This window comes from Streptomyces sp. NPDC027672 (assembly GCF_055566335.1).
Genome location: NZ_JBVHSO010000002.1, coordinates 739,781 through 796,359 on the forward strand (window position 1 = coordinate 739,781; position 56,579 = coordinate 796,359).

Here is a 56,579-nt window from a genome sequence, read left to right on the forward strand (position 1 = left end):
CCACGCCTCTGAGCGTCAGGGTGCCCTCGAAGGCGTGCGTCGGGGCGGCGGCCGCCGCGGGCAGCGCGAAGGCGTCGTTGGTGACGGTGCCGGTGGCCGCGCCGCCGGCCAGGGTGGCGGCGGTCAGCACCGACCTGGACACGGCGCCGCTGCCGGTGAGCGGATCACCGGGTACGGCGGTCGCGGCGTACGCGGGTCTTGCCGCCAGCGGTGAGAACGGCACGAGGGCCAGGGCCAGGACGAGCACGGTCAACACAGCCCAGCGGCGCCGGGCATGCAAGAAGAGCACGGTGAACTCCTCGGGAACACGAAGGGGTGATGCCCGCATTCTGGGGACGCACGGTGCTGCCGTCGAAGACCCATCGGGGTTCGACGGCATGCCTCGAAGGCATCGGCAGGGGTCGGAGGCCGGCCGGTCCGGCGTCCGCACTGCGGCCCAACTACCAGAGATGGCAGGTACGTTGGGGGAGACGACACAGCCGAGACGTTGCGCGACCGCCGGGCCGGCGGGGCGGGCGGGCCGCGCGGTGGGAGCCCGAGTGAGCGGAATCGCGCTGCCCGGCCGGGAAGCCGGCCCGACCTGTGTACGCCCGGCAGAACCCACCGGCCCATGACGCACCGCTCGTCCCCCACCTCAGAGGAACTGGAAGCCGCACGCCGACTGATCGCACGGCACCTGTCCCCCACTCCGGTCGACATGGGGGCGGGCACGGCCCGGGAACCGGTGCTGAAGCTGGAGAGTCTCCAGCCGACCGGATCGTTCAAGGTGCGCGGTGCCCTCGTCGCCCTGGCCGCCGCGCCACCGGAAGCACGGGTGGTCACCGCCTCCTCGGGCAACCACGCTCTCGGCGTCGCCTACGCCGCCCGGGTCCTCGGACGCAGGGCCACCGTCGTGGTCGCCGCGAACGCTTCCCCGGCCAAGGTGGAAGCGCTGCGTCGTTCGGGCGTCGATCTCGTCCAGGCCGGCAGCTCCTACGACGAGGCCGAGGCCTGCGCGCGTGAACTGGCGCGGGAGGGCGCCTCCTACCTCTCCGGCTACAACGATCCGCAGGTGATCGCCGGCCAGGCCACCATCGGTGGCGAACTCGACGTACAGGTCGGCGGGCCGATGACCGTGGCGTGCGGGGTGGGGGGTGGCGGCCTGGCCGCGGGCCTCGGACTGTGGGCGGCGACCCGGCCCCACGTGCGGGTCGTCGGGGTGGAGGTCGCCGTGTCCACGGCGGTGTCGACAGCGGTCACCGCGGGCCGGCGGATACCGGTCGAGGTGGGCACCACGCTCGCTGACGGTCTGGCGGGCAATATCGAGCACGGCTCGCTCACCATCGATCTGATCACCCGGCACATCGATGCCCTGGTCACCGTCACCGAGGCGGAGATCCGCACCGCGCTCCGCTACCTCGCCGCCCACCGAGGTTATGTCGCTGAGGGCTCCGGTGCCGTCCCCGTCGCCGCACTGCTGGCGGGCAAGGTGCCGGCGCACGGACGCATGGTGGCGGTGGTCTCCGGCCGCAACATCGGCTTGCCGACCCTGGCCGCTGTGCTGGCCCCGCCACCGGAGGCGGCCGTCGGCGTGCGGGAGGCGCCCCGGCCGCCGTCGACGGGGCCGGGCCCTGCGTGACAGCAGCCCTGGACGCGCCCTCCGGTGCGTCTGAGCGCGGCACGTACCCGGCGGGCCCTGGGGCTCACGCCCTGATCTGCCACTGACGGCGGTGCTCCGCGATGCCGGCCTCGGGTCCCTGGCGCAGGAGGCACAGCCAGACGCGGGCTGCCAAGGTCAGAGCCAGGACGGCTGTCCAGGGCCAGGTGACGACTCCTGCGGTCACGAGCGCGGCTCCGGCGCTCGGGGCCACCGCGGTCAGCGTCATCAACCCCAGGTCGAGCCTGGTGCGTTCGAAACGGCGGGCGATGGAGAACTCCGACCGTTCATAGCCGACGATCGCCACGCCGAGCGCGACGGCCAGCACCATGGTCGTCCAGGGATTGCCGCTGACCTGGGCATAGGTGACGGGAAGGGCGATCACAAGCGGCAGCACGCCCCCGTATTCGGACAGCACGTTGCCCCACTTCATCGTCCTCCCGAAGGAGTTCGCGCGGATGCGGGCCAGTTCCCCGGAGGCACTCGCGTAGACGATCAGGGAGAGCATGGTGCTGAACGTCGCACCGATGAGCAGCAGGCGGACATCGTCGGGGAAGCGGCTCGAGGTGAGCGCGAAGCCGAGGATGAAGGTGATGGCCGCCAGCAGCGACCCCGAGAAGGCGATGCCCGCGGCGGCCTCGCCGGACTGAAGGGAGGCGGGGTCGTCCCGTTCGAACCGGGCGATCTCGACGGCGGGCTCGCCGGCGAGCGTGACCAGCGCGGTCACGGCCTGGTCGGAGGCCGCGAGGGATTCCGCCAACTGTTCCAGCTCCGCGAGCGGAACCAGATGCCGGGCATCGGGGTCGACGTACTCGACCCGTATCTTGTGCTGGTACTGGATCCGCGGCTCGCTGTCCGCTCCGTTTCTGAGCATCCGGGTGCCGATGAACCCCGTGGCCAGCAGGAAGCGGGCCGCCTCCAGCTCCGTGACTCCCACGACCGCGGAGATCACCGGTCGTTCTGCGGGGTGGCGATGCGGAATCCTCTCCAGCATCTCTTCCAGCAGCAGGGACGCGATGCCCTGGCGCCGCATCCCGGCACGCACCACCACCGCGAACAACCGCACATGCCCGGGCGAGGGTGTCTCGGCAGCCGCGCAGCCCACCAGGGTTGCCTCGGTCTCGGCCACCTGCACCAGTCCGTGTGCCACGGCCTGGGCCAGCAGCCCGGTCGGCACGGCGGCCGTCTGCCGGCCGTCGGCCAGCAGAGCGCACAGCCGGGGCAGATCGGCCGAGGACGCCGGCCTGGTGGAGACAACCGCCATGGCACTCCGTTCAGGGGTTCCGCTCTGCGGCCGGCCCGCATCGGCCCGGCCCAGGCCGGCCTGGCCCGTCCCGGACACATCGGTCGCCAGCACATGATGCGGGACCCGGAGCCGCTCCACCAGAGGCACGTCGCTGTCGGAGCACCGGCCCCCGACCGGTCCCCGGAAATGATCAAGGGCCTGCGACTCTCACTGGCAGCCAGCGGGGAAGGCATCACCCATGACCTGGTCCTTGCCCGAGCCGATGCTGATTACGGCCGGTGTGTTCCGCTTCACCTCGCCCTCGGGCATGCTGCGGCCGGGCTCCCTCTCTGCACACGCCCCCCGCGGTTCGGCGCCGACGGCGCGTGGTCAGCCGCGACCTTCTCCGAGCACCTGGCCACCGGCACACCGGAGACGGCCAGAGCATGGCTCGCTGAGCGCGCCGGGACTGTCGCGGCCGCGGGCCGACCACCCGTCCGGGGCGCGAGCGGGCTCGTCGGCACGCGCCGGCAGACCGGTCGGAGAGGGCCGGTGATCGCATCCAGCGGCCCAACGGCCGCCAGTTCTTCCCCGCCGGCCAGCGCTGTCGGGTCGTTTACCGCTGCCACATAGCATCCCGCGGATGCGGGGCAGTCGAGGCAGCAGGACGTCGTCAGCGGGCACGGGGCCATCCCCGCAGGTGCGGGGAGCAGCTTCCAGCGACACGAGGGGTTCCCGGCGCCCGGGGGCCATCCCCGCGGGTGCGGGGAGCAGCAGTCCTCGCGGCGCGAGGTGGCGGTGGGCGGGGCCATCCCCGCGGGTGCGGGGAGCAGGGCATCGGGGGCGGTGTCCAGGTCGGTGAGGCGGGGCCATCCCCGCGGGTGCAGGGAGCAGATCATCTGGGGCCTGCGGTGGGCCTTCCGCTGGGGGCCATCCCCGCGGGTGCGGGGAGCAGATGCCCTGTGCGCCCCGAGAGCGGGCGATCGTGGGGCCATCCCCGCGGGTGCGGGGAGCAGCCCGGAGAGGAAGGGCCCGGCCGCAAGGGGGGGGCCATCCCCGCGGGTGCGGGGAGCAGCCCGCGCCGAGCGTGACCGCCTGCTGCACCAGGGGGCCATCCCCGCGGGTGCGGGGAGCAGACCCACATCCGGGGCCATCGTATCGCCTAGTCGGGGCCATCCCCGCGGGTGCGGGGAGCAGCGGGTCACCTGCGCGCCCGTGGCGGGCGCGGAGGGGCCATCCCCGCGGGTGCGGGGAGCAGACGACCGGCACCCAGTCGCTCACCCCGTACGAGGGGCCATCCCCGCGGGTGCGGGGAGCAGATCCCGCGATCGACAAGGAAAACCACTACAGGGGGGCCATCCCCGCGGGTGCGGGGAGCAGCGCGTGTTGCGCGCGCGGCCTGCCCGGGCGGGAGGGCCATCCCCGCGGGTGCGGGGAGCAGCGCGTGTTGCGCGCGCGGCCTGCCCGGGCGGGGGGGGCCATCCCCGCGGGTGCGGGGAGCAGCGCGTGTTGCGCGCGCGGCCTGCCCGGGCGGGGGGGGCCATCCCCGCGGGTGCGGGGAGCAGGGGACGGCTCCGGTTCGCTTGAGGCGTTCTACGGGGCCATCCCCGCGGGTGCGGGGAGCAGCGGATCACGGTCGTGATCTTGGTCCGCACCCGGGGGCCATCCCCGCGGGTGCGGGGAGCAGCTCGGCGCGCTCATCCGTGTGGCCAAGGAGAAGGGGCCATCCCCGCGGGTGCGGGGAGCAGGTCACGACCGCCTTCCAGGGCCACTATGCCCAGGGGCCATCCCCGCGGGTGCGGGGAGCAGGCACTGCACGGCAACTGTGAAGGGCGTCGATGAGGGCCATCCCCGCGGGTGCGGGGAGCAGTCCATCGCGCGCTTCCCCGCCCACTGCGCGACGGGGCCATCCCCGCGGGTGCGGGGAGCAGCGGGGCGATCAAGGACAAGCGGTCGCAGGATCGGGGCCATCCCCGCGGGTGCGGGGAGCAGGAGGCCGCGCGGTTCTGGAACTCCTGCGCCTGGGGGCCATCCCCGCGGGTGCGGGGAGCAGACTGAATGACCTGCGGTTTTACTGGTGCTGGGGGCGATTTCCGAGCACTTTCTCTGAGCCCGACAAATAGGGCATAGGTTTCCCGGTGTGCATCAGCCCCTCCCGAAGCGTCGGCGTTTGGCGGCCCTGCTCCAGCCGGGTGGTGGCCCGTTTTGTGGGGCCGGACCCGGGGCGGGTGCGTTCGGGTCGGGACGGCGGATCAGGGTGATGCCCTCGTGGTCGGCCGGATGCCAGGCGTGATCGTGGGTGCGGAAGGTGAAGCCCTGCTCGTTGTTGGTGGTGTGGGCCAGCAGGGCGCGGCCTTGCCCCGCGTACTGCTGGACCTCTGCCCAGAGGGCGTCGCGGATCCGGGCTGAGGGGTTGCCCACGAACACGCCGGCGGAGATCTCCAGCAACCAGCGCGTGAGGAAGCCGCGTAGTCCGGCCGGGCAGTTGGTGAGGACGATGACGGTCACCAGAGTTCGTCCCCGTAGTCGGGTCCGTCGTAATTGACGCCGGAGGCGACGTGGTGGTTGTGGTCGCTCTGGAGCGTGACGATGTCCCGGTCGTCCCCGGGGTCCAAGGGTGTGACCGTGTCGGGCAGCAGAAGGTGTTTGATGTCGTCGACGCACCGGTTCAGCAAGGATGTTTCGGTGATGCGGTCCCGCAGTGCACGGCGGGTGCGGGAGCCGACGTCCTCCTCGCCTTGTGCGGCCACGTCGAAGGCGAGCGGGATGCCGATTTCCGTCTTGTAGAGGTCGGCGATGTCCAGGACGAAGGACAGTTCATGGCCGGAGTGGATGAAACCGAGGGCCGGGCTGCATCCCAGGGAGGTGACGACGGCATGGGCGATGCCGTACATGCACTGGGCGGCGGCGGTGATGGCCTGGTTGACGGCGTCACCGCTGGTGAAGTCGCCGGGGGTGTAGCGGCGGCCCCGCCAGGGGACGCCGGTGCGGGTGGCCTGGGCCCGGTAGCAGTCCTTGAGTCGTCGTCCCTCGCGGCCGAGCAGTTCGTGCCTGGTCAGGCCGGCCGGGTCCTCGTCCGGGAAACGCAGCCGGTACATCTTGCGTGCCACGGCGAGGCGGCTGCGCGGGTTGGCCCACTGCCGGGCCTGGGCCTCCATGAGGGCGGAGGAGCGGCTGAGGGCGCGGCCGGAGGCGTAGTAGCGCACGCCGTGTTCGCCGACCCAGCAGACTGCCGCGCCGGTCTCGCCGAGCACGCTCATGGCCTGGTGGGTGACGCGTGTTCCGGGGCCGAGGAGGAGGGTGCCGATGGTCGCCGAGGGGATGTGGGTGGTGCCTTCGGCGTCCTGGGCGGTGATGGCGTTGGCGTCGCGGTGGACCGTGCAGCGTTCCAGGTAGACGAAGGAGAGTCGTTCGCCGGTGCGGGTGAGCTGGCGGGGAGTGAGTGCCGGACGCTGAGAGGGTGTGCTCATGGCGTTTTCGGGATGAGCTGGGTGAGGGGGGCGAGGGTGAGGAGGCCGCAGCCGTAGGCGCGGGCCCGGCCGATGCCCTGGGTGAGGGTGCGGCGCAGGGCGTCGGGGTCGGTGATCTCCATCCGTCCTTCGAAGGTGACGGTGACGACGGTGACCGGCTTGTCCCGTCGGCCGCCGGCGCTGCGGGTCTTGTCGAAGACGAGGGACCGTGTGTCCCGTATGGCCAGTTCGTAGCGGTCACCGGGGTGGGGTCGCTTCTGGTGGGTGGTGCCCTCGGGCAGGAGCCGCCGGTCGGCCGGTTTCTCGCAGACGCGGAAGCCGAGGCGTTTTTGGCGTTCTTCGTCGAGCAGCCAGCCCATCTGGTGGACGGGTGTGAGATGGGCGGTGATCTTGCGAGGTTCGCCTTCTTTGCGGCGGATGGTGTGTACGGGGTTCGCGGTCAGGCGGAATGCCCAGCGGTCACCGGTGGTCAGCCGGTCGAGGAGCGGGGCGTAGGGCCGGGTCTGCCAGCCGGGGTCGTCGGGGCCGGCTGCGGCGGGCCATCCGGCCTGCTCGACCAGGTGGGTCAGGTCGGGGCGCTCAGGGCTGACGATGAACAGCAGTACCTCAGCACGGGCCTGCTGGTCCAGACGCCACAGCACGCGCGGTGCGCCGGGCTGCGGGGTGTCGGAGGGCAGGATGTGCGGGAAGGACGACATGACGGCCGCGTGCATGGCCTGAGGCGAGGCAAGGAGGCGGCGGGCGCCGGGCCGCGCGGTGTTGACGCGGAAGCGGGTGATGAACATCAGGCGCTGTCCTCCTCCAGGACATCGAGGGCGGCGAACGGATCGTGCGCATCCAGCGGGACGGGGGCGGGCACGGCGGTGGTGGCGACGGTGCGCAGCGTGTGCCGCCGGTGGGCGGCGTCGAAGCTGACCGGCTGGTCGCGCAGGACGTCTGCCGCTGTGACGGGCTCGCCGGGGGCTGTCTCGCGCAGCACGGTCAGGCTCTGCGGGGCCGGGTGGCGCCTGCGGTACCAGGCGGATGCCTGCCAGGGCACACGCGTCAGTACGTCCTCCAGGCGGGCGTCCTCGTACAGTCCGAGGCCGACCGGTTCGGTGGGCGGGCAGGAACGTCGTCCGAGGTAGGGCGGGTACGCCGGGGTGCGCAGGGCGTCGCACAGGCTGGTGAGCAGGGCGTGGTCGCCTTCGACGGCGGCGACGAAGACGGCGTCGGCGAGGTAGAACCGTTCGGACAGCGGCATGGACGCGCCGGTGACCCCGTGGTGTGCGGTGTGGAAGTCCCGGACGCGGGTGCCGGGCTGGTCGACGCGGACGCCGAAGCGGAGCGCCCCCAAGGGGGCGAGGCGTGCGTCGTCGCCGCGTTCGATGCCGGCAGCCGCAGCGAGGAGGCCGACGACGCCGCTCTTGGTCGGGGCTGATTCGGTGGTGCGGCGGGTGAAGCGGGAGGAGGCGCCCCAGGACTGCAGGGGGCCGGCCAGGCGGAGGGCGAGGACGCCCGTACTGCTCATGCGGGCTTCTCCAGGCGCTCGGCGACGGCCTGGCCGACGGCGGCGGCGAGTTCGCGCTGTGTGCCGCTCTCGGTGCCGAGTTCGGCCAGCTTGAGCGTGGCGGGGCCGACGCGCAGGACCCAGGTGAGGGTGGTGTCGGGGTCGCCGTAGACGCGCTCGACATCGGTGGCGTAGGCGGCGAGCCGGTCGGCTGCCTCGCGCAGGTGGCCGCCGCCGTCGCTGCGGACCGGGTCCTCGAAGGCGGCGACGTAGCTGATCGGCCGGGTGGTGCGGAGCCTGACGACGACGGCGTCGGGCTGGGTGTGGTGCCCGAAGGTGCTGATCTTCCCGGTGGGCAGGGAGGAGACGAAGGCGTGCACGAACGCCTCGACGGCGCGGCGTACCGGCTCGGTGCGCGGTTCGTCCTCACGCAGGCCCTGGCCGAGGTTGGCGGCGAGCTGGTGCACACCGAGGGCGGCGTAGCGGTAGAGGGTCGCGGAGTTGAAGTCGACGGTGCCGATCATTCCGGCGCCGGTCTCCTCGTCTGTGTTCTCGTCGTCTACGGCGGTGTAGTAGTCGGACTCGTTGTCCACCCGGTGGACGCTGAGGGCGTGCGCGACCTGCACGGCGGCGTCGACGTTGATGTCGGCGACGTCGGCGACCATGCGGCCGAACAAGGCGATGTCCACGGAGTGACGGGTGTCCGCGAGTTCCTTGGCGCGGGCCTTGTTCTCCTTGGTCTTCAAAAACGCCGTGATGTCGGCGGCGCCCTCCAGAGCGTGGCGGGCCAGGCCGTCGAGCTGCCGGGAGCTGAGGAAGACCAGGTACTTGCTCTCAGGAGCGGGGGCGGGGCCTGCGTCCTTCTTCGCCTGATCGGCTTTCCGCCTGGGGACCTCCGTCTTGATGCCCGCGGCCTTGATGGTCTCGTCGGCGAGCGTGAGAGCCGTCTCCTGTCCGACGGACGGGTCGAGGGCGGTGATCCGGTCGGCCAGGAGCTCCACGACCTTCTTGGTCCGCACGCCCAGCTCGGCGGGGTCCAGGAGGTGCTCGTCCTTGAAGTAGGTGCGGATGGCCCGCTTCCACGCCTGGCTGGAGACACGAGCACGGGGAACGCCGCCGTAGACGGCCGTCTTGGGCGCGCCCGTGTCGTCCCGGTTGAGGTTGCTGGGCGGGACGGTCTGCAGGGCGTGTACGTCCAGGAAGATGCGGTTCACGAGGCGTCCTTATTCGCTGTCCGGGGTGGTGTTCTCGTCCGAGGCCGGCTGGGTCTGTCGCTGCTCGTGGAAGGAGCGGCCCCACGCGCGGCGGACTGTGGCGGGCCCGTCGGGCCACTGCCAGCGGTAGAGCTGGCCGGCCAGGAGGGCGTAGTCGAGCGGGATGTCGTTGCGGCGCAGCAGGGCGACGATGTCGCGCAGCCGCTGGGCGAGCGTGACGAGGTCGGGGGCGGTGCCCGCGCGGACCAGACGCTTGCGCACGGGCTCGTCGATGCCGTCGGCCGGCATCAGGCGCCGGACCGCCGCGCCCAGGCCGCCGGGCCGTTCCCGGGTGTGCCGGCGGTGCATGGGCGTGCCGCGGGACTGCTGGTGGAACGCCCACAGGGTGCAGGCGGCGTGCAGCGCGTTCTCGGCGCACACCAGCTCCAGCTCGCTCAGCGGCCGGGTGTTGTCGGCCTGGGTGTGCAGCGGATCGGTGTAGATCAGGCTCCACAGGTCGGGCGTCTGGCCCGCCTCACAGCCCGCGCCGCGGCGCAGGCGGGCCAGAGCGGCCACGGCTTGGGGCCTGTCCTGGAGGTATCCCTGCTGCCAGGGGCCGATGTGCGTGGCGGCGAGGTCTGCGACCCGCCGGTGAACCGGGACCGCGACGGGCGCCGCTGTTGAGGATACGGGCGTTGCGGGCGTCATACGGGCACCTCCGGGTCGGTCGCGGCGTGATCGGTTCCCGGCAGACGGGCGGGCCCCGGCCGGGGCGGACCGTCGTCGTCCGGAACGGCGGTGCTTTCGCCGGGGCTCGCAGAGCCGGGAGAGCCGGGGTCCCCGAGCGCTCTGGCCAGTCGCCCCCGGAACCACACGTCGGCCAGGCCCGCGTTCAGCCAGTGGGTGCCGCCCTTGTCACCGGTGTGGATCCGCCCCTGCCAGGCCGCGTCGCCCGCGGTAGCGATGAGACGGTCCCCGAGACGGCCCACCGTCTGCCGTACCAGGCGCTGCCAGGTCTCGCGGTGCTCGAACGGATTCTCCACTTCCGCGAGTTCGGACAGCCAGCCGCGGTAGGGATGGTCCAGCGCGTCGAACCCCTCGGCACGGGCCGCGGCCTTCGGCCCTTCCTGCTCGGCTCCGATGGCCCGGGCCAGGTCGGCCGCGAGGTCCCCCAGGGCCCGCACCGCCCGGTCGGCGTCCTCAGCCGCGGCGATGGCCTGCCGGGCGTAGGTGGGGTCCTGCCCGTGGAGCAGGACGACCGGCATGACCAAGCGGTCGTCGACGACCTCGTCGATCACGGACTGCTGGGTCCCGTACCTGACCCCGGCCACCCGGGCACGGATCAGGAAACGGCGAGGGAGGTGGCCTTCGGTCACCAGACGGGCGACCCAGTCCAGGATCCGCGGCCGCAGACGCGACGGCCCGCCGGCGCCGCCGCCACCCTCGAGCCGGTCGGCCAGGAGCGCGCTGATCCCCCGCCAGGCCGAGCGGGCCGGATCGTGCTCCAGGGGCAGGTACACGGGTGACTGCCCCAGCTTCTTCTCCTGCACGGGGCTGCGCCGCCACGCGGTCATCGGCTCACGGCGGTGCATGTTCCGCCAGGCGAGCGGGTCGCCGTAGCCGAGGACGACACCGTGGATGCCGTCCGCGTCATGATGCAGCCGCACCCGACGCGACTGCCAGGTGTACAGGTCGCGAAGCCCGCTCGCAGTACGCCCGTCGGATCCCGGCCCGCACGGCTCCCGGCGCCAGGCCGGCCGGTCGCCGGGAGAGAAGTCGAGTGCTTCGGTGTCCGCCGCCACCAGGTTGAGCAGCAGCGTCTCGCGCAGTGTCGCGCCCTCCACGAAGACCCCGCCGAGCCCGCCCGCCCAGCCGGTACCGAGTGGATACACCTTGCCGCCCTTGACCCGGTCGTCGCCCACCATGCCGGTCTTGATGCCGGAGGTGTCGTAGGCATGGACGTGAACAACCCAGCGCGCGGCCTCGGCGAAGGACAGCCGCTCCACATCCGGCATCCGTGCGGTGAAGAACGGCTCCCCGGCGGGCACATCGGCCACGATCCGGTTCAGTGAAAAGACCTCGTCCTTCCCGGTACGCAGCCCGGCGCTCTGCAGGAACGGCACGTGCGGGTGCAGAAGGTCGAACCGCTCGCGGTGCTCCTCCAGATACGCCTGGACGGGGGCGAAGCAGTCAGGGTCCTCCCACAGCTCCGCCCACTCCTCAACGCTGCCCGGACCGTCCAGAGCGTCGTGCGCGACGGCCAACAGGAGGCGGATGAGAGCGAATTCCTGAGTGGCCAGGTCGCCTACGACGCGCTGCAGATCCCCGGCCCGGGCAAAGACCTGACACAGCGACAACTCGTGTGGAGAACCGTCGCTGTGCAACACCGGGATCCACGGCCGATGGGTCAGGTCGAAGGACAGCGCCTCGCCCGCACCGGCACCTGGTAATTCAGTCGTCTGCATCCTGGGTCACCTTCAGACCGTCCTCAGGGCTGTACTGGAGCGAGAATCCTGCCAGCCGGGTCTGACAATCCTCGTCGAGAGCGAGAATGAGCTGGTCGGAGAGCCAAGGGCTGTCCTTGCCCTGCCACTTGGGCATGTACAGCTGCTCCAGCTCCTGGATGGCCTGGTCCATGGTCTCGCCGGAGAACTGCATGGGGAGCCGCAGGGCGCAGCTCGCGGCCGTACGGGCCGCGAACCGCGTCGGTGTGGCGTCCTGCGGCAGGGCGAGGCCGGCTCGTTGCCGTTTCTTGCTGTCCGGCTTGAGCCACGGCAGGGTGACGAGACTTCCGTCGCCGCGGCGCTGGACGACGACGACCTCCAGGCTGTCGCGGCTGTCGCGGACCTGGGCGCGTCCGGTGGGGGTGTCGTCCGTGTCCCCCACCCCGGCGGCGACCCAGCCGAACAGCGGACGTCCCGGTTTGCCGACGCTCCCCAGACGGAACACGGCGGCACGCCCGGCCTGATCGTCGCGGTGCCGGTCGAACTGTTCGCGTGCCCTCTTCAGCGCGTCCTGCCAGTGGTCCGGCCCCACCGGTTCCTGGCCGTAGGCGCTCTGCACGAGAGGGCTGATGTCCGCCGGGAGCCGCACCGGCCGCCCGGATCCGCCATCGAGGTGTGGAAGGAGCACCGCGGCCGATCGCAGCAGGGTGTACTGCCCGTACACGGCGACCGAGCCCCGCGCCGGGGCGGGCACGTCCGCCGTCCAGTCGGCTCCCGTCACCAGGCAGCGCGCCGTCCGCAGCCGTTCGGGCCGCTCCCCTTGCTCCGGTCCGCGCTGGTGGCGGTGCAGGCGCCCCATGCGCTGCAGCAGCAGATCGACGGGGCACAGGTCGCTGACCAGCAGGTCGAAATCGACGTCCAAAGACTGCTCGGCGACCTGGCTGGCCACCACGATGTGCCGGCCCGCGGGCCTGTTATCCGTCTTCTCCGGCGGCCCGAACAGGCGCAGCAGCGTGTTGTCCTTGTCGGCCCGGTCGAGGTCGACGAAGCACGAGTGGGCCACGGTCACGTTCCCGGCCCCGAACCTGTCGCGCAGCGCGCGAGCTGTCTCGAGCACCCGCCTGACCGTGTTCCGGATCACCAGGGCGCATCCGCCGTCGGCCAGCTCGCTCTCCAGCCGGTCGCCAAGGACATCCAGGCCGTCGTCGAGGCGCTCCAAGCAGACCGCCGTCGACCGGGCCGACGCCTGCGGGCGGCGGCACAGTGCGGTACCGCCCGGAGCGACGGCGGTCAGCAGCGGGTAGGCGTCCGGTGCGACCGTCTCCGGCTCGGCATCCGTCCGGCCGGAGTACGCCGCGACGAGTTCACGTCTGCGGGAGGCCGGCAGGGTCGCGGACAGGACCACCACCGGGACCCGGTAGGCGCCCAGCCAGGACAGCACCCGGTCCAGGTACACGCTCATGTACGTGTCATAGGCGTGCGCCTCGTCGATGACGATGACCTTCCCCGCCACGGCGAGGTGTCGCAGCGCCAGGTGCCTGCTCTTCAACCCGGCGAACAGCAACTGGTCGATGGTGCCCGCGACGAACGAGGCCAGCATGGCCTTCTTGTGGCCCCGCAGCCAGGCATGCGCCACTAGTTCAGCAGCCGCACGGTGCTGCTCGTCGTGCCGCTGCCGGGTCGCGGGCGCCGCTTCGTCCACGCCGACGGCCACGACTCGCCCCGCACGGGCCATCAGGCCGGCGAAGTCCTCGTTGAGAGCGGATTTGGAATGGGCCAGATGCACCGAACGGCGCGCGCCGGCCACTCCCGGCAACCGCTCCAGCCAGTCCAGCAGGCGAGGGAACATGGCGTTGCCGGTGGCCATGGTCGGCAGGGCGAAGAACACTCCTCCCGCTCCCGAGCGCGCCGCGAAGATCTCGGCCACGGCGAGCGCCGCCTCCGTCTTCCCCTCCCCCATCGGCGCCTCGACGATCATCAGCCCGGGCGTCTGCATCTCCCGGGCGAGTTCCACGGCCGCTTCCTGGACCGGGCGTATCTCCGCTCCCGCTGGCAGGTCGAACCGGGAGGCGAACAGCTCCTGGGCGCTCTGCTCCGTTTCCTCGGCCTGCCAGGATTCCGGCAGGTCCAGTCCCTGCCAGGCCGCGGCGAGACGCTCCTGGTCACTGCGGGACGCGCCGTCGGGGAAGTACGGGAAGAGGTCGGGGTTGCTGGCGATCCAGTCGGAGACGATGACCAGCGCGGTGAGCAGCACCTGCACCGGCTGCGGCAGCTTCACCGTCCGCCATGCCGCCAGCCGTTGCGCCACACCGAAACGCTCGGCGCAGGCCTCGAGCAGCTCGGTCTGCACCTGCCGCCACACACGGCCGCTCGCACCAGGAGGGCGCAGCAACTCTTCACGCTCGTACAACGCGGTGATCTGCGCGTGTTCGGGCGGCACCCCGTGATGGCCGCCCACAGCAACCGTGAACTGCCCGGTCCGCGCAGGCGCCCACCCGTGCCGTTCCTCCAGCCACTCCCCCAGCAGCACCTGCCCGGCCAGACCGTGCGGCGCGATCCGGCGGTCCGGTCCCAGCGCCTTCGCCGAGCGCATCTCCAGCCCCTGGTCACGCATCGCGTCGGCGAGCTGCTCGACCTGGCAGGCGAACGCCGGCGTGGCCTTACCGATGTCGTGCACACCGGCAAGCCACACAACGAGGGCACGGGCGTCCGCATCACCCTGCGGCAACACCTCGGCCACCAGCCCGCGCACCCCTGCCGGCAGCCACCGATCCCACAACAGACCCGCCACCGCAGCGGCGTCCTCCATATGCCGCCACAACGGCAACCACCCATCGGTGTCCCGGTCATGCTTAGCCCACACCGACCGGGCCGGCCCCCCGAGCCGACCCAACAGGCCGGAACGAGCACTCCCCTCATCGCTCATGAGCGATTGATACAGGCAGAGCCCAGCCCGGCACACAAAAACAAGCCAACCGGAGAGCCTGCAGGCAAACTGTCGTCACCGTCACGTAGGATCATCGGCTTGCCCCGTTCCAACGGAAAGCACCTACGAGGCCGAATGCCACCAACATCCCATTGGCCGGAATCGGTGATAGTTGCTGGAAACGTGTCCCTGCGGCAATAAACTCGCAGGTCACAAAGTGTGCTCCCCGCACCCGCGGGGATGGTCCCGACATCTTGGACCTGGAGGACAGGCCGCCGATGTGCTCCCCGCACCCGCGGGGATGGTCCCGACATCTTGGACCTGGAGGACAGGCCGCCGATGTGCTCCCCGCACCCGCGGGGATGGTCCACCTGGTACTAACCCCCGGGGGGCTTCGTGCTGTGCTCCCCGCACCCGCGGGGATGGTCCCTGTCCCTGGCCGGCGTGATGGGCCTGGTGGTCGTGCTCCCCGCACCCGCGGGGATGGTCCCGGCAGGCCCGGGCCGACGACCGGCCCCAAGCAGGTGCTCCCCGCACCCGCGGGGATGGTCCCTCCAGGAACTCGACGATGGTCGGGTCGAGTTCGTGCTCCCCGCACCCGCGGGGATGGTCCCCACTGGATTGTCGGCCCTCCCGGTCGGAGCAGGTGCTCCCCGCACCCGCGGGGATGGTCCCGGTGGCCGCGGTGAGTGCTCCCCGCACCCGCGGAAATGGTCCCGTGGCCTACCTGGCCCTGATCACGGTGGTTTTGTGCTCCCCGCACCCGCGGGGATGGTCCCGCTCGTAGACATCGACGCCTACCTGACGGTGTGTGCTCCCCGCACCCGCGGGGATGGTCCCATCTGGCCTGCCGCCTCACGGAAGTCGAAGCCGTGCTCCCCGCACCCGCGGGGATGGTCCCCACTACCCCCAGCTGATCGCCGACGCCGATCGGTGCTCCCCGCACCCGCGGGGATGGTCCCTCGGTGGCAGCAGGATCACGGTGGAGGCGTACGTGCTCCCCGCACCCGCGGGGATGGTCCCACGAAGTCGCCGCCCTCCTGCCGGAGGTTCTTGTGCTCCCCGCACCCGCGGGGATGGTCCCCCAGGGAGCATCAGCAGGTATGGGAAGCGACTGTGCTCCCCGCACCCGCGGGGATGGTCCCCGAGTTAGGCCGGTACGACGTCGGTCACCGGCGTGCTCCCCGCACCCGCGGGGATGGTCCCCATGGGCAGACCGCCCGGCGTGCTCACCGCCTGTGCTCCCCGCACCCGCGGGGATGGTCCCGGCGCCTACCCGACCATCGACACCGGCCTGATCTGCTCCCCGCCCAGGCTTCGCTCTGCCCGGGGTCGCGGCGGTGCGGGATGACCAGGCCGGTGCCGCGGTAGCCGCCGTCGGCGATCACTGTGGTGCGGCCGACGGCGTCCTTCGCGCTGGAATTGCAGTCGTTGCGGCTGCCGGTGACCGGCCGACGGCGACGACGAGCCGAGTGTCGGCGTCGATGACGACCTGGTGGTTGGTGGAGTAGCGGTAGTTCTTGGACTGCTCGGCGACTTGGTGATCACGGGTGGGCACGAGGGTGCCGTCCACGATGAGCACGGTGTCCTTGCGGAACCGCTTGCGGTGCTGGAGCGCGAGCGACGGGCCGAGGTGGTCGATCGACGAGCCCGTACTGCCGTATAGAGCCGACAGACACCCGTCAGCAGCGGGAGTCCCCCTGGGACTTTTCTGGGACTTCCTGATCAGCACAACTCAGTAGGTCTGCGCTCAGCGTCGCCTGTCCTCGGCGCCCCATCGACGCTCGCCGCCTCGACAGGGTCTGACCTGCCCGACAAGGTGTCTGACATTCCATCAGAACGAGCATCAAATGATGCGTCACGATAACACCCATAACGCTTACACCGCACATAATGCGCACCGGCAAAAGCGCAGGTCAGGACCCCTTCGCGGCCGGTTCGAGACGGCGACGCACTCCACATGATGCGTCATCGGAAACAGGTTGATCGAAGCGCGCAGCGGCTGGCTCTTCACGCCCCGTCACGTCGCGTCAGCCGGGCAACATAGCCCGCGATCGCCGGTTAGCCAAACCGGCTTATCCGGAGACGATTATCTGGTCAACGCCCGTTTCGGAGACCAACCGCGAGTGTGGTGACCGACATCAGCGCTGCTGCCGGGGGCGCGGCAAGCCTCCGTTCCCGGAGCGCGTCGCCCGCATCCGAAGCCTTCCACCCATCCGCCTGGTGCTCCGTACTGCCCGGAGATTGCCCGCACTTGTCTGCCCCGATAGCAACAAGTACCAACGCCGAACACCATCGTGAGAAGAAGCCCACAGCACAACCCGCATCTCCCGGCCGGCATGCCGTCCCGGCCGATGACCAAGCTCCCCTCCTGACCAATACCTGATACTCGACCAGCGACCTGGCCGCTCGTCTCCGGGTGGACGCCTCGATACTGCGCCGATGGCGCACCGCCCAGCCTCCCCAAGGGCCGCCGTTCGTCGCTCTCTCGGAACGTGTCGTCATGTACAGCGCCCTCGATGTCGAGGAATGGCTGCGCAGCCGCCGCACCACCCCCACCAAGGGGATCCATGGCCGATAGGACCAACATCGCCGTCGGCATCCGGATCTCCACCGACATCGAACACCGCCCCGACCACCCCGCACCGTACCGGGCGCGCGTCCGATGGTGGGACCCCACCACCAAACGCCGTCAGTCACTGTCCGAGGGAAAGAACAGCGAAGAAGAAGCGCAGGAGTGGCTCCAGGCCATCATCCAGGCCGCACAAGCCGGCCTGACCCCGTCGACCGCCACCATGACGCTCGCCGAATACGGCGAAGCGAACATGGACCTCGCGCTGCGCGGCCTGGAGCTGAAGACACTCGACCCCTACCTCGCGGGGTGGCGAAAGCGTGTCGTTCCCGCACTGGGCCACCTCACCGTGCGGCTGATCACCAACGGTGTCGTCGACCGGACCGTGCAGAACTGGATCGCCGACGAGCACAGCCGCTCAACGGTCAAGAACACCATCGCCGTGCTGGTCCGCGTCATGGAACAGGCCGTCCGGGACGGCATCATCACCGTCAACCCCGCCCGCGTGACCGGCTGGCAGAAGCTCTACAAACAGGCCGAGGACGAACTCCGTAATCCGCGCGCCCTCGCCCTGCCAGACTGGGACAGCCTCATCGAGCTGGCCGACGCGCTCGTGGCCGCCTCCCACGACCAGTACCGCGGCTGGGGAGACGTCGTCGTCTTCGCCGCCTGCACCGCCGCCCGGATCGGCGAAGTCTCAGGCTGCCGCATCCAGGACATCGACACCCACCAGTGGATCTGGACCGTACGCCGCCAGACCACACCCGCACCCGGCGGCCTGACCGACAAAGGCACCAAAGGCAAACGGGCCCGCAAGGTCCCCATCATCGAGGAAATCCGCCCCCTGGTCGCCCAGCGCGTCCTGTCCGCCGGCCCCGACCCCGACGTCCGCCTGTTCACCGGCCCGCGCGGCGGACGCATCTCCACCGCCGTCCTGCGCGACGCCACCCACTGGGACGACGTGGTCATCAGGCTCGGCTACGAACACCTGCGCCGCCACGACCTCCGGCACACCGGCCTCACCTGGTTCGCCGACGCGGGAGTCCCCGTCCACGTCCTGCGACGCCTCGCCGGCCACGGCTCCCTCATGACCACCCAGCGCTACCTCCACCCCGACGTCCACAAGATCACGGCCGCCGGCGCAGCACTCTCCGCACACCTCAACGCGGTCCGCGCTCCCCGCTCGCTCCCGGGCCCGATCGTCATGACCCGCTGACACCGGTCAAGGGCGCACTGGTCCCAACTGGTCCCCAAAAACGGCCGAGGGCCGGTTTCGGATTGCTCCGAAACCGGCCCTGACCTGCGACTCTCACGAGTCGGGACGACAGGATTTGAACCTGCGACCCCTTGACCCCCAGTCAAGTGCGCTACCAAGCTGCGCCACGTCCCGATGCGCTCACCCGCGGTGCCCCGCGAGATCGTGCGAACAGCACTTTACCCCACGCCGGGGCGTGCACCGAAGGGGACCCGGGCTGAGGGTGCGGCGGGATGCCGGGTGAGCGGGGACAATCGGCGGTATGACGAACGCGGGCACATCGGATGCCAGGGACCGGGACATGGCCGGGCGGGCCCGGAGCGCTCGGCCGCGGGACGGGCTGGGACGCCCGCTGCCGTACGGCGCGCAGGGCGTCCCCCGGCAGCCGGAGGGCATCCTGCGGGCGCCGCTGGAGACGGTCGGCGAGGCGCAGACGCTGCTGGCGGCCGGGCGGCCCTTCCACGCGCACGAGGTCTTCGAGGACGCCTGGAAGTCGGGCCCGCAGGAGGAGCGCCCGCTGTGGCGCGGGCTGGCCCAGTTGGCGGTGGGGCTCACCCACGCGGCCCGGGGGAACGCCGTCGGCGGCGCCCGGCTGCTCCGGCGGGGCGCCGGCGCGGTCGAGGAGTGGGCGGCCACGCGGGGCGAGGACCGGCCGTACGGTCTCGACCTGCCCGGACTCACCCGGTGGGCCCGGGAGCTGGCCGACCGGGTGGAACGGGACCCGGACCCGGTCGACGCGAGGACCGAGGCGCCCCGACTGGGTCCCTGAGCGAGGGCGGGGGATCGGGAGCCGCGGGAACGGGGCACAGAAGGCGTTGGCCCGGGTGCCGGGCCGTGGGCGCACGGTCAGGGGTTTCCCGGGGTGTCCTCGCGGGCCGCGCGAGCGGTGCTCGTCGCTCGGTGTGCGGAGGCGGTGGACGCGCTGTCAGTGGCATGCGGCAGACTCGGGGCGTGCGAAAGATTCATGTCATCGGTATCGGCGCGGGCGACCCCGACCAGCTCACCTTGCAGGCGGTCAAGGCGCTGCGGAGCACGGACGTGTTCTTCCTGCTCGACAAGGGCGAGGTGAAGAGCGACCTGACCCAGCTCCGCCGGGACATGCTGGACGCGCATCTGCCGGCCGGATCGTACCGGGTCGTGGAGGCCCGGGACCCGGAGCGGGACCGCGCGGCGGGCGGTGCGGCGTACTCCCCGGCCGTCGGGGACTGGCGCAGCGCCCGCGCCGGGATCTACGAGGGGCTGATCGCCGGCGAGCTGGACGAGGACGGCACGGGCGCCTTCCTGGTGTGGGGGGACCCGGCGCTGTACGACAGCACGCTGGGCATCCTGGAGGAGGTGCTGGAGCGGGGCGCGGTGGAGTTCACGTACGACGTGGTGCCCGGCATCAGCAGTGTCTCCGCCCTGGTAGCCCGGCACCGCACGGGGCTGAACCGGGTCGCCCGGCCGGTGCAGATCACCACGGGCCGGCGGCTGGCCGAGGGCTTCCCGGAGGGGGTGGACGACGTGGTCGTGATGCTGGACGCGCACCAGGCGTTCCGGCGGTTCGCGGCTGAGGACATGGACATCTACTGGGGCGCCTACATCGGCACGCCGGACGAGATCCTCGTGTCCGGTCCGGTCGCCGAGGCCGCCCCGCGCATCGAACGGCTGCGGGCCGAGGCGCGGGAGCGCAAGGGCTGGATCATGGACACGTATCTGCTGCGCAGGCATCGCGCGGAGGACTGACCGCCGAGGGGCGGGGATCAGAGCAGGGACGGTCCGTCCGGCTGCTCCAGTACGCCCAGCCGCTCCAGCGCGGCCAGCGCCTCCGTTACGCCGGGTACCGCCCGTACCCCGTCCGGGAGCGCGGGCCGGCGGACGACCAGGACGGGCAGGCCGAGGTCGCGCGCGGCCGTGAGTTTCGCGGCGGTGGCCTCGCCGCCGCTGTCCTTGGTGACCAGGACGTCGATCCGGTGCGCGCGCAGGAGTTCCGTCTCGTCCGGGACCGTGAAGGGGCCGCGGGCCAGGATCACCCGGGTGTCCGGCGGCAGCGGCGGCTCGGGCGGCTCCACCGACCGGACGAGGAAGCGCAGGCCGGTCAGCCCCGCGAAGGCGGCGAGGCCGAGGCGCCCGGTGGTCAGGAACACCCGGCGGCCGAGACCGGGCAGCGCCTCGGCGGCCCCGGCCAGGGACGGGACGTCGTACCAGCGGTCGCCGGGGCCCGGCCGCCAGCCGGGGCGGCGCAGGACCACCGCCGGGACACCGGTGCTCCGGGCCGCGCGGGCCGCGTGGCCGGTCATCGTCTCGGCGAACGGGTGGGTGGCGTCCACCAGGGCGTCGACCCGGTTCTCCCGCAGCCAGTCCGCCAGGCCGTCCGGCCCGCCGAAGCCGCCGGTCCGCACCTCGCCGGGCAGCGCGCCGGGTCGGGTCACCCGGCCGGCGAGCGAGGTGGTGACCCGGACCCCGGGCCGGGCGGCGAGTCCGGCGGCGAGGCAGCGGGCCTCGGTGGTGCCGCCGAGGATCAGCACATGCGGGGACATGGGGGTGAGCGTACGAGGTCGCGGACGGCCGTCGCTCCTCCGGGTCGGTACGGCTGGGCCAGGGGGTTCCGTAAGCCACGGAGCTTCGCGGGCGGCCGTCGCCCGTCCGGGTCGGTACGGCCGGGCCCGGGAGTTCCGTGGGCCACCGCGCGCTCTAGTGGAGCAGCAGTTGCAGGCCGCCCACGATGGTCGCCGCGATCACGAGTTGTTCGAAGAGTCGCTGGTTGATCCGGCTCACAGCCCATTTGCCGATCAACGCACCGGGCACGACGAACACCGCGAGGGCGGCGTCAAGGAGCAGGGAGTGTCCGTCGATCAGGCCCAGGCCCGCGCTGAACGGCACCTTGGAGACGTTCACGATCAGGAAGAAGAACGCCGAGGTGCCCAGGAAGCCCAGCTTCCGGAAGCCGGCGGACAGCAGGTACAGCGACATCACCGGCCCGCCCGCGTTGGCGACCATCGTCGTGAAGCCGCCGAGCACGCCGTAGGAGCGGGCCCTCATCCGGCCCGCGCCGGTCGTCACCGCCTCCGGCGCCCGCGGGGTCTCGGCCGTCCGCCGGCGCCACACCGTCACCGCGGCCATCAGCAGCAGGATCGCGCCGATCGAGGTGCGGACGATGCCGTCGCCGGCCCACACCAGGAACAGGGTGCCGGCCACCACGCCCGCCGCCACGGCCGGGAACAGCCGCCACAGCGTGGGCCAGTGCGCGTGCCGCCGGTAGGTGAGCACGGCGAGGACGTCGCCGACGATCAGGAGCGGCAGCAGCACGCCGGTGGAGGCGCGGGCGGGCAGCACCGCCGCGAAGACGGCGAGGCTGACCGTGTTGGCCCCGCTGACCGCGGTCTTGGAGAAGCCGACGAGCAGGGCCGCGAGGGCGAGTGCGGCGAACTCCCAGCCGGATATGTGCCAGAGCGTCATCGTGTTCATGCGGAGACCGATGCTATGCGCATGCATAGGTGGCCGTAAGCACCGTCTCGCCGGTCGGTCACGTCGGCCGCACGAGCCGACGCACACCCCGACCGGCACAGACGCCACACCATCCGCGCAAACCGGCGCGCCCCGTCAGCCCGCGTACCGCGCCCGCAGTTCCCGCTTGAGCACCTTCATGCTCGGGCCGAGCGGCAGCGCGTCCGTGAATTCCACGCGCCGCGGGTACTTGTGCCGGCCCAGGTGCTCCTTGGACCACTCGGTGAGCGCGGCGGGGTCGGGGGCGGTGCCCGGGGCCGGGACGACGACGGCGCACACCTCCTCGCCGTGCAGTTCGTCCGGCAGGCCGATGACGGCGACCTGGGCGATCGCCGGGTGCCGCATCAGGACCTCCTCGACCTCGCGCGGGTAGACGTTGTAACCGCCGCGGATGATGATGTCCTTCTTGCGGTCGACGATGCGCAGGAAGCCGTCGTCGTCCTTGACGCCGAGGTCGCCGGTGCGGAACCAGCCGTCGACCAGGGCCTCGGCGGTGGCCTCGGGCCGGCCGAGGTAGCCGGAGAAGACGTTGTGGCCGCGGATGACGACCTCGCCCAGTTCGCCGGGCGGCAGCAGTTCGATCCGGCCCTCCGTCTCGGAGCGGGCGATCTCCGCGTCGATGCCCCACAGCGGGTGGCCGATGGTGCCGGCCCTGGTGCCGAAGACCGGCTGGTTGACGGTGGCGGACGGTGAGGTCTCCGACAGCCCGTACCCCTCGTAGATCTTCGCTCCGAACGCGGCCTCGAACCGCTCCAGCACGGCGACCGGGAGCGAGGCGCCGCCGGAGACGCACACGCGCAGCTCGGGGAGGTGTCCGGCGTCGGCGGCCGCCGCGGTGAGGGCGACGAACATGGTGGGCACGCCGTGGAAGGTGTTCACACCCTCCCGCACCATCAGGTCGATGGCCCGGGCCGCGTCGAAGCGGGGCAGCAGCACGAGCGTGGCGCCGGCCCGCCAGGTGGAGTTGAGCGAGACCGTCTGGCCGTAGGCGTGGAAGAGCGGCAGCGCGCCGAGGGCGATGTCGTCGGGGCGGATGTCGTTGGCGTCGAAGGCGTTGACGGTCGCGTTCATCACCAGGTTGAAGTGGCTGAGGACGGCGCCCTTGGGGACTCCGGTCGTGCCGCTGGTGTAGAAGATCACCGCCGGGTCGTCGGCGGCCCGGGTGACGTACGTGGGCAGCGGCTCGGCGCCGGCCGCCCGTTCGTCCAGCTCCTCGCCCAGGGTGATCACCCGGACGCCGGCCGCCTCCGCGGCGGCGCGGCCGGTCGCGGCCTGGGCCGGGTGGACGAGCAGCAGCCCGGCCCCGCTGTCCTTGAGCACGTGCTCGACCTCGCCGGCGGAGAGCAGCAGGTGCACGGGGACGACGACGCCGCCCGCCGCGGCGATCGCGTAGTAGGCGACCGGGAAGTCGGCGGTGTTCGGCGCCATCAGGGCGACCCGGTCGCCGGGCCGTACGCCGAGACCGGTGAGCGCACCGGCCCGGGCCAGCGCTCGCTGCCACACCTCGGCGAAGCTGAGCCGCAGTCCGCCCTCGACCAGGGCGGTCTTGGCGGGGCGGCGCCGGGCGTTCTCGGCGAGTATGGCGGCGACGGACAGGGTTGCCATGGAGTGCTGCTCCGTTTCCTTGCTGCGGCTCGTACTACCGGATCCCCGTGCGGGGAGCCCCCGTTGAGGACGCGTCAGTCCCTTTCGACCAGCACCGCGGTGCCCTGTCCCACGCCCACGCACATGGTCGCCAGGCCGCGGCGCGCGCCCGTGCGGCGCATGCGGTGCAGCAGGGTGGTGAGGATGCGGGCGCCGGAGCAGCCGAGCGGGTGGCCGAGGGCGATGGCGCCGCCGGTCGGGTTGACCAGGTCCGGGTCGAGGCCCAGTTCGTCGACGCAGGCGAGGGCCTGGGCGGCGAAGGCCTCGTTCAGTTCGGCCTCCTGGAGGTCGCCGGTGTCCCAGCCGGTCCGGGCCAGCACCTTGCGGGTGGCGGGGACCGGGCCGAGGCCCATCACGTCGGGGTGGACGCCGGCGGAGGCGCCCGCGGCATACCGGCCGAGGGAGGTGAGACCGAGTTCGGTCAGGGCTTCCTCGCTGACCAGCAGCAGCCCGGCGGCGCCGTCGTTCATCGGCGAGGCGTTCCCGGCCGTGACGGTGCCGCCCGCGCGGAACACCGGCTTGAGGCGGGCCAGTTTCTCCAGGGAGGTGTCCTCGCGGACGCATTCGTCCTGCTCGACGGTGCTGCCGTCGGGGCGCTCGACGGGCAGGAGTTCGTCGTCGAAGTACCCGTTCTTCCGGGCCTCGGCGGCGAGTTGGTGGCTGCGCAGCGCGAACTCGTCCTGCCGGGCGCGGGAGATGCCGAGGCGCGCGGCGACCTCCTCGGCGGTCTCGCCCATGGCGAGCAGGCCGTGCAGCTCCTTCATGGCGGGGTTGACCAGCCGCCAGCCGAGCCGGGTGTCGTAGGTCTCCAGGCGCTGCGGCAGGGCCTCGTCGGGCCGGGGCAGGACGAAGGGGGCGCGGCTCATCGACTCGGAGCCGCCGGCGATCACGATGTCGGCCTCGCCCGCGGCGATGGCGCGGGCGGCGGCGGTGACCGCTTCGAGCCCGGAGGCGCACAGCCGGTTGACGGTGGCGCCGGGCACGGAGTCGGGCAGTCCGGCGAGCAGGGCGGCCATGCGGGCGACGTTCCGGTTGTCCTCGCCGGCCTGGTTGGCGGCGCCCCAGTAGACGTCGTCGATGCGGGCCGGGTCGAGCGCGGGCACGTCGGCCACCAGGCGGCGGATCACGGTCGCGGCCAGGTCGTCGGGGCGGACCGGGGCGAGGGCTCCGCGCAGCTTGCCGATGGGGGTGCGGCGGGCGGTCGCGAAATGGACGGGACGCACGGCTGGGACTCCTGACCTACGACGCTGTGGATCACGGACCGGTGCAGTATTAATTAGCACTGCTAGTTTTCGACTATAGACCTCCGCCCGCCCCGCTGGGAAGATCCCCCAGGACCTTCCCGAGCCGCCCGGAGGAGACATGCCCCACGTCCGCGAGCACACCCTCGACGGCACCCGCGGAGCCGTCGCCGTACGCGAGTGGCCGCACCCGCGGCCGCGCTACGCGGCCCTCCTGGTGCACGGGTACGGCGAGCACGCCGGCCGGTACGACGAGCCGGCCGCCCTGCTCACCGGGCACGGGGCCGCCGTGTACGCGCCGGACCACATGGGACACGGCCGCTCGGCCGGGGAACGGGTGCTGATCGAGGACTTCGAGGACGTGGTCACGGACGTGCACGCGGCGGCGGACCTCGCCCGGACCGCGCACCCCGGCCTGCCGCTGGTCCTGGTCGGCCACTCGATGGGCGGGCTGATCGCGGCCCGCTACGCCCAGCGGTACGGCGACGAGCCGAGCGCGCTCATCCTGTCCGGACCGGTGATCGGCGCCTGGGAGCTGCCGGGGCGGCTGCTGGCCCTGGACGCCATCCCGGACACCCCGCTCAGCCCGTCCGCGCTCTCCCGGGACCCGGCCGTGGGCGCCGCCTACGCCGCCGATCCGCTGGTCTGGCACGGGCCCATGAAGCGGCCGACGCTCCAGGCGTTCGTCCGGACGCTGGACACCGTGGCCCGGGGCGGTCCGGTGGGCGGCCTGCCGCTGCTGTGGCTGCACGGCGACGACGACCGGGTGGTGCCGCTGTCCGGGAGCCGGCCCGGGGTGGAGCGGCTGAGCGGCGGCCGGCTGACCGAGCGGATCTTCCCGGGCGCGCGGCACGAGGTGTTCAACGAGACGTGCAAGCAGCAGGTCCACGCCGAAGTGCTGGCCTTCCTGGACCGGGTGCTGCCCCGCTGATCAGCGGGTTCGCCTCCCTGCACGGTTTGCCCCCGGGCACGCAGGGCACCCGCCCTTCCGGACATGACCGCAGAAAACTGACGGAAATCGACGGAAAATGACGGAAGGGGACCCGCACACCATGACCGTGGTCAAGAGCACACTGCCCGAGGAAGCGCTCGGCGTCACCGGCACCGCCTTGCAGGAGACCCTGGTCGACCTGCTCGGCCTGTCGCTGGTCGGCAAGCAGGCGCACTGGAACATCGTCGGCCCGCGGTTCCGGTCGATCCACCTCCAGCTGGACGAGTTGGTCGCCACGGCCCGCGCCCACTCCGACACGGTCGCCGAGCGCTCCGCCGCGCTGGGCGTGTCGCCGGACGGCCGGCCGGAGACCATCGCCGCGACCTATGCGCTGTCCGGCACCAAGGACGGCTGGCTGCGCGACACCGAGGTGGTGGAGCTGATCGTCGAGTCCCTGGAGACCGCCATCGCCCGGCTGCGCAAGCGGATCGAGGCGACCGAGAAGGCCGACCCGGTCTCCCAGGACCTGCTGATCGCCATCACCGCCGACCTGGAGAAGCAGCGCTGGATGTTCGAGGCCGAGAACCACCCGCGCGAGGACACCGAGAGCTAGGACACCGGCGCCGCACACCGGGAACGGGGCGTCCGACCGCACCCGGAGACCGGGGACGGGACGTCCGCGGCATTCGTACGTCCACACCCGCACACGGAAGGGGACACATGGCCGACTCCCTCGAACTCGACGCGCTGTGGGAGGACTTCCACCGCGTGGTGAACATGACGTCGGCGGAACTCGCGGCCTGGCTGAAGGTCCGGGACGCCGGCGAGGAGAGCGAACCGCTGCCGGAAGAGGCGGGCACGTCCACCGGGCAGCACGTCCTGGCGATCCTGCAGAAGCGCCGCACCGACCTCACCGACGCCGACGTCCGGGTGATGTACCAGGTCGTCGACACGGTCGGTGAGCTGGTGGACCTGGAGGACGAGCCCGCGCCGGTGAGCACGCCGGAGGACACCCGCCGCCGGCACCGGCTGATGACGCTGGGCCACGACCCGCTCAAGCCGTAGGCCGATGGACCGCGACGCGCGGGTGCTGCGCGCGCTGGTGTCCGCGCACGGGCGGACGTACGCCGAGGAGGCGGGCATCCGTCTGACGGACACCCCGCAGCCGCTGTACCGGCTGCTGGTGCTGGCCCTGCTGCTGAGCGCCCGGATCCGGGCCTCGGTCGCGGTGGCCGCCGCCCGCGCGCTGCACGAGGACCGTCTCGACAGTCCGCACAGGATGGCGCAGGCCGGCCGGCGGCGACGGGTGGAAGCCCTCGGCCGGGCCGGCTACCGCCGCTATGACGAGCGTACGTCCGCCCAGCTCGGCGACGGCGCCGTCCTGCTCACCGAGCGCTGGGGCGGCGATCTGCGCCGGCTGCACCGGGCGGCCGACGGCGACCCCGGCGCCTTGAAGCGGCTGCTCCAGGAGGCGCCGGGCATCGGGCCGGCCGGCGCCGGCATCTTCCTGCGCGAGGCGCAGCGGGTGTGGCCGGACGTCGCGCCGTACCTGGACGGCAAGGCACTGTCCGGCGCCGGCCGGCTCGGTCTGCCGACGGATCCGGAGCAACTGATCCGCCTGGCCGGGGACACCGAACCGGCCGTGCTGGCCGCCGCGTTGGTCCGGGCGGCGCTGGACGCCCGGCTGGCCGAGGACTGCCTGCGCCGCGCCGCGTGAGCGTGTCACACTGCTGCCGCACGTCCCGGCCGGACCGCCGGGACCGGACGGGCGGAGGAGCAGCGCGTGACGGGGACCGGGACGGACATCCAGGACAACCAGGATATCGACACCACCCGCCCGCATCCGGCGCGGGTCTACGACTGGTACCTGGGCGGCAAGGACAACTATCCGGTCGACGAGGAGCTGGGCCGGCGGATCGCCTCGATCGACGGGGGCGCCGCGCCGCGGACCGCCCGCGCCAACCGGGCGTTCATGCGCCGCACCACGCGGGCGCTGGCCCACACCGGCATCCGGCAGTTCCTGGACATCGGCACCGGCATACCGACCGAGCCCAACCTGCACCAGATCGCCCAGTCCGTGGCCCCGGACGCCCGTGTGGTCTACGTCGACAACGACCCCATCGTGCTGGCCCACGCGAACGCGCTGCTGCGCGGCACCGCCCAGGGGGTGACGGAGTACGTGCAGGCCGACGCCCGCGATCCGCGCACCATCCTCGAACGGGCCTACGGCGTACTGGACTTCGGCCGTCCGGTGGCGCTTTCGCTGATCGCGCTGCTGCACTTCGTCGCCGACGACGACGGCGCCCACGACCTGGTGGCCACGCTGGTCGACGCGCTGGCGCCGGGCAGCGCGCTGGTGCTGTCGACCATGACCGCCGACTTCGAGCCGGAGAACGTACGCCAGGGCATCGCCGCCTACGCGGCGGGCGGAGTGACCCTGGTGGCCCGCTCGCGGGCCGAGGTGGGCGCGTTCTTCCAGGGCCTGGAGCTGCTGGAGCCGGGCATCGTGCCGGTGGCGGACTGGCGCCCCGACGAGCCGCCGGCCGCCGGCGCCCCGGTCTCCCTGTACGGCGCGGCGGCACTCAAGCACTGACCGGCCCGGCGGCGCCCCGGCACTCACCTGCCCAGCGGGCCCCGGCACTCACGGCCCGGCGCCGCTCAAGCACTCACCGGCCCGGCGGCCCCCAGTACTCACCGACCCGGCGCCGCCCCAGCCGTGGCCACCGCGCCGCCGTCCGTCGGCCCGCCCGCGCCCTACAGTCCGAGCACGCGCGCGATGGTCCGCACCACGCCCGCCTCGTTGTTGGACGGGGCCAGGTGGCGGGCCCGGCGGATCGCCTCCGGGTGGGCGCCGGCCATGGCGAAGGACCATTCGGCCGCGTCGAGCATCTCCAGGTCGTTCAGGTAGTCGCCGAACACCATGGTCTGCGCCGGTGTGATGCCGAGCGCCCGCTGCAGGGCGCGCAGCGCGGTGCCCTTGTTGGCGGTGCGGTTCATCACGTCCACCCAGTGCTCGCCGGTGACGACGACCTGGTGGGTGGCGGCGAACTCCGCGAGGGCCGGGGCGGTGGTGTGCTCGACGGACCCGAAGTCGAACAGCGCCACCTTGATCACCTCGTCCTCGACGGCGGTGACGTCCTCGACGATCCGGTGCTCGGCGTAGTAGGTGCGGACCTGGGCGAGGAAGGCCTCGTCGGTCCGCTCGACGTACGCCGCGTGCTTGCCGCAGACGACGGCGCCGACGTCCGTGCCGCCCGCGGCCAGCCGCCGTACCGTCTCGGCCACCCGGGCCGCGACGGACTTCTCCATCGGGTCGGAACTCAGCTCCACGCCGTCGCGGACCACGTACGTGCCGTTCTCCGCGATGAACACCATGCCCTCGGCGACGTGCTCGAACTGCCGGAGCAGGGTCGCGTACTGCCGTCCGCTCGCCGGGCTGAACAGCACACCGCGGCGCCGCAGTTCGGTGAGCATCGGCCACAGTTCCCCGGGGATGCGTTTGGCGTCGTCCAGCAGGGTGCCGTCGAGGTCGGTGACGATCAGCCGGATGTCGGCGGGGCCGGCGTCCGGCGCGGGGGCGTCGGGCAGGGGCGTGGGCGTGGGCGTGGCGGTCATGTCCTGCTTCCGGTCGGGTGTTCGGGTACCGGTCCAGTGTTCCGCACGCGTCCGGCGGACCCGGAACCGCCCGGGTGCCCCGTTTTCCGGGACAACGTGATCACCGGGGGGCACAATGACGGCGGAGAACCGCATGTGAGAAGGGCGAACAGGGTGAGCGAGGGTCACACCGCGGCCGAGTCGGCGCGGCTGAACACCAGCGTGGCGCACAACGCGCGGGTTTGGAACTACTGGATCGGCGGCAAGGACCACTACGAGGTCGACCAGCGGGTCGGCGAGCATGTCGCCGGGCTGTTCCCGGTGATCCGGGCGGTGGCCCGGGCGGACCGGGACTTCCTGGGCCGGGCGGTGCGGTTCCTGACCGCCGAGCGCGGGATACGGCAGTTCCTCGACATCGGCACCGGGCTGCCGACCGTCGACAACACCCATGAGATAGCCCAGCGGGTCGCGCCCGAGTCACGGATCGTCTACGTCGACAACGACCCGATCGTGCTGGTGCACGCCCGCTCGCTGCTCACCAGCTCGCCCGAGGGCGTCACCGACTACATCGACGCCGACGTGCGCGAACCGGACACCATCGTGCGCGGCGCCGCCGAGACCCTCGACCTGGGCCGGCCGGTCGCGGTGATGATGCTGGGCATCCTCAACTTCGTGCTGGACACGGAGGAGGCCCGGGACATCGTGCGGCGGATCATGGCGGCGGTCCCGTCCGGCAGCCACCTGGTGCTGACCCACCCGACCTACGACGCCGAGGCCGGCGGCCAGGGCAACGTCGCCGCGATGGAGTTCTGGAACGCCAACGCCACCCCGCCGATCACCGGCCGCGACCGGGCCGGGATCGCCGCGTTCTTCGACGGTCTGGACCTCGTCGAGCCCGGTCTGGTGCCGTGCTCGCAGTGGCGCGCCGGGCCGGAGGCCGCCGTGGTGCCGCAGTACGGAGCGGTCGCCGTGAAACCCTGACCCCGGCCGGGGCCGCCCCGCCGGCCGGGCCCGTCGAGGAGGACGCATGACCACCCTTGCCGATCCCGTGCCCGGCGGCCGGCCCGGCGACCTGGCGCGGGCCTCGGCCCGCACCGCGGACCTGGCCGCGCGGGGCGTGCGCGGTGTCGTCCTGGCCTATGTGGACACGGCGGGCGTCTGCCGGGTCAAGACGGTCCCGACGGCCCGGCTGGCGGCGGCCGCGGCCTGGGGTGTCGGCATGTCGCCGGTGTTCGACACGTTCCTCGCGGACGACTCCGTCGTCACCACCGACGTGCTCGGCTCCCCCGACGGCGACCTCAGGCTCTACCCCGACCTCGACCGTCTCGTGCCGCTGGCGGGGCAGCCCGGCTGGGCGTGGGCGCCCGTGGACCGGATCACGCAGGAGGGCGAGCGGCACCCGGGCTGTGCCCGGACCTTCCTGCGCCGGACCGTCGCGGACGCCGCCGGCCGGCACGGTCTCGCCTTCAGGGCGGCGGTCGAGATCGAGTGGGCCGTCGGGCTGGGCTCGGCGCCCGCCGGCGAGTTCGTGCCGGCGGTGTCCGGGCCGGCGTACGGCGCGGCCCGCCAGGTGGAGCTGAGCGACTACACCGCCGATCTGCTGGCCGCGCTCGCCGCCCAGGACGTGGACGTGGACCAGCTCCACCCCGAGTACGCGCCCGGGCAGTTCGAGGTCTCCGTGGGCGCGCTGGACCCGGTGGCGGCGGCCGACCGCAGCGTGCTGGTGCGCCAGACGATCCGGGCGGTGGCCCAGCGGCACGGGCTGCGGGTCTCCTTCGCGCCCGCCTACCTCCCCGAGGGCGTCGGCAACGGCGGCCATCTGCACCTGTCCTGCTGGCGCGACGGGGTGAACCTGCACGCCGGCGGCGCGGGCCGGTACGGCATGACAGCCGCCGCGGAGTCGTTCGTGGCCGGTGTCCTCGCCCATCTGCCCGGGCTGACCGCGGTGACCGCGCCGAGCCCGGCCAGCTATCTGCGGCTCCAGCCCTCCCAGTGGGCCGGCGTCTTCACCGCCTGGGGCCGGGAGACCCGCGAGGCCGCCGTACGGATCGTCACCGGCACGGCGGGCCGCCGGGACCAGGAGGCCAACATGGAGGTCAAGCCCGTCGACCTGGCCGCCAACCCGTATCTGGCCCTCGGCTGCGTGATCGCCGCCGGACTGGACGGCATCACGGCGGCCCGCGCCCTGCCCGGGGAGATCACCGGTGATCCGGCCCGGTACGGCCCCGAGGAGGCGGCGGCGCTGGGCGTGCGGCGGCTGCCGCGGTCGCTGCCGGAGGCCGTCGGGGAGTTCCGTGCGGACCCGGTGCTGCGGGCCGCGCTGGGCCCCGTCCTCGCGGACGCGGTGAGCGCCGTACGGCTCGGTGAGGCGGCGGCCGTCGAGGGGCTCGCCCCCGCCCGGCTCGCGGCGGCCTACCGGTGGACGTACTGACCATGGGCGCACCGGGACCGGTCCACGAGGCGCTCGCCGCGCTGCCGCTGGTGGACCACCACTGCCACGGCGCGGTGACCGCCGATCTGGACGCCGGCGCCTTCGAGTCCCTGATCACCGAGGGCGCGGCCTGGCCCGGCGTCTCCCCGTTCGACAGCCCCGTCGGCGTGGCCGTGCGCCGCCACTGCGCGCCGCTGCTGGACCTGCCGCGGCACGCCCCGCCCGCCGCCTATCTGGCCCGGCGCGCGGAGCTGGGCTGGCGGGAGGTCAACCGCAGGTTCCTGACCGCGTCCGGGACCGGGGTGTTCTGCGTGGACACCGGTTTCGCCCCGTACCCGCTCACCACCCCCGCGGAACTGGCCGCCGCGGCCGGCGCCGCCGCCTGCGAGGTCGTACGGCTGGAGCGGCTCGCCGAGACGGTGGCGGCGCGGGGTGTGGAGGCGGGCGAGTAACCCGGCCGTGCTGCGCGCCGCCGCCGAGGAGGCCGTGCGCCGGCCGGGCGTGGCGGCGGTGAAGTCGGTCGCGGCCTACCGCACGGGCTTCGCCCTGGACCCGGAGCGCCCCACGGACGCGGAGGTGACCGAGGCGGCCCGTCGCTGGCTGGCGCGCGGCGGCCGGCTCGCCGACCCGGTGCTGGTACGGCACCTGCTGTGGACGGCCGTCGGCCTGGGCCGTCCGCTGCAACTGCACACCGGCTTCGGCGACGCGGACGTACGGCTGCACCGCGCCGATCCCGCGCTGCTCACCGACTGGCTGCACCGGACCGCCGGCACGGTCCCGGTCCTGCTGCTGCACTGCTGGCCGTACCACCGCCAGGCCGCCTGGCTGGCCGCGGTGTTCGAGCACGTGTACCTGGACGTCGGTCTCGCCCTGCACTACACCGGTCCGGCCCGCTGCCGGGCGGTGCTGGAGGAGGCGCTGGAGGTGACGCCGTTCCGCAAGCTGCTGTACAGCTCCGACGCCTTCGGGGTGGCCGAATTCCACCACCTGGGCGCCCTGTGCTTCCGCCAGGGCCTCGCCGCTCTGCTGCAAGACCGGGTGGACGCCGACGAGTTGAGCCTGCCCGACGCCCTGCGGATCGCGGCCTGGACGGGCCGCGACAACGCCCGCCGGCTGTACGGGCCGCCCGTATCCGATCCGGACCGCTATCCCGGCGGGCCTGCCACCCGGAACGTATGATCAAGCAATGTCTGACATGACCGAGACCACGCCCGGCTGGCTGACCACGGACGAACTGGAAATGGCCAGGGCCCGGATGCCGATCCTGTACGTCGAGGCCGTGCCCGTGCGGGTGGACGACAGCGGTGAAGTCACCAGCATCGGGCTGCTGCTGCGCATCGGCCCGGACGGCACGGTCAGCCGGGCCCTGGTCTCCGGGCGGGTCCTGCACCACGAGCGGGTCCGCGACGCGCTGCTGCGCCACCTGGAGAAGGACCTCGGCCCGGTCGCCCTGCCCCGCATCCCCGCCTCCCTCCAGCCGTTCACGGTCGCGGAGTACTTCCCGACGGTGGGTGTCACGCCGTACCACGACCCGCGCCAGCACGCGGTGTCCCTGGCCTACATCGTGCCGGTGACCGGCGACTGCCGGCCCCGCCAGGACGCGCTGGACCTCGTCTGGTTCAGCCCGCAGGAGGCCGCGTCCCCGGCGGTGCAGAACGAGATGCCGGGCGGGCAGGGGGCGCTGCTGAAGCAGGCCCTGGCACACGTGGGCCTGACCTTCTGAGCGGGGCCCCGCGGAGCGGGACGCCTGGACCGGCGACTGGACAGACGCGACAAAAGAGGCGAAACGGTCGTACGGCCGTCCGTCCGGGGAACCCGGGAGCGCACAGCCCTACAGCCCCGGAAGGAGTCGACATGAGCGATGCGCAGGAGAAGGAGCCGTCCCACCCGCTGGAGCAGGTCACCGGCGAGAAGGACGTCCCGCCGGAGGAGGAGGAAGGCGCGCGGTCGCAGAGCACCGAGGACGACGGCTCCGCCGGCGCCGAGGACACGTCCGCCGAGTAGGGACGGGTCGGCGGCCCGCCGGGGCGAGGCGCGCGGCTTCGGCGACGGCGGACCGACGGAAAGGCCCGGGCCCCCAGCAGATGGGGGCCCGGGCTCGCCTCGCCCAGGTCGCGGCGGACCGGATCGGGCCCTGATCAGGCGGCGATCAGGTCTGGTCAGACCATGATCAGGGCGAAGATGATGATGAGGACCGCCACCACGCCCAGGGTGATCCAGATCCCTTTGCCACCCCGGTGGGGGCTCGGCAGCCCGCCTTCCCGGGGACGGTCCTCCGGGAGTTTCGCGCCCTCCGGCCGGTCGCGCTGATAGAACTCGTCGTCGGCCATTTCCGCCACCTCCTCCGTCCCTTCGCCGGGTTCCCCGGAAACGGGTGGTCAAGCTGGTGCGGGTGGGTCTGCGGATACCGTCCGCCGGTGCCGGCCGCGGCGCCGCCCGCTCCCCCGCACCGCCCCGGCCGCAGCGAGGCGTGCCGGAACTCTTTACGTCCCTTTAACGAGCGAGTACCTTCCGGGTGCGCAAACAGTTGCAGCAAGTTTCCGGTGCCACTTTCAGCACCGGGGGCCGCTGCATCGCCACGGTCCTGCGGCGCGTCAGGGCTTCACGGCGGAGATCCACACGGGGACGCCCGCCACGGGTCCCCCTTGTCGGAGACCGCGGCCGCACGGCCGCGGCACACCCCTGGGAGAGTTCTCGATGAGACGCACCACACCCTGGCGACTCAGACGCCCCTGGGCGGCACTGGCCGCCGTCGCGGTACTGATCGGTCTGCTGTCCGCCGCGCCCCGGCCGGGCCGTACGGTGGACGCGGCGCCCGCCGCCGCCGAGGCCGGCCACACGGCGACGGTGTACTACTCCACCAAAAGTCACAACTGGCCGCACTTCTACCTGCATTACGCTCCCGACGGGGCCGCCTGGACCCAGGTGCCCGGCACCGCGATGGAGGCCGGCTGCACGGACTGGGTGAAGAAGACCGTCGACCTCGGCACGGCCTCCACCTGGCAGGCCACGTTCACCGACGGCAGCGGCACCTGGGACAACAACGGCGGCAAGAACTACGCCCTGGGCACCGGCACCCTCACCGTCAAGGACGGCGTCATCGCCCACAGCGACCCGTGCGGCGACAGCGGCGGCCCCGGCCCGTCGCCCTCCCCCACCTCCGCGTCCGGCGCGACCGTCTTCTACTACGCGCGGTCCGTGGGCTGGAGCACCGTCAATCTGCACTACGCCCCCACGGGCGGCGCGTGGACGCCGGTGCCCGGCACCGGCATGGAGCAGGCGTGCCCGGGATGGTTCAAGAAGAGCGTGGACCTCGGCGGCGCGGCCGGGCTGGCGGCCACCTTCAACAACGGCAACGGCACCTGGGACAACAACAACGGCGCCAACTACGCGCTGTCCACCGGGGTCAGCACGGTGAAGGACAAGACGGTCACCAAGAACGCCACCGACCCCTGCGCGTCCCAGACGCCGGACACCACGGCACCCACGGTCCCCACCGCCGTCAAGGCCACGGCCACGGCCACGTCCGTCGTCCTGACCTGGGACCCCGCCACCGACGACACCGCCGTCACCGGCTACCAGGTGACCCGCACGGGCGGCACCAAGGGCACCCAGGTCACCAGCGTCGGCTCCACCGTGCTCAGCGAATCCGGCCTGGAGGCGAACACCTCCTACACCTACACCGTCAGGGCGCTCGACGCGGCCGGCAACCTCTCCGCCGCCTCCGCCCCCGCCGTCGCGACGACCGGCCAGGCACCACCGCCGGCCGAACAGGGCACGATGCTCGGCGGCGACCCGCGCAAGGACCCCATCTACTTCGTGCTGACCGCCCGCTTCTACGACGGTGACAGCGGCAACGACCGCGGCGGCAGCCAGCACGTCTCCTCCGGCAACGCGGCCGGCAACGACCCCATGTTCCGCGGTGACTTCAAGGGCCTGGTCGAGAAGCTGGACTACATCAAGGCCCTCGGCTTCTCCGCCGTCTGGATCACCCCCGTGGTCCTCAACCGCTCCGACTACGACTACCACGGCTACCACGGCTGGGACTTCTACAAGGTCGACCCCCGGCTGGAGTCGGCGGGCGCCTCCTACCAGGACCTGATCAACGCCGCCCACGCCAAGGGCATGAAGATCTACCAGGACGTCGTCTACAACCACAGCTCCCGGTGGGGCGCCAAGGGCCTGTTCGTGCCGACCGTGTACGGCGTGCGCGACTCCCAGTGGTCCTGGTTCTACGACGAGAAGCAGCCCGGGTTCGAGTACGACGGCCTGACCGTCGAGCCGAAGTCCGGCAAGTCGTACTACAACGGCGACCTGTGGTCGACCGCCGAACCGTCCGGCAACACCTGCCTCAACTGGGGCAAGCCCACCGGCGCCAAGTCCCCCGAGGGCTACACCCTCTACAACTGCCAGTGGCCCAGCCCCACCAGCGGCATGTTCCCGTCCCGGTACTACCACCAGTGCTGGATCGGCAACTGGGAGGGCGAGGACTCCCGTTCCTGCTGGCTCGCCGACGACCTGGCCGACTTCAACACCGAGAGCCCCCAGGTGCAGGACTACCTGATCGGCGCCTACGACAAGTACATCGACATGGGCGTCGACGGGTTCCGCGTCGACACCGCCGTCCACGTCCCCCGCGTCACCTGGAACCGCCGCTTCCTGCCGGCCATCCAGCAGCGCGTCGCCCAGGACTGGGGACCGGACAAGGCCCGGGACTTCTTCGTCTTCGCCGAGGTCGCCGCCTTCGTCAACGACAAGTGGAACCGCGGCTCCGTCAACCACTCCGCGCAGTTCTACACCTGGAAGGAACGCAAGCAGTACACCGACGACGACGTGCAGGCCGCGCTCGACCAGTACACCTACGAAGAGCAGCTCGGCACCGGCCAGCAGCCCACGTCCGCCAACGCCTTCCTCGACGGCAACAGCTACCACACCCCCGACCACTCGAAGTTCTCCGGCATGAACATCATCGACATGCGCATGCACATGAACTTCGGCGACGCGCACAACGCGTACTACAACGGCAAGGACTCCGACGACTCCACCAACGACGCCACCTACAACGTCGTCTACGTCGACAGCCACGACTACGGACCCAACAAGTCCAGCGAGCGCTACACCGGCGGCCAGGACGCCTGGGCCGAGAACATGGCCCTGATGTGGACCTTCCGCGGCATCCCCACCCTCTACTACGGCTCGGAGATCCAGTTCCAGGCCGGCAAGACCATCGACTGCGGCCCCCGCTGCCCGCTGGCCACCACGGGCCGCGCCTATTACGGCGACCACCTCCAAGGCACGGTCACCGCCGCCGACTTCTCCAAGGCCGCGAGCGCCACCGGCGAGGTCGCCACCACCCTGGCCCAGCCCCTGGTCAAGCACGTCCAGCGGCTCAACGAGATCCGCCGCGCCATCCCGGCCCTGCAGATGGGCCAGTACTCCACCGAGGGCATCACGGGCGGCGGCATGAACTTCAAACGCCGCTACACCGACGCCGCCACCGGCGTGGACAGCTTCGCGCTGGTCGCCGTCACCGACGGCGCCACCTACACCGGCATCCCCAACGGCACCTACAAGGACGCCGTCACGGGCGACGTCAGGCAGGTCACGAACGGCACCCTGACCGTCACCGCCCCCGGCAAGGGCGACCTGCGCGTCTACGTCCTCGACCTCGGCGGCAGAAACGCGGCTCCGGGCAAGATAGGCACGGACGGCCCGTACCTCAAGTAGCACCCTGAACGGCCGGTTCCCTGACGCGTTCCACGCGGGGAACCGGCCGTCCAGTACGCGCGGTCCAGCCCAAGTGGCCTCGCGCGGTGCCCTATTCGCCGTCGAAGGCGGAGTCCATCTCCCTGCGGAGGTCGCTTCCCGCCGGCACGATCTTCACGTACAGGCCGGTGAGCTGGCCGGCGAGCTGGGCGTTCAGACCGCCTCGTCCGATGGCGCTGCGGACCTGGTGCGGCGGTACGGCGACGACCGCGCGCCGGCGGTCGACGAGGAGGCCGGTCGGCTGCGCGTAGACGAGCGCGTTGACCAGCAGGACACGCTGATCGCTGGAGTAGGCGACGACCTCCAGTTTCTCCCGGGTCAGCCCTCCGGAGAGCAGACGCTGGGCGCCCTTGATCCGCTCGGCTCCCCGTCCCACGAACGCTCCCCTGACGCTGTTCGCCGGCCGGGTGGGTGCGGCGGCGATCTTCGTGAGTGCTCCGGCGACCCGGGCGATACCGGTGATCGCCACCTCGCCGGTGGTCAGCTCGGGCACGAAGCCGGCGAGGACGCGCTCCACCAGGCCGGCGGCGGTGAGGGACAGGACCAGGGTGTCGTCCCGCGCCTCCACCACCAGTGCGACGACGCGGTTTCCCGTCGCCAGGCGCGGCGACGGGCGGTCCTTGAGTTCGCCGGACTCGCGCGCCGGCAGCACCGCCTCGGCCACCCGCCCGGTCACGGGATGGCGGACGGTGCAGCGGTACCCCTCCGGGCTCCGGGCGGTGACACGGGCGGTCACCGCCGAGCCGGGCGCCGGGCCGTCCGAGTCGTGCAGGATGAACGCGGCGGCCTCGTCGGGCGTCAGGCCCAGGGTGTCCACGACCAGCCGGACGAACGCCACCCCACGCGGGTAGCAGTGTGCGCAGGAGACGGCCCCACGAGAGGCGACCACCTTGAGGACGGCCTCCGCGTGGTCGCCCCGGTCGCGGGGACAGCTCCAGCGCACCCCGTCCTCGGTGACGGCGCCGAGCCGGGGCAGCAGCGCGGCGGGGTCCGTCGCGTTCGCCTCCGCGATGCGCCGGTTGAGCGGGGACAACCGTGGCGCGGGTATCACTTCCACCGTCTCGCCGCCCTTCACCGCTTCCTTGCGGTACCGGTCCGCGGCCTGCCTGATCAGTTCCAGGTCGACGCCCTGTCCTTGGGTCGACTTGCCCGCCGGCGGCGGCTCGGTGCCGGTGGACAGCACCGGCAGGCGCCAGGCCGTGTCTCCCCGGGCCCGCAGGGCCGCGACCCTGGCCAGCATGCGCAGGGCGGCCGACGCGCTGTCCGGCGGAACCATCCTCAGCCGTGCCGCGTACCGCACGGTCCGCACGGTGACCTCGTCCGGCGACCGGTCCGGGTCGCCGGAGAAGGGCACGGTGGGCATGCAGTCCACGGGCGGTCCGCCGGCCTGCGCCCACATCAGGAACCCGGCGGGCCGCGCCACGTCGCCGAGGGCCGCCGTGAAGAGCTGGAGACCGGCCATGTCGAGCACGTCTCCGTTGGCGTAGGCGTCCACCCACCGGTGGGTGAAGCCGGCCACCGCGGTGTACACCGGCAGGGCCGCCGGTCCCGGCGGAGCCACGAACACGATCTTCGCGGCCGTGTCGCCCGGGGTCAGGGCGCCGGCCCGCAGCGCGTCCGTCGTCAGGGCGGCCGGGTCGGCCTCCTCACCGGCCGCCCAGGGGAGCACCACCTCTTTCGCCGCCATGCCGGGCGGCGTCGGCGGCGAGTGCGTCGTACGGATCGCGAGGTCGTAGCGCGGCGGCGCGGCCGTGGGCGCCGGGGCGTCCGGCACCGGGACCCCCAGCCGGCGCATCACCCGCTGGTCCACCCAGCTCAGGGCCCGTTGGCCGGCCGCGATGTGGTCCTGGCCGTCCGGGTGGGGCAGCCAGGCCAGGAAGGTGGGTGCGCCGCCGCCCAGTTCGGCCAGCCGGCTGGTGACCGCCCGGGTGGTGCGCACCAGTTCGGGCGGCGGTATCGCGCTCAGGAGCATCCGGCGCGTTCCCTCGGCGAAGTCGAACTGCCACTGCTGCGGCGGGCGGTCGGTGTCGCCGACGCGGTGGAGCAGGCCGCTGAGGAACACCTCCGCCAGGTGGCCCGGGTCCACCGTGGCGCCCAGTGCCTGCCGTACGAGCTGCATGGCGGGCACGGGCAGCGGCGCGACCGCCGCCAGGTGTGCCGCGAGCCGGTACGCCTCCGCCGACGCGAAGGAACGGAAGCGCAGCACCTCGGCGTACGGTTCCCGCGGGGCGCGGGTCCGCGCGGCGCCCGGCGCGTCGGTCGGGGGGCGCCGGGGCACGGGTGCCAGCAGCGGCAGCAGCGCGCTCGTGCCGGTGGAGCCGACGAGCCGGGTCCAGGCGGTCACCGCGCCGGGCTCGGGGACGAGGACGGGGACGGGTACGCCGTCGAACGGCCGCAGGGCGGGCGGCAGCACCGGGTCCGTGACGCGCCAGGTGGCGTTGGCCGACGTCTGGCGGTGCGTGGTCACCCGCCAGTGCTCCGCCCGGATGCCGGTGCCGTCCCACATCCGCCGGGGCAGCGTGTGCAGCACGGCGACCGGGCCCACCGCGGCCAGCCGGCCGAGCAGCCGGTGCATACGGCCGTCACGCCAGGCCCGGCCCACGCCGTCGCTGAGCACCACCAGCATGGTGCGGCCCGAGGGGTCGGCGACCGCGGAGGGCGGGAGGGTGGCGGGAGTCGTGCCGAAGGGGCGGTAGCCCAGCAGCGGTCCCTCCGGGGCCCGGGTGTCCAGGCTGAAGGTGTGGACGAGGCGGAACGCGCCGCTGCGTTCCATGAGCAGCCGTATCTCGGTGGCGAGGCGCTGCCAGGGAAGCATGGACACCCCGTCGTCGACCAGGATCACCAGATCCAGTCCCTGCGCGTCGGAGGAGCGCAGCACGATGTCGGGCAGTCCGGTCTCGGCGACGGCCCGCACCGTTGCGGGGAGGTCCAGCTCGGGGCGGCGCGGATCGGGCCGGTGCGTCCGCAGCGGACGCAGCGCACGGCCGAGGGCGAGTTCCGCCGTGCCGAGGGCCTTCTCGCCGGGGGACCGGACCGATACGGCCGGTGCCGCCGGAGGGACGGCGGACGTCCGGCCGGGGTCCGCGGCGGGAACCGCGCCGCCGTGCAGGGCGCCCCGGGCGCGGCGCGCGCGGGGGGACGCGCCTCTCGGCCGGGCGTACACGCTCCGGTCGCCGGCGTCCTGCGGCCCGTCGGCCCGGTCACCCGCGTGCGGGCCCTCGTCCGGCGGGTCGCCGGATGTCCGGGCCGCCCGCGCCAGCGCGGTGGCGGGCGCCGGCGGCAGCCGGGCGGCCAGCCACAGGGTGTCGAGGAGTTCCTCACCCGACAGGCCGGCTCCGCTGTCCGCCAGGACGTTCAGCAGCCGCTGGAGCATCTCCGGCTACACCGTCCCGCCGAGGCGGTGCAGTACGGCCTCCAGGAGACCGTCGGCGTCCAGTTCCACCCCGCCACGGCGCAGGAAGACGGCGTTGAGCAACTGGTCGGTGGCCAGCTCCCCACGAGCGCGCCGGGCCAGGAACGCGCGCACGAGTTCGTCGACCCCTTCGATCTCCTCGCCGGGCCCCACGCCGTCGCCCAGGTGCTCCCGTACGATCGCCCGCAGCCGTTCCTCGTCGGGTTCGGGCAGATCGAGCCGGACGCAGCGGCGCAGGAAGGCCGGGGGGAAGTCGCGCTCGCCGTTGCTGGTGATGACGACGACCGGGAACTCGGCGCAGCGCACCCAGCCGTGGTCGACGTCCGCCCGGCCGCCCGGGTCCGCGGTCACCACCCGGGCCCGGTCCTGCTCCCCGGTCAGCCGGGCCAGTTCGGGGATCTCGAACGCGCCGTCCTCGAAGATGGTCAGCAGGTCGTTGGGCAGATCGATGTCCCCCTTGTCGAGTTCGTCGATCAGCAGGACCCGCGGCCGGGCCGCCGGGAGCAGCGCCGTCCCCAGCGGCCCCAGGCGGATGTAGGAGCCGATGTCCGGCTCCTTCGGCGCCGTGCCCCGCGCGCCGTCCCGGTCGTGCCGCAGGCCCGCCTCGCGCAGCCTGCCGATCGCGTCGTAGTGGTAGAGACCGTCCTGGAGCGTGGTCCGGCTGTTGACCGGCCAGTGCAGCACCCGGCCCAGGGCCAGTTCGTGGGCGACGGCGTGCGCCATCGACGACTTGCCCGTGCCGGGCTGCCCGGTGACCAGGAGGGGGCGCCGCAGCAGCAGGGCGGCGCTGACCACGTCCGCCTCGTCGGGCCCGATGACGTACGGACGTTCGCGCCGCCGGCCGGCCCCGGCCGGGGCGCCACCGAACCTGCGCCACGGAGGTGGTTCGGGGAAGTCCACCTCGCGTACCCGGCCGTCGCCCCGGAACAGCCGCCAGCCGTTCCCGGAATCCTTCGCTGTCACCTGGCAGTCAGCCTTTCCCAGTTCTTCGGGGCGTCAGAGGGGTCGTCGTAGTCGGGTGGCACGGGCAGGTGCATGTCGGGGTCGTCCCACACCATCGCCGGGCGGGCGGGGGACGGCTCCGCGTCGTGGTACACGCCCTTCCGGAAGTCCTGGAGCAGCTCCGGAAGGTCGGGCAGCGCCGTGGTGCCGATGATGTCCTCGAGCCGCCGCGCGTGTTCGGGGCCGGCGGCCTCGCGGTCCCAGAGCACTACGGGGACTCCCATGGCCAGGCAGACGTGCAGGAGGAAGTCGCGGCCCGCCGGCCCACCGTGCAGCACGGCCCATGCCGTGTCCCGGTGTCCGCCGTCCAGCGCGGACAGCAGATCCGCGTCGCTCATGTCGGCATCGAGGACGACCGGGGCCGTGCGCCCGGCCGCCCAGCGCCGTCGCAGGCCGTGGCGCCGTGCCCGTTCCCGGTCGGGGTCGGCGCTGAACCGGCGCAGCCGCAGGGCCGTCCGGTAGGTGGCCCCCAGTACCCAACTCTGCTGCCGCTGCCCGGGCCGGGGAGGGAGGCCGAGGTCGGCGAAGCGCTCCCGGGTGCTGTAGGCCGTCCAGCCGTCGACGGGCAGGTGGAGATCGTCGCGTCCCACCACCACGTCGATCCAGGGGGCGGGCGCGTCTCCGCCGTGGTCCTGGTCCTTGACCAGTGTGTGGACCAGCCGGCCGATCTCCTCCGCGGTGTACGGCCCGGTCGAGCGGCCCGCCCCCTCCGGCGCCCGGCCCTCGCTCACCCGCCAGATGTGACAGAAGTAGCGCTCGGCGCCCGCGGGATCGCGGGACAGGTCGACCACGATCCGTGTCACCGGCCGCCGCCGGAACCCGGCCCACGAGGAAGCCTGTGCACGCCATTCGGTCAGCAGGGACCGGTCGCGGCCCAGACGCCGGCGGACGTCGTCGCACCAGGTGTCCAGCTCCTTGCTCGTTCTCCTGTCGGTGACGGCGGCGGACAGGAAGACGGCCAGCCGCAGCAACTGGGGCATCAGCGGAGCGCTGTCCTGTTCCTGCGGGAAGCGGTACGCGTCCAGGTCGTCGACGGCCGCCGCCAGTCCCGCCTCGGGTACGGCGGGGCGGTCCACCCACGCGGGCGGGCGGTGGGCCAGTTGCAGGACGTGGCGGGCCGCCTGGCAGAGGAGCGCGGGATGAGCGGAGTTCACGCGCCTGAGCAGCTTGAGGAGTCTGCGGTGCTCGCCGACGGACAGGAGCCGGATGCCCTGCTCCGGAAGCCCCAGGCCCAGCAGTCGGTCGAGTGTCTCCCGGCGTGCCTCGTCCACGGCGTCGGTCAGCAGCTCGGCCAGGGTGGCGAGCGCGCGTCCCTCGGTGAACAGGAGGACGGTCAGTTCTTCTTCCAGGGTGGGACCGGCCGTGTCCGGCTCCTCGGCGGCCATGCGGTAGCCGAGTGCCGTCGCCAGCCGGTGTGCCTGGTACTTCATCTGGTCCGTGTGGTCGAACAGCTTCCGCACCAGGTCGACGGCGCCGTCCGGGACGTTCCCCGTGTCGGTGAAGGCAGCGGGCAGGCAGGCCGCGACCACGTCGTCCGCCTTGGCCCCGACGAGTTCCTCGCGCACGCGCTGCCAGGGCAGCGCGAGGCTGCGTCGCACGACCTGCCGGTCCGACAGCGGTCCGTCGGTCATCAAGTGGCTGGTCACGATCCCGACGGCGGTGGTGAGGTCGTCCGCCGTGAACAACGGTGCTCCGCTGTAGCCGTGTTGGACGGAGGCACCGCTGAGGTCGGCGTCGGCGTAGTAGTACCAGCCGTCGGTGAACTTGATCGTGGTGTCGGCGAAGGTGCCGGGGTCGCCGCCGCCGTGCCACGCCCGGACTCTGAGTCCCTCCGTCATGCACTGCCACGCCACGGCGCGCGCCGGGGGTGCGGCGGGCTCGGCGAGTTCGAGCACCGCCAGGTCCCCCTCCCACGAGTGGCTTCCCGGACGCCGGCGCGGAGGCACCCACACCGCCAGCCGTGCGCTGATCCGCTGGACCACCGCGCCGTGCCGGAGCACGACGCGAAGGGGTTCGGAGGACGCGGGCCGTTCCGCACTCAACTGCGTGTGGCCGAGGGCTGCGTTGACGACGTGGGCACAGGTCAGGACGTACTGCGGGGACAGCAGCGCCCCTGCACCGGCGGGACACGGGGCTCTCGGCGCCGGATCCGCCACCACCACCGACACCAACGTCGGTGTCGCGTCACCGGGTTGACGGAACCACCCCATCCGTCAGTCCCTTCGAGCCGCGTCGGCGTCCCAGGTGGCCGAGACGGTCATCGTGGCCTGGCCGTTGACTCCCACGATGCCCAGCTTGAGGTCCTGCCCCACCTGGATCCCGAACGTGACCGAGAGCTGCTGGGGCGGCTGGGAGACGCCGGTGACCGAACGGTGCACCTCCTCCAGCAGCGGCCCCAGCGGACTGAGCATGGCCCGCAAGCCCTCCGTGGCGACCACGGCGGCGCGACCGCGCCGGGCGGCGGACACGGGCGTCACCGTGCCGAAGCCCTCCGGGAGATCCGGCCGGTCCCCGTCCCCGCCCTCCGCACCGGCAGCCGGCGCGGACTCCCCGGCGTCGGACAGTTCCAGCCGTAACACCGCTCCCGCGAGCTCCACTTCAAGAGACTCAGGCATGCGCACATCTTGTCCGACGACCCGGTCGCATGGCGAGGCGGCGCGAGAACATTCCTGTCCGGGCGCGCCCCGGCACGCTGGAGGTCGTGCGGACCCGGTGCCGCCGGGCCGGCACATCGACCGCTTCGGCGCCCTCGCACCGCCCGGCCGTCCGGCCGCCTGGTGCCCGGCGTGACACACCCCGCGCCCTCCACGGGACCGGCTACGCGTCGGTCCTGCCGTCGTACGCCCGACGGCAGTTCTCGATCTCCTCACCGTGCTCGACAGTCCAGCGGTAGAGATGCCCGAAAGGCTCGCGCAGGGACTCGCCCAGCGCCGTGAGCGCGTACTCGACACCCACCGGCGAGGTCGGCAGCACGGTGCGCCGGATCATGCCGTTCCGCTCCAGACGGCGCAGTGTCCGGGTGAGGACCCGCTGTGTCACACCCTCCAAGTGGCGCTTGAGTTCGTTGAACCGCCGCGGCCGGTCCAGGAGCGCCATCACCATCATCGACCACTTGTCCGCGATCTGGTCGAGGACCGGCCGGCTGGGGCAGTCCGCCCGGAAAACGATGGGTGTTCCCGCGTCGGCACCGTGCGGGCTGGTATCCCTCATGATCCTTGGTTCTCCCAGAGTGCGTTCTTGACGGTCGGAAGAGCTGTCGCCGACGGTGACTGTGCATGGCGAACCTACACACCTGCCGGTAACCGATGGAGAGCCTCTTGACCACTCATGTCTACTCGACCCTGCGCCTGAGCACCGGAGACGGCGTCGCCCGGATCGTCTTCGACAACCCGCCGGTCAACGTGCTCGACGCGGCGATGATGCGTGAACTGCGTACGGTGCTGGACGGCTTGCGGGGTGACGCTTCGGTCCGGGTGATCGTCTTCTCCAGCGCCGACCGGGAGTTCTTCCTCGCCCATGTGGACATGCGGATCGGGGAACGGATGGACGATCTGGAACAGCTCGCCGCGTCGGCGCCGGCGGACGTCAACGTGTTCCAGTCCGTGGGGGAACTCCTCCGTCACCAGCCCCAGGTGACCATCGTGAAGCTCGCCGGAAAGGCCCGCGGTGGCGGAGCGGAATTCGTAGCCGCGGCGGACATGGCGTTCGCCGCGGCCGAGACCGCCCAATTAGGCCAGATCGAGGCACTCATGGGCATCGTCCCCGGCGGGGGCGGAACGCAGTACCTCCGTGACCGCGTGGGCCGCAACCGCGCGCTGGAGGTGGTGCTCACCGCGGACCTGTTCGACGCCGAGACCGCGGCGTCCTACGGCTGGATCAACCGGGCTCTGCCGGCCGGCCGGCTCGACGAGTACGTCGACCGTATCGCCCGCAACATCGCCGGCCTGCCCGCCGGTGTCATCGAAGCGGCCAAGCGCGCGTTGCCCGCCGAACCCCTCACGGACGGACTCCGCCGCGAGAACGACGCGTGGGCCACGCAGATCGCGCTGCCCGCCGTCCGGCACTTGATGGACCGAGGGCTGCGCGACGGAGCGCAGACACGCGCAGGTGAACGCCGCCTCGAGGAACTGATGCGCAGCGCCCTGCGCCGGGCCTGACGGTCTCCCGGCCCCCGCCCCGGCACGACCGGCCGCGGAAGACAGCCGGGCCCGCCCGGGCGGCAGACCGCGAACGACCAGCCGCCGGGCTCTCGTTGACTCCCGGCCGGTTCCGCGACTCTCCCGAGCCGGGCGCCAGCAGGTGGGCCGTCGTATCCGTCAGGCCGCCCCTGCCCGTATCCGGCCGTCCGGCGGCCCGGCGGCCCCGCCGTGTCCGTCAGCCGACCACCGAGGACCTGGGCCGTGCTCCGAGGGACCGTGAGATGCCGCGCGCCGCGACCTGCACCAGCGGGACGAGGGCCTGCGGGTTCACGGCGCCGGCATGGGCGACGACCGAGACGGCCGCGACGGCGGTATTGTCCGGCCCGCAGACGGGGGCGGCGACCGACAGGGCGTCCATCGTCACCTGCCGGTCGCTGATGGCGACCCCGGTGCGGCGCACCTCGGCGAGAGCGCGGCGCACCTCGTCCGGGGTGCACAGGGTCTTTTCCGTGTACCGGACGAACGGCCGGGAGAGCACCCGTTCCTGGACCTCGCGGGGTGCGTGGGCGAGCAGGACGAGGCCGACGCCGGTCGGCGCGAGGTCGAACCGCCCGCCGACGCGGGTGCGGACCCGGACCGCGTCACGGCCGGCCAGGCGTTCCACGTAGACGACGGACAGCTCCTCGCGGACGGCGAGTTGCACGTTCTCGCGGGTGATGTGCCCGAGGTCGGACAGGTACGGCAGGGCGGCCTCGCGCAGGCCGAGGCCCCGCGGGGCGAGCGAGGCGATCTCCCACAAGCGCAGCCCGATGCGGTAGCCGCCGTCCGCCTCGCGTTCCAGCGCGCCCCAGCCGACCAGTTCCTTCACCAGCCGGTGGGTGGTGGTGAGCGGCAGGCCGGTGTGGCGGGAGATCTCGGCGAGCCGCAGGACGGGCCGGTCCGCGGCGAAGGCTTCCAGCACCTGCAGCGCCCTGGCCGTCACCGAACAGCCGTCGGTCGGGCCTCGGCGCTGCATGCGGACCTCCTTGTTCCCCAGCGGACTCGGGCACGTCACCGAAAAGCTAGGCAGAGCCCTGACGGCCGTCAATGCTCTGGCGAGTATCCGAGGCGACGGATGCTGGCCGCCGACGAGCGGTCCGGCAGGAGGGGAGTGTCCGCGCGGCGCCCACCGCTGACGGACCCCGGGCGCCGCCGGCCGTCAGAGGTCCAGGACGAGCCTCGGGCACGCCGCGCGGGAGACGCACACCATCATCGTGTCGTGCGCCTCCTGTTCCTCGGGGGTGAGGAGGGAGTCGCGGTGATCGGCCGTCCCTTCGAGCACGGTCGTCTCGCAGGTGCCGCACGTGCCCTCCCGGCAGGAGGAGAGGACCTGCACCCCGGCCTCCTCGACCGCCTCCAGCACGGACTTCTCCGGCGGGACGGTGACGGTGATGCCGGTCTGCGCCAGCTCGACCTCGAACGCCCCGTCCCGTACGGGCTCTTGGACCTCCCTCGGCGTGAACCGCTCGACGTGGAGGGTGCCGGCCGGCCAGCCGGCGCACCGCTCCTCGACGGCCTTGATCAGCGGTTCGGGTCCGCAGCAGTAGACGAGCGTACCGGGGCGCGGTGCCCCCAGGAGCGCGTCGAGGTCGAGGAGCCCGTACACGTCCTCGGGCCGGATACGCACCCGCTCCCCGTACCGGGTGACGAGGGCGTCACGGAAGGCCATCGACGCGAGCGTCCGCCCTCCATAGGCCAACTCCCAGGCGCTCCCCTGCTGTTCGGCCTGCTCCAGCATCGGGACGATCGGGGTGATGCCGATACCGCCGGCGATGAAGAGGTACTCCTCGGCGCCCTCCAGAGGAAAGTGGTTGCGCGGGCCGCGCACCCTGATCGGATCGCCCTCGGACAGCTTGTCGTGCACGTGGAGGGAGCCGCCGCGGCCTTCCTGCTCCCGCAGGACGGCGACACGCCATACGCGGGCGTCCTGCGGCGAGGAGCACAGCGAGTACTGCCGTACGAGGTCCGGGGCGAGGACCAGGTCGATGTGCGCGCCGGGCGTCCAGGCGGGCAGCGGAGCGCCGTCGGGCCGGCGCAGGTCGAGCGAGACGACACCGTCGGCCTCGTCTGTACGGCGGGCCACGACGAGGTCGAGTTCGGCCTCGGGTGCGGTGGTGTTTCCAGACATCAGGGTCCTTGAGTACGCGAGTAGTACGCGAGTACGCAAACGGGCGGGAGTACGGGCATGCGCGGATTCAGGTGCCGGCAAGGTGGCTGAGCGCGGACGCCAGACCAGGCCAGGCAGGCCCCGTCACGGATGCCCCTCGGGGTGGGCGAGCAGCCACTCCCACAGCTCCACCGGATCCTCGGACTCACGGGACGCGCCGCACCAGCACCAGCCGCCCAGCCGGTCCGAGCCGGGGAGCCACACGATCCGGTAGACCGTGTCCCCGTCGAGCATCGTCGTGGGCCGCGGGCTCAACGGACGGCCGCCGCGGACTCGGTCGCGCCGGCCTTGACGAGCCGCTGGAGGATGCGGCGGGCGGCCAGGCCACCGGTGTCGATGTTGATGCTGAGCTCCTGCGTCCCGGCCGGTTCGGCGGCGACGACCTGCTCCAGCTTGTCCAGGGCGACGACGTCCTGGAGGACGACGGTGCGGTTGTTCTCGTACAGGAAGTCGGTGACCGCCTGGTCGTCCAGCGCGAAGTCGCGGGCCACGGCCCAGAAGTCGTGCGTGCTGGACTCGGTCTCGGGAGTGATGGCGTAGACGATCTCGACGTGGAAGGCGTCCGGGTCGCTGCCGTCCGCGCGCGGGCCGGGTGCGCCGACCGGGGCGATGCGCGAGTGCAGCAGGTACAGACAGGGGGCGTGGTACTCGCTGTCCTGCCAGCGCGTGATGCGGCCGTTGATGCCGGTGGACCTGGCGTAGAACGGCGGGCATTCCGCGTCGTCCATGTGGCGGCTGACGTACACGACGCCCGCCTTCTCGTCCACCTCGGTGGTGATGGGGGTCTCGGCGACCTCGGGGGTGCCGATGTAGCCGCCGTGCAGGTACGTCTCGTGGGACAGGTCGAGCAGGTTGTCCACGAGGAGGCCGTAGCGGGCCGCCAGCGGTTCCATGCCGCTGATGGTGGTGTAGTCGGGCGAGGCCAGCCAAGGGGCACGGGGGATGCGGCTCTCGTCGGCCTTGTCCTGGTCGCCGATCCACACCCACACGAAGGAGTCCTGTTCCTTGACGGGATAGGAGGCGAGCCGGGCGGTGCGCGGCACACGCTTCTGGCCGGGCACCCGCACGCACACGCCGTCGGCTCCGTAGGTGAAGCCGTGGTAGCCGCAGACGACCGTGTCGCCGTCCAGCCGGCTCGGCTTCTCGGAGAGCGGGAAACGACGGTGAACGCAGCGGTCGGCCATGGCGGTGACCTCGCCTGCTTCAGTACGCCAGAGAAGGATCGGCTCACCGCAGACGGTGCGGGTGAACAGCTCCTGCCCGATCTCGCTGCCGTAGGCGGCCACGTACCACTGGTTGCGCGCGAATGACGTCGTCGTCATCGTCTTCTCCCTTGTGTGCGGGCGAACCCGGCACATCGGCGAATTGGGGACTGGGGAGCGGGATTTGAGGCGTTTCGGATGGCGCATCGCGCTCGCGGACAGGAGGCTTGCGGGCTTCCGGCGCCCTGCCCCGAGACGCCGGAGCGGACGCCGTGGGTTTCCAGAGTGCTGCGGGCACGGACCTGTGAACAGGGCGCCTTCCGCTGACCGGAAGGCCGGAACCGGAGCCAGAGCCAGAGCCGGAGCCGTCCAGCGGGGCGGGCGGCCCACGGCGCGGGGCAACGCGTCGCCAGGCACACCACGGCTCCGTCGGCCCCTGGCCGGGGTCACCGAGGCTCGCAACACCACTGCCAGGCAAGGCAGGTCAGACCCTGTGTGACACTGACATGCCATTTCGATCACATCGAGGAAGGGATCTTCTCTTGCACGGTCACGCTCCACGGCGTCCACGGAAAAGATGGCTGCCGGCAACCGGCAGCACAGGGGCGCTTCTGGCATCGCTGCTCGTGTCGGCAGCCCTGTCGCAGTCGGCAGCCGCTGCCGAACCGGCCCCGCAGACGGCCGGAATCGCGGCGGCGACCCCCACGGTGTCGCCCATGGCGCAGACCGGGCCGCGCAACATCATCAAGCGTCTGCAAGACACGTACATCACCAACGCGGACACGGCCGACCACTCGCAGGGACACGTCCTGCACGTCGGCACACCCGACAACGGCACCACGAAATACCGCAGTTTCATGCGCTTCGACGTCTCCAAGCTGCGCGGGGCGCCGATAGCGAAGGCCACGCTGCGCGTGTACAACTCCTTCGTCTCCGACTGCGACGCCAAGGCGTGGATGGGTGTCTACCCGGTGACCCAGCCCTGGGACCAGTCCACGATCACCTGGGCCAACCAGCCGACCGTGGGCGCCGGCAAGGGAACATGGTTCGGGCTCGGCCATCCGGACTGCCCGGACATCCCCGACAAGTACAACCCGTCCGCGTCCAACGGCATCCAGCGCATCGACGTCACCGACTGGGTGAAGGCGTGGGCCAACGACTCCTCGTTCCCGAACTACGGCATCCGGTTCTCGGCGCAGGAGGACGTCAGCAGGGGCTACAAGGACTTCTGCTCCATGAACCCGCTGTCCAGCGACTACGCGTGCAACGCCGCGTACAACACACCTACGCTGGAAGTCGAGTTCAACACCGGATCGACGCCGATCATCTCGGGCAACGCCTACCCCGGCAAGGGCAAGGACACGGACTATCCGACGCCCCACGCGACGGTGGACTTCCTGGACTCCGCCAACCCGAGCGTCTGGCCGGCCTCGGGTCCCTACCAGCGGTGGCTTCCCGACGCCTACCACTCGGTCCTCGACACGAGCCTCAAGGGTGACAACTGGGGCGGCGGCACCTCCCACAAGCTGCGCCCCGGCGGCACGTACGGCGGAACGGTCCTGGTCACAGCCGACCGGGCCAGCGGTTTCGTCGGCGTGATCCCCTACCCGGCGCTGGCCGGCTACCACTGGGCGATCAACGCGGGCATCACCGGCATCCACGGCGTCGAGATGCTGCCGGACGGCACCGTCGTCGCCGCCTCGGCCGACCACGTCTTCGGCCAGGACAAGAACACGGGCAAGGACATCCCGGGCGGACTCGCGGTCTACTCCAAGGCACAGGGCACCCCGGGCAACTGGAACGCGACGCCCGTCCAGGGCATCCCCCTGGACGGTGCGCACGAAGCGGTGTACGACCCCGGCACGCATTCTCTCTGGGCGATCGGCACCGACGTGCTGGTGCGTTACGACTACGCCGACGGCCGGCTCACCCCGGGAACCTCCTGGCCGCTGCCCAAGCAGGCCGGCGGTGCTCCGGCGTACGGTCACGAACTCACCCCCGTCTACGGCAACTCCGACCGCTTCTGGGTCGGCACCAACGGCGGGATCGTCCAGTTCTCCAAGAGCGGCGCCGTCGACTGCTACGACGACACCCCGGACACCTGGCCCGTTCCGGCGAAGGTGGCCGAACTGCCCGGCGGAGACAAGCACTGGTGCACGAACTATGCGAACCGGGCCGAGGTCACCCAGCGGCACATGATCAAAAGCGTCGGGAACGACCCCGCCACGGGCCGGGTGATCTCCACCTGCTCCCAGGCCGGATGCCCCGAGATGCAGACCGACGACCTCCCGGAGGAGCATGCCAACGGCTGGGACACCTCGTTCATCCGCTTCGTCCCGACCAGCGGAGCGATGACCCTCCAGCAGGCGGACCCGTACGACCGACGCTACAAGGTGACCTGGGCAGTACCCGCCTACCAGTAGAGACCGGCACCGCACCCGCGCGATGATGCCCGATCCGGCCCTGCTGACCAACATGACGCCGACCGACGACCACCCCCTCACCGGCCCGCGCCCGGCCCAGGTCCTCGACCCGGTGCCGCACACCGACGTGGTCCGGGCGAGCGCGGCGGGCATCCCCGGCCTGCTGGACGAACTGGACGGCGACACCCGCAACGTCCTGCTGCCCCTGGCCCGTATCTGGACCACGCTCGCCACCGGCCAGATCAGGTCCAAGGACGCCGCCGCCGACTGGGCCCTCGCCCACCTCCCGCCCGGACACCGCGCCGCCCTGAAGCACGCCAGGCGGCTTTACCTCGACTGCCCCTACCCGGCAGAGACCTGGAGCGACGCACTGCGGGCACAGGTGCGTCCACAGGCGGACCGCATGCTCACCGAGATCAACCGACTGCTCACCCGGACCCAGAACTGAGCAAGGGCCGGTTTCAGAGAGAAATAGTGGCGTGCAGTGCGCGAGACGATGCACGCGGTTCAGGTGCGCGGGCACCGTCTGGTCCCCAACTGGGTCTTCGTAACACGTCTGGGAAGCCGGCCGGCGGCAGTGTCGGCCGATGCGGTCTGAGAAGAGGACCGGGCACTGCTGGTCGCGGTGTACTGGCGAACGAACCTGACCATGCCTCCGCTGCGGCGGACTATCGCGGGGAGGGCCAGGCGATCTCGGTTTCGGCCGGCTGGGTGTAGTCGATGCCGTCGACGCCCCATCCGTAGAGGTCACGGACCTGTGCCAGGAACCAGTCGGCACCCGCTCGCGCCTGGAGCAGTCCGGCTTGGGGGTCCGACCACAGTTCCCGCACCCGCTGTTGCACCTCACCGTCGAGTTCCCAGCCGTCCAGGCGGATGCGGCCTTCGTCGTCCAGGGCGAGCGGCGTGCGTCCTTCCATCTGGTCCCACAGGTCGATCGCCTGGTCGGTGGTGCTGCGGAAGGCGTCGTCGCCGAGGACCGTGCGCAGGAAGGCGGTGTACAGAGCGATCGATGGGATGGCGCTGGATGCCTGGGTCACCGCGGCGCCGGCGACTACGGTGCAGGCCCGGCCGCCCGCCGCTGTCAGAGCGGGTGAGACGGCGAGGTGGCGGGCGGTGGCCTCCAGATGTTCCTTGGCGGCGCCGATGGTGCCCTGCCGGTAGACGGGCGCCGTGACCTCGGAGCCGACGTAGGTGAGGGCCGCGGTGGTGAACCCCGGCGCGAGGAGGCGGCGCCCGGCCAGGGCCGTGACCCACAAGGACCAGTCGGTGCCGCCCATGACCGCGATGGTGGCCTGCTTCTCGTCCTCGGTGCCGGGCTCCAGGCGGATGCGGGACACCGCCGGCTCCGGCCCGGAGAAGTCCAGGGCCGGGGCCTCGTACGCGGTGCCGAGCGGCTTGATCACCGAGTGGTGCGCGATGCCGGTGACCGGGTCGGTGCGGCGGGGTGCGGCGAGGCTGTAGATCAGGTAGTCAACGGGTCCGTAGCGCTGTTCGACCAGGTCGAGCACTTGCTTCTTGCCGTCCTCGGAGAATGCGTCCGTGTTGACGAATGCGAAGTCGCCACCGGTCTGCCGGATAAGGTCGGCGGCGGCCGCGGTGCGGTACCAGCCGGCCGATGCGGTCCGGCGCCCGGTGTCCGCGCTCTCGAAGGCGACGCCCACTCCCCTGATGCCGTGCTGACGCAGACCGGCCAGGAGGGTGGCCAGCCCGTACCCGGCGGAGTGGCCCAGGATGAGCGCCACCGGCCGGCGGGTGCCGACGGTCCGGGCGGGGATCTGCTGCCAGGCGCGGCGCACGGTGGCTGCCGCTCCGTCGGGGTGGGAGTTCACAATGAGGAATCCACGCTGCTTGGGCTCGATCTGGCGCATGCTCATGGTGCGTCCGTTCTGCTCTGCGTGAGGCGGGCGAGGAGCGCGCGCAGGTCGCCCGTCGTGCGCAGCCGGCCGGTCTCCTCGTCCGGGATGACGACGGACAGCCGTGCTTCCAGGTCGGTCACCAGCTCGGCCAGGGCCAGGCTGTCGATCTGGAGGTCCTGCTCCAGCTGCCAGTCATCGGGGATCGTATCGACGCTTTGGTGAGTGGCCCGCGACAGAGCGTCACGGAGATGGTGTTCGGTCGTTGTCCGCTCCGGCATTGACACCGCCTCCTGTCACTGTCCGGCCGTCGTACCGGCGTGCAGGCGCGTCATCAGCGCCTGCGGGGGGATGACCGGCGGCGCGGTGGCCTCCGGAAGCCCGCTGACCTCCCGGAATCGGCCGCTCAGCAGGGGGCAGGATGAGACGCAGTCGACGTGCTCCGTGCCGCTCTGGAGGCGGCCGGCATACAGGCGGACATCGAGCTTCCCTCGGCGGGGCCTGATGACGACCCTGCACACCGTGCCGGTCCGGCTGTTCCACGCCGTGGTCGACGGCTTACCCCCCGTCGAGGCGGAACCGCACCGAGCCCGGTACGGTCCACGCCGCATGGCGAGCTTCACCATACGGCCAAGCCCACGCCCCCAGGCGGGCCCGGCCCGCCTGTTCACCGGCCCGCGCGGCGGACGCAGCGCCACCGCCGTCCTGCGCGACGCGACCCACCGGGACGACGTGATCACAAAGCTGGGCTACGAACACCTGCGCCGCCACGACCTCCGGCACACCGGCCTGACCTGCTTCGCCGACGCGGGAGTCGCCTGCTCGCTCCCGAATCCAAGCGCCATCACCCGCTGACACCGGCCAAGGGGCGCCGGTCCCAACTGGTCCCCAGAAATGAGCAAGGGCCGGTTTCGGATTGTTCCGATACCGGCCCTGATCTGCGACTCTCACGAGTCGGGACGACAGGATTTGAACCTGCGACCCCTTGACCCCCAGTCAAGTGCGCTACCAAGCTGCGCCACGTCCCGCTACGCTGTGACCTGGGCTTTCGCCGGTCGAACGCGCAGGGAAAACCATACCGCACCCGGATCGGTGGTCGCGCGCTCGTTTCCGGCGTTTCCGGTGTTGACCTCAACTTTGGTTGAGGTTGCACGCTGATCGGTATGACGATCGCAACGGAACAGCGCCGAGCGTACGGCTACGACGACCTGCCCCGGCTGATGCAGTCGATGACCGGCGACGAGAAGCACGGCCCGGCCGCCACCTCCACGCTCGACGTGCTGTGGGTGCTCTACGACCGGGTGCTCCGGGTCGCCCCCGAGCGGCGGGACGATCCGGACCGGGACCGGTTCCTGCTCAGCAAGGGACACGGACCCATGGCGTACTACGCCGTGCTCGCCGCGAAGGGCTTCGTGCCCGTGGAGTGGCTGCCGGGATTCGGGACGTACGACTCCCCGCTGGGGCACCACCCCGACCGGGTGCTGGTACCGGGCGCCGAGATCGGCAGCGGATCACTCGGGCACGGGTTGCCGATCGCCGTCGGCACCGCGCTCGGCCTGCGGGCGCAGGGCCGGCCCGGCCCGGCGGTCTGGGTGCTGATCGGGGACGCCGAACTGGACGAGGGCAGCAACCACGAGGCGATCGCCTACGCCGGGCCCGCCGGCCTGGACCGGCTGCACACCGTCGTGATCGACAACTCCTCCGCCAGCCATGCGCTGCCCGGCGGGATCGCCGCCCGCTTCGAGGCCGCCGGCTGGTCCGCGCTCACCGTGGACGGGCGCGACCACGACGCCCTGTACGCCGCCTTCACCGCGCCGCACCCGGGCCGGCCCCAGGTGGTCGTCGCCCGGGTCGAGCCGAAGAACGCCTGACCTCCCCCGCCTCTCCCGGAAAGGGCACCGCCTCCATGGACACCATGCGTGACCGCTTCGCACCCGTCGTCTCCCGGCTGCTGGACGAGGACCCACGGGTCGCGGTCGTCCTCGCCGAGATCGGCCTCGACGGCTTCCGGGACGCCGCGCGCCGGCATCCCGACCGGGTGATCAACGTCGGCATCCGCGAACAACTGCTGATCGGGGCGGCGGCGGGGCTGGCGCTCACCGGGCTGCGGCCCGTCGTGCACACCTTCGCCAGCTTCCTCGTGGAGCGGCCCTTCGAGCAGGTCAAGCTGGACCTCGGGCACCAGGACACCGGCGCGGTGCTGGTGAGCGCCGCCGCCTCCTTCGACTGGCCGGCCGGCGGCTTCACGCACATGGCGCCGGGCGATGTGGCGCTCCTGGACACGCTGGACGGCTGGACCGTACAGGTGCCCGGCCATCCGGACGAGGCCGAGACACTGCTGCGGCACGCGGTCGCCGCGGGCGACGACAAGGTGTACGTACGGCTGTCCGGGCAGGCCAACGGGCAGGGGCGAGCGGTCGACGGGCGGCACTTCCTCACCGTCCGCGAGGGCCGCTCGGGTGTCGTGATCGCCGTCGGACCGGTGCTGGACGCGGTCCTCGCCGCTACGGAGGGCCTGGACCTGACCGTGCTCTACGCCACGACCGTACGGCCGTTCGACGCGGCCGGGCTGCGCCGGGCGACCGAGGCCGCCGGCACGGACGTCGTGCTGGTCGAGCCGTACCTCGCGGGAACGTCCACCGCCGCGGTGAGCGAGGCGCTGTCGGACGTGCCGCACCGGGTGCTCGGGCTCGGCGTCGGCCGTCGCGAGCTGCGCCGCTACGGCACGGTGGAGGAGCACGTGGCCGCGCACGGCCTGGACGCGGCGGGCCTGCGGGAGCGGATCGGCCACTTCGCGGGCACCGGACGAATGCCGGCGGCGGCCCGGTGAGCTCCCGGTCCCCGGGCGAGGGGACGCCGGGTGAGAGGGCTCTGGGTGAGAGGGCTCTGGGTGAGTGTGGCCCGGCGTCAGCGGGCGCCGGGTATCAGCGGGCCCCGGTGTCAGCGGCAAGCGTCTGCGCGTCGGCGCGGACCAGATCGCGTATCGCCGGTACCGCCAGCAGCAGCGTCGCCACGGCCAGGCTCACGGCGGCGGCGGTC

At 72.3% G+C, this 56,579-nt stretch carries 46 protein-coding genes, 2 tRNA genes, 4 pseudogenes and 3 CRISPR repeat arrays (2 of these 55 running past the window's edge); of the genes and pseudogenes, 21 read left to right on the top strand and 31 right to left on the bottom strand.

Going from position 1 to position 56,579, the window contains the following annotated elements; genetic code table 11:
* Window positions 1-289 carry the start of a serine hydrolase domain-containing protein gene (locus ACZ4SV_RS07600; RefSeq protein ID WP_468002262.1) on the bottom strand. It extends 1,541 nt beyond the left edge of the window, so only the first 289 of its 1,830 coding nucleotides appear in the window; it begins with the start codon at window positions 287-289; the stop codon falls past the left edge of the window.
* Window positions 290-610: 321 nt separating this feature from the next.
* Between ACZ4SV_RS07600 and ACZ4SV_RS07605 the strand changes: the two genes are divergently transcribed.
* Window positions 611-1,618: a threonine ammonia-lyase gene (locus tag ACZ4SV_RS07605; protein WP_468002264.1), complete on the top strand. Its 1,008-nt coding sequence runs from the start codon at window positions 611-613 to the stop codon at window positions 1,616-1,618.
* A 64-nt stretch (window positions 1,619-1,682) separates the two neighbouring features.
* On the opposite strand, the gene ACZ4SV_RS07610 is transcribed toward ACZ4SV_RS07605, so the two are convergent.
* The 10 genes and pseudogenes from ACZ4SV_RS07610 to ACZ4SV_RS07655 all read right to left on the bottom strand — a co-directional run.
* Window positions 1,683-2,900, bottom strand: coding sequence for a GNAT family N-acetyltransferase (locus tag ACZ4SV_RS07610; RefSeq protein ID WP_468002266.1), 1,218 nt, complete (start codon window positions 2,898-2,900; stop codon window positions 1,683-1,685).
* A gap of 645 nt (window positions 2,901-3,545) precedes the next feature.
* A CRISPR array of direct repeats spans window positions 3,546-4,914; the repeat unit is 29 nt; unit sequence GGGGCCATCCCCGCGGGTGCGGGGAGCAG.
* Window positions 4,915-5,006: 92 nt separating this feature from the next.
* Entirely contained in the window at window positions 5,007-5,369 is a 363-nt protein-coding gene (gene cas2e / locus ACZ4SV_RS07615; RefSeq protein WP_468002268.1) for a type I-E CRISPR-associated endoribonuclease Cas2e, read from the bottom strand.
* A complete protein-coding gene (gene cas1e, locus ACZ4SV_RS07620; RefSeq protein WP_468002270.1) occupies window positions 5,366-6,331 on the bottom strand; it encodes a type I-E CRISPR-associated endonuclease Cas1e in 966 nt (321 codons plus the stop codon). The genes cas2e and cas1e overlap by 4 nt, the downstream gene beginning before the upstream one ends.
* Complete coding sequence (gene cas6e, locus ACZ4SV_RS07625) at window positions 6,328-7,116, bottom strand: type I-E CRISPR-associated protein Cas6/Cse3/CasE (RefSeq protein WP_468002272.1); 789 nt, start codon at window positions 7,114-7,116, stop codon at window positions 6,328-6,330. Before cas6e ends, cas1e begins: the two co-directional genes overlap by 4 nt.
* Window positions 7,116-7,841: a type I-E CRISPR-associated protein Cas5/CasD gene (cas5e, locus tag ACZ4SV_RS07630; protein ID WP_468002274.1), complete on the bottom strand. Its 726-nt coding sequence runs from the start codon at window positions 7,839-7,841 to the stop codon at window positions 7,116-7,118. The genes cas6e and cas5e overlap by 1 nt, the downstream gene beginning before the upstream one ends.
* A complete protein-coding gene (gene cas7e, locus ACZ4SV_RS07635) occupies window positions 7,838-9,034 on the bottom strand; it encodes a type I-E CRISPR-associated protein Cas7/Cse4/CasC (RefSeq protein ID WP_468002276.1) in 1,197 nt (398 codons plus the stop codon). The genes cas5e and cas7e overlap by 4 nt, the downstream gene beginning before the upstream one ends.
* A gap of 9 nt (window positions 9,035-9,043) precedes the next feature.
* Window positions 9,044-9,589 carry a type I-E CRISPR-associated protein Cse2/CasB gene (casB, locus tag ACZ4SV_RS07640; protein WP_468002278.1) on the bottom strand — a complete coding sequence of 182 codons (546 nt, stop codon included), beginning with the start codon at window positions 9,587-9,589 and terminating at the stop codon, window positions 9,044-9,046.
* 128 nt (window positions 9,590-9,717) lie between these two features.
* Complete coding sequence (gene casA / locus ACZ4SV_RS07645; RefSeq protein WP_468002280.1) at window positions 9,718-11,478, bottom strand: type I-E CRISPR-associated protein Cse1/CasA; 1,761 nt, start codon at window positions 11,476-11,478, stop codon at window positions 9,718-9,720.
* A complete protein-coding gene (cas3, locus tag ACZ4SV_RS07650; protein ID WP_468002282.1) occupies window positions 11,465-14,383 on the bottom strand; it encodes a CRISPR-associated helicase Cas3' in 2,919 nt (972 codons plus the stop codon). Before cas3 ends, casA begins: the two co-directional genes overlap by 14 nt.
* 219 nt (window positions 14,384-14,602) lie before the next feature.
* Window positions 14,603-15,059: direct repeats of the CRISPR family, unit length 29 nt; unit sequence GTGCTCCCCGCACCCGCGGGGATGGTCCC.
* A 74-nt stretch (window positions 15,060-15,133) separates the two neighbouring features.
* Window positions 15,134-15,650: a CRISPR direct-repeat array (repeat unit 29 nt; unit sequence GTGCTCCCCGCACCCGCGGGGATGGTCCC).
* A 49-nt stretch (window positions 15,651-15,699) separates the two neighbouring features.
* Window positions 15,700-16,058: pseudogene (locus tag ACZ4SV_RS07655) on the bottom strand (transposase); the annotation flags it as partial.
* 895 nt (window positions 16,059-16,953) lie between these two features.
* Here ACZ4SV_RS07655 and ACZ4SV_RS07660 point away from each other — a divergent pair.
* Window positions 16,954-18,171: a tyrosine-type recombinase/integrase gene (locus ACZ4SV_RS07660; protein WP_468002284.1), complete on the top strand. Its 1,218-nt coding sequence runs from the start codon at window positions 16,954-16,956 to the stop codon at window positions 18,169-18,171.
* Window positions 18,172-18,271: 100 nt separating this feature from the next.
* On the opposite strand, the gene ACZ4SV_RS07665 is transcribed toward ACZ4SV_RS07660, so the two are convergent.
* A tRNA-Pro gene (locus tag ACZ4SV_RS07665) sits at window positions 18,272-18,345 on the bottom strand.
* A 127-nt stretch (window positions 18,346-18,472) separates the two neighbouring features.
* On the opposite strand from ACZ4SV_RS07665, the gene ACZ4SV_RS07670 reads away from it, so the two are divergent.
* On the top strand, window positions 18,473-18,979 hold the full coding sequence (locus ACZ4SV_RS07670) for a DUF309 domain-containing protein (RefSeq protein WP_365871900.1): 507 nt from the start codon (window positions 18,473-18,475) through the stop codon (window positions 18,977-18,979).
* 182 nt (window positions 18,980-19,161) lie between these two features.
* Window positions 19,162-19,935, top strand: coding sequence for a precorrin-6A synthase (deacetylating) (cobF, locus tag ACZ4SV_RS07675; RefSeq protein WP_468002286.1), 774 nt, complete (start codon window positions 19,162-19,164; stop codon window positions 19,933-19,935).
* 17 nt (window positions 19,936-19,952) lie between these two features.
* Here the strand turns inward: cobF and ACZ4SV_RS07680 are convergent, their stop codons facing one another.
* The 4 genes from ACZ4SV_RS07680 to ACZ4SV_RS07695 form a co-directional block, all read right to left on the bottom strand.
* The gene (locus ACZ4SV_RS07680; RefSeq protein ID WP_468002288.1) at window positions 19,953-20,729 is read right to left on the bottom strand and encodes a cobalt-precorrin-6A reductase; all 777 of its coding nucleotides are present in this window, start codon (window positions 20,727-20,729) and stop codon (window positions 19,953-19,955) included.
* A 154-nt stretch (window positions 20,730-20,883) separates the two neighbouring features.
* On the bottom strand, window positions 20,884-21,657 hold the full coding sequence (locus ACZ4SV_RS07685; protein ID WP_468002289.1) for a sulfite exporter TauE/SafE family protein: 774 nt from the start codon (window positions 21,655-21,657) through the stop codon (window positions 20,884-20,886).
* A gap of 135 nt (window positions 21,658-21,792) precedes the next feature.
* Window positions 21,793-23,301 (bottom strand): long-chain-fatty-acid--CoA ligase, encoded by a 1,509-nt coding sequence (locus ACZ4SV_RS07690; RefSeq protein ID WP_468002290.1) that lies wholly within the window; start codon window positions 23,299-23,301, stop codon window positions 21,793-21,795.
* A gap of 74 nt (window positions 23,302-23,375) precedes the next feature.
* Window positions 23,376-24,563 carry a thiolase family protein gene (locus ACZ4SV_RS07695; RefSeq protein WP_468002292.1) on the bottom strand — a complete coding sequence of 396 codons (1,188 nt, stop codon included), beginning with the start codon at window positions 24,561-24,563 and terminating at the stop codon, window positions 23,376-23,378.
* A gap of 139 nt (window positions 24,564-24,702) precedes the next feature.
* On the opposite strand from ACZ4SV_RS07695, the gene ACZ4SV_RS07700 reads away from it, so the two are divergent.
* From ACZ4SV_RS07700 to ACZ4SV_RS07720, 5 genes are all read left to right on the top strand, one after another.
* Entirely contained in the window at window positions 24,703-25,512 is an 810-nt protein-coding gene (locus ACZ4SV_RS07700) for an alpha/beta hydrolase (protein ID WP_468002294.1), read from the top strand.
* Window positions 25,513-25,633: 121 nt separating this feature from the next.
* Window positions 25,634-26,125 (top strand): Dps family protein, encoded by a 492-nt coding sequence (locus tag ACZ4SV_RS07705; protein ID WP_365871914.1) that lies wholly within the window; start codon window positions 25,634-25,636, stop codon window positions 26,123-26,125.
* A 107-nt stretch (window positions 26,126-26,232) separates the two neighbouring features.
* Window positions 26,233-26,577: a DUF3140 domain-containing protein gene (locus ACZ4SV_RS07710; protein ID WP_365871916.1), complete on the top strand. Its 345-nt coding sequence runs from the start codon at window positions 26,233-26,235 to the stop codon at window positions 26,575-26,577.
* 4 nt (window positions 26,578-26,581) lie between these two features.
* Complete coding sequence (locus ACZ4SV_RS07715; RefSeq protein ID WP_468002296.1) at window positions 26,582-27,229, top strand: endonuclease; 648 nt, start codon at window positions 26,582-26,584, stop codon at window positions 27,227-27,229.
* A gap of 66 nt (window positions 27,230-27,295) precedes the next feature.
* The gene (locus tag ACZ4SV_RS07720) at window positions 27,296-28,105 is read left to right on the top strand and encodes an SAM-dependent methyltransferase (RefSeq protein WP_468002298.1); all 810 of its coding nucleotides are present in this window, start codon (window positions 27,296-27,298) and stop codon (window positions 28,103-28,105) included.
* 161 nt (window positions 28,106-28,266) lie between these two features.
* Here ACZ4SV_RS07720 and ACZ4SV_RS07725 read toward each other — a convergent pair whose 3' ends face one another.
* Complete coding sequence (locus ACZ4SV_RS07725) at window positions 28,267-29,127, bottom strand: Cof-type HAD-IIB family hydrolase (RefSeq protein ID WP_468002300.1); 861 nt, start codon at window positions 29,125-29,127, stop codon at window positions 28,267-28,269.
* Between the two features lie 153 nt (window positions 29,128-29,280).
* Here ACZ4SV_RS07725 and ACZ4SV_RS07730 point away from each other — a divergent pair, with 153 nt between their 5' ends.
* The 5 genes and pseudogenes from ACZ4SV_RS07730 to ACZ4SV_RS07750 all read left to right on the top strand — a co-directional run bounded on the left by ACZ4SV_RS07730 (window position 29,281) and on the right by ACZ4SV_RS07750 (window position 33,541).
* Window positions 29,281-30,087 (top strand): SAM-dependent methyltransferase, encoded by an 807-nt coding sequence (locus ACZ4SV_RS07730; RefSeq protein ID WP_365871924.1) that lies wholly within the window; start codon window positions 29,281-29,283, stop codon window positions 30,085-30,087.
* Window positions 30,088-30,133: 46 nt separating this feature from the next.
* Entirely contained in the window at window positions 30,134-31,537 is a 1,404-nt protein-coding gene (locus ACZ4SV_RS07735) for a type I glutamate--ammonia ligase (protein WP_468002303.1), read from the top strand.
* A 2-nt stretch (window positions 31,538-31,539) separates the two neighbouring features.
* A pseudogene (locus tag ACZ4SV_RS07740) lies at window positions 31,540-32,716 on the top strand (amidohydrolase family protein).
* A 16-nt stretch (window positions 32,717-32,732) separates the two neighbouring features.
* Window positions 32,733-33,260 (top strand): NUDIX hydrolase family protein, encoded by a 528-nt coding sequence (locus tag ACZ4SV_RS07745; RefSeq protein WP_468002505.1) that lies wholly within the window; start codon window positions 32,733-32,735, stop codon window positions 33,258-33,260.
* Between the two features lie 131 nt (window positions 33,261-33,391).
* Window positions 33,392-33,541, top strand: a complete 150-nt coding sequence (locus ACZ4SV_RS07750) for a hypothetical protein (RefSeq protein ID WP_365871930.1) — start codon at window positions 33,392-33,394, stop codon at window positions 33,539-33,541.
* Between the two features lie 155 nt (window positions 33,542-33,696).
* Here the strand turns inward: ACZ4SV_RS07750 and ACZ4SV_RS07755 are convergent, their stop codons facing one another.
* Window positions 33,697-33,867 (bottom strand): hypothetical protein, encoded by a 171-nt coding sequence (locus ACZ4SV_RS07755; RefSeq protein WP_468002305.1) that lies wholly within the window; start codon window positions 33,865-33,867, stop codon window positions 33,697-33,699.
* Window positions 33,868-34,234: 367 nt separating this feature from the next.
* Here ACZ4SV_RS07755 and ACZ4SV_RS07760 point away from each other — a divergent pair, with 367 nt between their 5' ends.
* Entirely contained in the window at window positions 34,235-37,264 is a 3,030-nt protein-coding gene (locus ACZ4SV_RS07760) for a carbohydrate binding domain-containing protein (protein ID WP_468002307.1), read from the top strand.
* A 91-nt stretch (window positions 37,265-37,355) separates the two neighbouring features.
* Here ACZ4SV_RS07760 and ACZ4SV_RS07765 read toward each other — a convergent pair whose 3' ends face one another.
* The 5 genes from ACZ4SV_RS07765 to ACZ4SV_RS07785 all read right to left on the bottom strand — a co-directional run bounded on the left by ACZ4SV_RS07765 (window position 37,356) and on the right by ACZ4SV_RS07785 (window position 44,927).
* A complete protein-coding gene (locus ACZ4SV_RS07765; protein WP_468002309.1) occupies window positions 37,356-40,676 on the bottom strand; it encodes an SAV_2336 N-terminal domain-related protein in 3,321 nt (1,106 codons plus the stop codon).
* A gap of 6 nt (window positions 40,677-40,682) precedes the next feature.
* Entirely contained in the window at window positions 40,683-41,678 is a 996-nt protein-coding gene (locus ACZ4SV_RS07770; protein WP_468002311.1) for an AAA family ATPase, read from the bottom strand.
* A complete protein-coding gene (locus ACZ4SV_RS07775) occupies window positions 41,675-43,927 on the bottom strand; it encodes a VMAP-C domain-containing protein (RefSeq protein ID WP_468002313.1) in 2,253 nt (750 codons plus the stop codon). Before ACZ4SV_RS07775 ends, ACZ4SV_RS07770 begins: the two co-directional genes overlap by 4 nt.
* A gap of 3 nt (window positions 43,928-43,930) precedes the next feature.
* Entirely contained in the window at window positions 43,931-44,332 is a 402-nt protein-coding gene (locus tag ACZ4SV_RS07780) for a CU044_2847 family protein (protein WP_468002315.1), read from the bottom strand.
* Between the two features lie 202 nt (window positions 44,333-44,534).
* Complete coding sequence (locus ACZ4SV_RS07785) at window positions 44,535-44,927, bottom strand: winged helix-turn-helix transcriptional regulator (protein WP_468002317.1); 393 nt, start codon at window positions 44,925-44,927, stop codon at window positions 44,535-44,537.
* A gap of 107 nt (window positions 44,928-45,034) precedes the next feature.
* On the opposite strand from ACZ4SV_RS07785, the gene ACZ4SV_RS07790 reads away from it, so the two are divergent.
* The gene (locus ACZ4SV_RS07790; protein WP_468002319.1) at window positions 45,035-45,874 is read left to right on the top strand and encodes an enoyl-CoA hydratase/isomerase family protein; all 840 of its coding nucleotides are present in this window, start codon (window positions 45,035-45,037) and stop codon (window positions 45,872-45,874) included.
* A gap of 217 nt (window positions 45,875-46,091) precedes the next feature.
* Here the strand turns inward: ACZ4SV_RS07790 and ACZ4SV_RS07795 are convergent, their stop codons facing one another.
* From ACZ4SV_RS07795 to ACZ4SV_RS07810, 4 genes are all read right to left on the bottom strand, one after another.
* Window positions 46,092-46,871, bottom strand: a complete 780-nt coding sequence (locus ACZ4SV_RS07795) for an IclR family transcriptional regulator (RefSeq protein WP_468002321.1) — start codon at window positions 46,869-46,871, stop codon at window positions 46,092-46,094.
* 183 nt (window positions 46,872-47,054) lie between these two features.
* Complete coding sequence (locus ACZ4SV_RS07800; RefSeq protein ID WP_468002323.1) at window positions 47,055-48,023, bottom strand: PDR/VanB family oxidoreductase; 969 nt, start codon at window positions 48,021-48,023, stop codon at window positions 47,055-47,057.
* A gap of 123 nt (window positions 48,024-48,146) precedes the next feature.
* The gene (locus ACZ4SV_RS07805; protein ID WP_397935665.1) at window positions 48,147-48,317 is read right to left on the bottom strand and encodes a hypothetical protein; all 171 of its coding nucleotides are present in this window, start codon (window positions 48,315-48,317) and stop codon (window positions 48,147-48,149) included.
* Window positions 48,314-49,384: a Rieske 2Fe-2S domain-containing protein gene (locus tag ACZ4SV_RS07810; RefSeq protein WP_468002325.1), complete on the bottom strand. Its 1,071-nt coding sequence runs from the start codon at window positions 49,382-49,384 to the stop codon at window positions 48,314-48,316. The genes ACZ4SV_RS07805 and ACZ4SV_RS07810 overlap by 4 nt, the downstream gene beginning before the upstream one ends.
* Before the next feature lie 596 nt (window positions 49,385-49,980).
* On the opposite strand from ACZ4SV_RS07810, the gene ACZ4SV_RS07815 reads away from it, so the two are divergent.
* Window positions 49,981-51,687, top strand: coding sequence for a DNRLRE domain-containing protein (locus ACZ4SV_RS07815; protein WP_468002327.1), 1,707 nt, complete (start codon window positions 49,981-49,983; stop codon window positions 51,685-51,687).
* A 25-nt stretch (window positions 51,688-51,712) separates the two neighbouring features.
* Window positions 51,713-52,135, top strand: a pseudogene (locus ACZ4SV_RS07820) (DUF4111 domain-containing protein); the annotation flags it as partial.
* Window positions 52,136-52,355: 220 nt separating this feature from the next.
* Here ACZ4SV_RS07820 and ACZ4SV_RS07825 read toward each other — a convergent pair.
* Together ACZ4SV_RS07825 and ACZ4SV_RS07830 are read right to left on the bottom strand one after the other, a co-directional pair.
* Entirely contained in the window at window positions 52,356-53,561 is a 1,206-nt protein-coding gene (locus tag ACZ4SV_RS07825; RefSeq protein ID WP_468002329.1) for an enoyl-[acyl-carrier-protein] reductase FabV, read from the bottom strand.
* Window positions 53,558-53,821 carry an acyl carrier protein gene (locus tag ACZ4SV_RS07830; RefSeq protein WP_468002331.1) on the bottom strand — a complete coding sequence of 88 codons (264 nt, stop codon included), beginning with the start codon at window positions 53,819-53,821 and terminating at the stop codon, window positions 53,558-53,560. The genes ACZ4SV_RS07825 and ACZ4SV_RS07830 overlap by 4 nt, the downstream gene beginning before the upstream one ends.
* A gap of 367 nt (window positions 53,822-54,188) precedes the next feature.
* Between ACZ4SV_RS07830 and ACZ4SV_RS07835 the strand changes: the two are divergent.
* Window positions 54,189-54,356: pseudogene (locus ACZ4SV_RS07835) on the top strand (site-specific integrase); the annotation flags it as partial.
* 138 nt (window positions 54,357-54,494) lie between these two features.
* Here the strand turns inward: ACZ4SV_RS07835 and ACZ4SV_RS07840 are convergent.
* A tRNA-Pro gene (locus ACZ4SV_RS07840) sits at window positions 54,495-54,568 on the bottom strand.
* 135 nt (window positions 54,569-54,703) lie between these two features.
* Between ACZ4SV_RS07840 and ACZ4SV_RS07845 the strand changes: the two genes are divergently transcribed.
* Window positions 54,704-55,411, top strand: coding sequence for a transketolase (locus tag ACZ4SV_RS07845; protein ID WP_468002333.1), 708 nt, complete (start codon window positions 54,704-54,706; stop codon window positions 55,409-55,411).
* A gap of 35 nt (window positions 55,412-55,446) precedes the next feature.
* The gene (locus ACZ4SV_RS07850; RefSeq protein ID WP_397948147.1) at window positions 55,447-56,370 is read left to right on the top strand and encodes a transketolase family protein; all 924 of its coding nucleotides are present in this window, start codon (window positions 55,447-55,449) and stop codon (window positions 56,368-56,370) included.
* 94 nt (window positions 56,371-56,464) lie between these two features.
* Here ACZ4SV_RS07850 and ACZ4SV_RS07855 read toward each other — a convergent pair whose 3' ends face one another.
* Window positions 56,465-56,579 carry the 3' portion of an MFS transporter gene (locus ACZ4SV_RS07855; protein ID WP_468002335.1) on the bottom strand. It continues 1,193 nt past the right edge of the window, so the window shows 115 of its 1,308 coding nt (coding positions 1,194-1,308); its start codon lies off the right edge, out of view; the stop codon is at window positions 56,465-56,467.

Bases quoted from the DNA above. Each gene is read 5' to 3' on its own strand.
- ACZ4SV_RS07605 (WP_468002264.1), top strand. From the start codon at position 611: ATGACGCACCGCTCGTCCCCCACCTCAGAGGAACTGGAAGCCGCACGC.
- ACZ4SV_RS07610 (WP_468002266.1), bottom strand. From the start codon at position 2,900: ATGGCGGTTGTCTCCACCAGGCCGGCGTCCTCGGCCGATCTGCCCCGG.
- cas1e (WP_468002270.1), bottom strand. From the start codon at position 6,331: ATGAGCACACCCTCTCAGCGTCCGGCACTCACTCCCCGCCAGCTCACC.
- cas6e (WP_468002272.1), bottom strand. From the start codon at position 7,116: ATGTTCATCACCCGCTTCCGCGTCAACACCGCGCGGCCCGGCGCCCGC.
- cas5e (WP_468002274.1), bottom strand. From the start codon at position 7,841: ATGAGCAGTACGGGCGTCCTCGCCCTCCGCCTGGCCGGCCCCCTGCAG.
- casA (WP_468002280.1), bottom strand. From the start codon at position 11,478: ATGCAGACGACTGAATTACCAGGTGCCGGTGCGGGCGAGGCGCTGTCC.
- cas3 (WP_468002282.1), bottom strand. From the start codon at position 14,383: ATGAGCGATGAGGGGAGTGCTCGTTCCGGCCTGTTGGGTCGGCTCGGG.
- ACZ4SV_RS07660 (WP_468002284.1), top strand. From the start codon at position 16,954: ATGGCCGATAGGACCAACATCGCCGTCGGCATCCGGATCTCCACCGAC.
- ACZ4SV_RS07670 (WP_365871900.1), top strand. From the start codon at position 18,473: ATGACGAACGCGGGCACATCGGATGCCAGGGACCGGGACATGGCCGGG.
- ACZ4SV_RS07680 (WP_468002288.1), bottom strand. From the start codon at position 20,729: ATGTCCCCGCATGTGCTGATCCTCGGCGGCACCACCGAGGCCCGCTGC.
- ACZ4SV_RS07685 (WP_468002289.1), bottom strand. From the start codon at position 21,657: ATGAACACGATGACGCTCTGGCACATATCCGGCTGGGAGTTCGCCGCA.
- ACZ4SV_RS07690 (WP_468002290.1), bottom strand. From the start codon at position 23,301: ATGGCAACCCTGTCCGTCGCCGCCATACTCGCCGAGAACGCCCGGCGC.
- ACZ4SV_RS07700 (WP_468002294.1), top strand. From the start codon at position 24,703: ATGCCCCACGTCCGCGAGCACACCCTCGACGGCACCCGCGGAGCCGTC.
- ACZ4SV_RS07705 (WP_365871914.1), top strand. From the start codon at position 25,634: ATGACCGTGGTCAAGAGCACACTGCCCGAGGAAGCGCTCGGCGTCACC.
- ACZ4SV_RS07710 (WP_365871916.1), top strand. From the start codon at position 26,233: ATGGCCGACTCCCTCGAACTCGACGCGCTGTGGGAGGACTTCCACCGC.
- ACZ4SV_RS07715 (WP_468002296.1), top strand. From the start codon at position 26,582: ATGGACCGCGACGCGCGGGTGCTGCGCGCGCTGGTGTCCGCGCACGGG.
- ACZ4SV_RS07725 (WP_468002300.1), bottom strand. From the start codon at position 29,127: ATGACCGCCACGCCCACGCCCACGCCCCTGCCCGACGCCCCCGCGCCG.
- ACZ4SV_RS07735 (WP_468002303.1), top strand. From the start codon at position 30,134: ATGACCACCCTTGCCGATCCCGTGCCCGGCGGCCGGCCCGGCGACCTG.
- ACZ4SV_RS07745 (WP_468002505.1), top strand. From the start codon at position 32,733: ATGACCGAGACCACGCCCGGCTGGCTGACCACGGACGAACTGGAAATG.
- ACZ4SV_RS07750 (WP_365871930.1), top strand. From the start codon at position 33,392: ATGAGCGATGCGCAGGAGAAGGAGCCGTCCCACCCGCTGGAGCAGGTC.
- ACZ4SV_RS07755 (WP_468002305.1), bottom strand. From the start codon at position 33,867: ATGGCCGACGACGAGTTCTATCAGCGCGACCGGCCGGAGGGCGCGAAA.
- ACZ4SV_RS07760 (WP_468002307.1), top strand. From the start codon at position 34,235: ATGAGACGCACCACACCCTGGCGACTCAGACGCCCCTGGGCGGCACTG.
- ACZ4SV_RS07765 (WP_468002309.1), bottom strand. From the start codon at position 40,676: ATGCTCCAGCGGCTGCTGAACGTCCTGGCGGACAGCGGAGCCGGCCTG.
- ACZ4SV_RS07775 (WP_468002313.1), bottom strand. From the start codon at position 43,927: ATGGGGTGGTTCCGTCAACCCGGTGACGCGACACCGACGTTGGTGTCG.
- ACZ4SV_RS07780 (WP_468002315.1), bottom strand. From the start codon at position 44,332: ATGCCTGAGTCTCTTGAAGTGGAGCTCGCGGGAGCGGTGTTACGGCTG.
- ACZ4SV_RS07785 (WP_468002317.1), bottom strand. From the start codon at position 44,927: ATGAGGGATACCAGCCCGCACGGTGCCGACGCGGGAACACCCATCGTT.
- ACZ4SV_RS07795 (WP_468002321.1), bottom strand. From the start codon at position 46,871: ATGCAGCGCCGAGGCCCGACCGACGGCTGTTCGGTGACGGCCAGGGCG.
- ACZ4SV_RS07800 (WP_468002323.1), bottom strand. From the start codon at position 48,023: ATGTCTGGAAACACCACCGCACCCGAGGCCGAACTCGACCTCGTCGTG.
- ACZ4SV_RS07810 (WP_468002325.1), bottom strand. From the start codon at position 49,384: ATGACGACGACGTCATTCGCGCGCAACCAGTGGTACGTGGCCGCCTAC.
- ACZ4SV_RS07815 (WP_468002327.1), top strand. From the start codon at position 49,981: ATGGCGCAGACCGGGCCGCGCAACATCATCAAGCGTCTGCAAGACACG.
- ACZ4SV_RS07825 (WP_468002329.1), bottom strand. From the start codon at position 53,561: ATGAGCATGCGCCAGATCGAGCCCAAGCAGCGTGGATTCCTCATTGTG.
- ACZ4SV_RS07830 (WP_468002331.1), bottom strand. From the start codon at position 53,821: ATGCCGGAGCGGACAACGACCGAACACCATCTCCGTGACGCTCTGTCG.
- ACZ4SV_RS07845 (WP_468002333.1), top strand. From the start codon at position 54,704: ATGACGATCGCAACGGAACAGCGCCGAGCGTACGGCTACGACGACCTG.
- ACZ4SV_RS07850 (WP_397948147.1), top strand. From the start codon at position 55,447: ATGGACACCATGCGTGACCGCTTCGCACCCGTCGTCTCCCGGCTGCTG.